This is a genomic window from Agrobacterium sp. MA01, assembly GCF_009650195.1.
Lineage (GTDB): Bacteria > Pseudomonadota > Alphaproteobacteria > Rhizobiales > Rhizobiaceae > Allorhizobium.
Genome location: NZ_CP045854.1, coordinates 1354637 through 1410986, shown reverse-complemented (window position 1 = coordinate 1410986; position 56350 = coordinate 1354637). Strand labels below are relative to the sequence as shown.

Here is a 56350-nt window from a genome sequence, read left to right as displayed (position 1 = left end):
GGTCTTGAACTTCATCTCCTCGGTCGGCAGCTTCGTGATGACGATCGGTTTTGCGCTGGTGGCTCTCGACCTGATCATGCTCATTCGCCATGGCCGGCCATTCCGTCGTGACCCTTGGGAAGCCGGCACGCTGGAATGGGCGACGCCCACGCCGCCGCCGTCCTATAATTTCGGCTCGTTGCCACACATCGACATCCGCGCCGATGCGCTCGCGCCGCGCAGCCTCGGTCCGGAGCTCGCCGCCGGACGGGGCTATCTCGGCTTCATGCGCAATGGCTGGATGGAAACGCTGACCGTCGACATGGTGAGCGGTCGCCTCGACCATGTGGTCATCCTGCCCCGCCCGACCTATCTGCCGCTCTGGACGGCGATCGCGACGGCCGCCTTCTTCGCCAGTCTGCTCGCCAAGATCTACTGGTTCACACCCGTCGCCTTCGTGGCGGTCGTCATCCTTTTCTTCCTCTGGACGCCGGCGACGGGGCTGAAGCAGGATGTCGGCCCGCTGGAAGTCGGGCGCGGCGAGCGGGCTCTGCATCACCAGGAAGTGGCGCAACCGCCCTCGTGGTGGGCCGTGGTCTTTGCGCTCGCCGCCAATGCGACGCTCTACACGTCACTGGTCTTCGGCGCCTTCTTTCTCTGGCTATCCGCCCCCAACTGGCCGCCGCCGGATCTCGACTTCACCTTCGTTCTGCCATCGCTGATCGGTGCTGGCACGCTCGTCACAGCCGCCATCGCCGGACGGTTCGCCAATGGTCAGGCCGGTCGGACGGTCACGAGCCTCGCGGTGACGCTTGTCGCACATATGATCAGCGTCGGCGCGGTCGCGGTACTGCTGATGTCAATCCCGGCGCCAACCGGGCATGCTGCCTCTGCGGCCGCCTTTGCCGTCGCCGTTTACGTCGGGCTGCATGCGGCGATCGGCGCGGTGCTGGCGATCTACGGTCTGTGGCGCTGGAACAGCGGGTATATCGGGCCGTCACGCATGCTCGATCTGCGGATCGGGCGGCTGTGGCACGACTATACCGCCGTTGCCGGTCTGATCGGGCTCGCCTTCCCCTTCGTGTTGCAGAGCCTCACCGGGATCGGAGGGCGATGAGATGAAAGTATCCCCGTTCGTCCTGCTGCTCACAGGCTTCGTGATCTGGTCAGGCGCCTTCCTGCTTCTCTATGGGGTGCAGGCGACAGGATGCCATCTCGGCTGGCACCAGATCGATGTCGGCCCGACCTCGGCGCTGCGACTTTTGCTGGCGGTGATGCTCGTCATCGTCTTGGCGCTGATCGGTGGGCTACACTGGTTTGCGACCAGGGCACTCACAGAGCCGCAAACCGATGAGGTACGGCTGCTGCACAAGATCGGCGGAATGCTGCAGGCGGCCGCCCTGGTGGCGACGCTGATCACCTATGGCGGGGTAATGTGGCTGACCTTGTGCTAGAGGCTCGCCTCAACCACGGCTAGCTGCGACGATCTTGGCGACGCCGATCTTGCTCTCTTCGCTCATCTCTTCAAAGGCCCGCTTCGCCGTCGCCTGCGGCCATGACTCTCTCGCGCCCGTCAGAGCGGGTCAGCCGGCAGCTTGCGGGTCGTCATGATCCCGCTTATTGCGGGATCGGCGCCCTCATCGTGCAGACGAGGCCTGTCGGGTGGTATTCGACGCTGACCTGTCCGGCGAAATCGGCAGCGAAGATGCGCGAGATGAGCTTAGAGCCAAAGCCTTGCGTCTTCGGCTCATGCACATGCGGCCCACCACTTTCCTGCCAGACGAAGTGGAAAGCTTCGTTGGGATTGTCAGCCTTGCGATCGACCTGCCAGCGAATGTCAATCTTGCCATTGCCATCGGAAAGCGCGCCATATTTCGTCGCGTTGGTGGCAAGCTCGTGGATGGTCAGCGCCACCGTCAGGGCGTGTTTGGCGGTCAGGTCGAGATCGTGACCGGAAATCGAGAACCGCTGCTCGCTCTGCACATGCGGGCGCAGCGCGTTTTCGACCACGGCACGGATCGGCGCATCCTGGAGGGCCTTCCTCGAAATCATGTCATTGGCCTCGGCGAGCGCCTGCAAGCGGCCGGTAAAGGCATCGCGGCGATCGCGGATATCGTCGCCTTTCAGCGTCTGACGCGCGATTGCGCTAACCACGGCGAGAGTATTCTTAATGCGGTGTTGCAGTTCACCGTTCAAAAGCTCCAGCCGCTGCCGGGCGTCGGTGACGTCCGAGATGTCCTTGGATATCGACAGGATATGGGAGGGGCTGCCATCGACGTTGAAAATCGGTGCCACCTGAACATCCCAGAAGCGGCTATTGCCCTTCACGGTGTTCGCTTCACCCACGAAGCGGGACGGCTTTCCGGCAATGGCCGCTTCCACGGCCTGTCTGGCGGCGGTGTTGCCATCGCCACTCCAGAGGTCCGGCCAGGGGCAGCCCTTGAGCGGCGCGAAATCGTCGACTTCCATGACCCGCTTGCCGCCTTCGCTCATGAATTGCAAGCGACCCTGGAGATCGAGCACCTTGATGCAGTCGCCGCAGCCACTCAGGACCGCCGCGAGAAGCGCATCGTTGCCGACCAATAGCGGATCAGCCGCCGTCAGTTCGCCAACCATGCTGTCAACGGCACCAGCCGTCGTTGTGGACCGCATCACAGGGTCAGTCATTTCAAATATTGGTCCAATTGAAAAAGAAAGTATCCGGCTGAATCCTTGCTATCAAAAACGACAACTAGCAACCCAGAAACGTCACTCTGGGATACGTGAAGGCTCTGTCAGTTCACGGTCAGGTCTGCGGTTTCGCCGAAGGCGATGATCAGCTTGGGACTGTTCATGTCGCCGCTCTCCTCGTCGACCTGAATGGAATAGGCGGCGACACCGAGGTGGCGGGCGGACATGGCGGTGGCGATTTTCTCCGCGGCGGCGGCACTGGAGGCCTGTCGCATTTCGCCGGGCACGATATTCCCGCGGTTCTTCTTGAAAGGAAGGACGATGAATTTTTCAGAGAGAGACATGGTTGTGAACTCCTGTTCGTTCACCTCTTGTTCTCCCTATTGGTGAGGATGTCAACCGCGAAGCGTCTCGCCGTCGAGGCGCCCGCAGGGAGGCGCTGTCGTTTCCCGGTGCCTCCCTGTTCTCAGGTCACACTCTTGTCGAAGTCGGGCACCGCCCAAGCAGAGGAGACCACATTTCGGGAAAAGCAGGCGCGGCGCCCGGTCGTCTGGAAGCACAGCTATCGTGTCTGATTTGACCGACCTTAATCGCCTCAGAAGAGACCAACGCCCGGAGGCGGTGTCACCTGGGTCGGTGGCGGCAGCGGCTGGCCGCCCGGAATGAGATCGTCCTGCTGCAGACCGTCCTGCTCCGGCAGCGCGCCTCCGAAAACCTCATTGGGGACTTCCACCGGTGCGTCGAGTGGCGGCAGGGCGGTCTGGTTGGGATCTGCACCCGGACCGGTGGCCTGAGACGGATCCGTGACTGCCGCACCCGGCTGCGCGGAGGCTGCGGTCGGTGCCGGCGTAACGGCATCAGCAGTCTTTGCGGGTTCCGGCGCGGGCTTGGCGACAGCCTCGACACCCGGTGGTGGCGGGACTTCCGACTCGACCTTGCAGCCGGTCAGCCAGACGTCATAAATCGGGTGCTCGACGGCATTCAGCGCCGGGCTGTCAGCAAACATCCAGCCGGAAAAGATGCGGCGGATCTTGCGGTCGAGCGTGATTTCGTCGACCTCGATAAAGGCGTCGATCTTCTGCGCTTCCGTCTCGTCACGCGAATAGCAGACCTTGGGCGTCACCTGGAGGGCGCCGAACTGGACAGTTTCGTTGACATAGACGTCGAAGGTGGTGATGCGGCCGGTGATCTTGTCGATACCAGAAAACTCAGCGACGGGATTTTCGAGGCGGGCGGCATCAGCCTTGCCGGCAAGACCAAGCGACGCCGCGGCGGCAAGCCCGACAACCGGAATGGCCCATGCCCATGCACTCAACTTCATCGTCCCGCTCGCTTTCATCGATCCTCTTGCCCATCTCGACCGTATGCCAGATACAAGAAGGGCCTCACGATAGAGGCCCTAATGCCGGATTATGGCCAAATCGGGTATCAGCTGCCCGGCGTCCAGGCATCATAGTCGCCGGTGACGCGCGGACGCTCGCCGGTGGCGGAAATCGAGCCCTGCGGGCGATAGGCAGCAGCCGTGCCGGTCTGGTTCGGGCGATGCGCCTTTTCCCATTCGCGCGGCTTGTAGTCTTCCTTCGACGGCGGGGTATCGGTGCGGTAATGCATCCAGCCGTGCCAGCCGGAGGCGATCTTCGAGGCTTCGGCGTAACCGCTATAGATTACCCAGCGCTTCGGTTGACCCCAGCTCGTCATCGGACCTTCGTAATAGACATTGCCGAACTCGTCTTCGCCGACGCGCTTGCCGTGACGCCAGGTGAAGAAACGGGTGCCCATGGTCTGGCCGTTCCACCAGGTGAAGATCTGCAAGAGAAACTGCTTCATCGTGTATCCTTGGGCAATTAACGCAGGCCGCAGAACGGCCTTGTCGAACCTGTCTCGCTTATGCCGCCTCGACCGGCTGTTGTCCAGTGATTCCCCGTCGCACCCCCGTCATTTCAGCTTCAGCTTGAAGCCGATATGGGAAGGCGTGAAGCCGAGCCGTTCGTAGAAGCGATGGGCATCCTTGCGCACGGCGTTCGAAGTCAGCTGGACGAGGCGCATGCGGGTTTCGCGGGCATGCTCAATGGCAAAGTCGATCATGGCCGCGCCAATACCCCTGCCCCGCATGTCGGCCCGCGTCTGAACCGCTTCAATGATCAGCGAGGAAGAACCGAGCGCTGTCAGGGTGGTGGTGACCATCGTCTGGAAGGTGCCGACCACCTGACCGTGGAGTTCCGCGACATAAAGCGTCTCGTTTGGAGACGCGGCAATCTTCCGGAATGCGGCGCGATAGTTGGGCAAAGCCTCAGGATCGGTCGTGTCGCCATGGCCGCCGAGCGGATCATCGGCAAAGAGGGAGACGATCGCCTCCAGATCATTCTCGGTGGCTTCTCTTATCTGCACTGATTGGACTTGCATGCCGCCCCCACTGTTGCACTAGTCTCGTGCTCCATAGCGATCCCGGGGGACTTCTTGATGACAGTGATGCGACGGCTGGTGACAATTCTGTGCGTAACTCTTTCTGCCATGGCGGCCGAAGCTCAGGAAGGCGGACGCAAGGCGATTGCCTATGTGCAGGCGCCGGAGATGAGTTCGGGGCTCTGCGCGGAGAAGGATGCGGCCAGCGCCATCGACTGTGCCGTCAAGCAGTGCATCGAGGGCGGCGGAACGGTCGAGGCCTGCGAGGTAAATGCTGTCTGTTCCCCGGGCAACTGGAGCGTCGACATCTTCATGATGGCCGATGGCGGACCGCACTGGCACAAGTTTTCCTGCGGCTGGCAGACTAGGGAATTGGCGCTGAAGGCCGCAGAGCTTGCCTGCAGCAATGCCAAAGCGGACGGGCTTATCGAATGCACCGCCGTGCAACTGATCGACGAAGATGGCACGGTGACGGAAGCACCGTTCAACTGACTGTCGCGCAAGCAACAAAAAAGCCGCTCACTTGAGCGGCTTTTCCATGATCACAGCCTCGATCCCGCTGTCGGGACCGCCGCAATTCTTGGTACGGTCGACCTCGACGAAGTCATGTGCCTGGTAAAAGGCGATGGCGCCAGCATTCTGCGGCTCGACTTCCAGCCGCAGGATCTCGGCATCCGGAAAGCAGGTCTCGATCTCGGCGAAGAGATCGCGACCGATGCCCTGGCGCTGACGGTCCGGGTGGACATAGAGCTGATGCAGAATGGCGGTCTTGGTCAGCTTCTCGGAGATGGCCGCGAAGGCCATGCCGCCGATCCGCTTGCCGTCGTCGGCGACGAGATATTCGCCGCCTTCGACGTGAATGCGCCGCTTGATTTCGGCCGGCGAATGCCAGACCGCGATCAGCTCGGCGACCTTGGCCGGTCCGTAGAACCGGTCATAGGTCGCGTGGAAACTCTGCGTCAGCAAGGCGCGAAGCGGTTCTACATCCCGGTCGTTGGCCGTGCGGACGAAGAACACCGATCTTACTCCTCGACGATGCCGAGCTTGGCCTTAACGAGTGCCTGGACAGCCTGCGGATTGGCCTTGCCGCCGGTCGACTTCATCACCTGGCCGACGAACCAGCCGGCGAGTGTCGGCTTGGCCAGCACCTTGGCGACCTGGTCAGGGTTGGCGGCAATGATCTCGTCGACGGCCTTTTCGATGGCGCCGGTGTCGGTCACCTGCTTCATGCCGCGGCTCTCGACGATTTCCGCCGGGTCGCCGCCCTCGTTGAATACGATCTCGAAGAGGTCCTTGGCGATCTTGCCGGATATGGTCTCGGCCTTGATCAGGTCGATGATGCCGCCGAGCTGAGCGGGCGAAACGGGAGTCTCTTCAATGGCTTTGCCGGCTTTGTTCAAGGCGCCCAGCAGGTCATTGATGACCCAGTTGGCGGCCGTCTTGCCGTCACGGCCTTCGGCCACGGCTTCGAAATAGTCGGCGATCGCCTTTTCCGAGACGAGCACGGAGGCGTCGTAGACGGAGAGGCCGAGTTCCGCCACGAAACGCGCCTTCTTGTCATCGGGCAGCTCGGGAAGCGACTTCTTCAGCTCCTCGACGAAGGCATCGTCGAATTCGAGCGGCAGCAGGTCCGGATCGGGGAAGTAGCGATAGTCATGCGCATCTTCCTTGGAGCGCATCGAGCGCGTCTCGCCCTTGCCCGGATCGAAGAGACGGGTTTCCTGGTCGATCGTGCCGCCATCCTCGATGATCGCGATCTGGCGACGGGCCTCATACTCGATAGCCTGGCCGATGAAACGGATCGAGTTGACGTTCTTGATTTCGCAACGCGTGCCGAACTCGCCGCCGGGCTTGCGCACGGAGACGTTGACGTCGGCGCGCATCGAGCCTTCGTCCATGTTGCCGTCGCAGGTACCGAGGTAGCGCACGATCGAGCGCAGCTTGGTCATATAGGCCTTGGCTTCGTCCGAGGAGCGCATGTCGGGCTTCGACACGATTTCCATCAGAGCGACGCCGGAGCGGTTGAGATCGACATAGGACATGGTCGGATGCTGGTCGTGCATCGACTTGCCGGCATCCTGCTCCAGATGCAGGCGCTCGATGCCGATCTCGATATCCTCGAACTGGCCCTGACGGTCGGGGCCGAGCGAGATGATGATCTTGCCCTCGCCGACGATCGGGTCCTTGAACTGCGAGATCTGGTAGCCCTGCGGCAGATCCGGATAGAAGTAGTTCTTGCGGTCGAAGATCGAGCGCTTGTTGATCTGGGCTTTCAGGCCGAGACCGGTGCGCACGGCCTGGGCCACGCACTCCTCGTTTATGACGGGCAGCATGCCGGGCATGGCGGCATCGACCAGCGAGACATTGGAATTCGGCGCATTGCCGAAGACAGTCGAGGCGCCGGAAAACAGCTTGGAATTCGACATCACCTGGGCATGGACTTCCATGCCGATGATGACTTCCCAGTCACCGGTGGCACCGGGGATGAAGCGTTTCGGATCGGGCGTGCGGGTGTCTACCAGGGTCATCGGATGCTCGTGTCATGCGTGGACGTGTTGTCTCGTGAGGTAGAGCAATTGGGCCGAAGGTGCAAGACTTGTGGGATGTTGGCAAAGCGCCCCTCCGTTGACGGAAAAGGCACAATGACTGGCTAGACTTCGGTCGCCATGCCAACTGACACCGTCCTCACCCTTCTCGCGATCTTTGCCCTGTGGAACGGGATCGTGTTCTGCGTCTATGCCTTCGACAAGATTGCGGCCACGCAAGGGGCGTGGCGCGTAAGCGAGGACACACTCATCCTGCTTGCGGTTCTCGGTGGCGGCCTGGGCGCCTTTGCCTGCCAGCGGCTCCTGCGTCACAAGACACGGAAAGCGCCCTTTCCTGTCCTGTTGCCGCTGATGGCGGGGCTGCATATTGTTATCATCCTGCTGATTGCACTCGTTCCAGACGCGGTCCTTCATACGGCGGACGAGGCTGCTCTTCTTTTGGAACGGCTCATCTAGAATTCCTGACCATAGCCGCTGCCGCCAGCATCGGACAGCGACTTGGACAGGCCGACCGACTGCACATCGCGATCGAGCTTGGGATTGTAGCTGACGGTAAGCCAGTTCACCTGATAGCCCTTTCTTTCGAAGAACTTCAGTGCGTCGGTGTTCATCGCATGGGTCTGAAGGCGGGCGAGCGGGATGCCTTGTGCCCTGAGTTCATCCTCGACCGCCTCAAGCAAGGCAGTGCCGAGCCCCTGGCCTTCCAGATCCGGTTCGATCCAGAAATCGGTGATGTTCTCATCCATGTCTTCGCGCGCGGCCCAGCCGGCGAGAACACCGGAGACCTCGACGACGGTAATGGTGATCCAGCCATCTTCCGCGAAGCGCGCAAAAGCGTCCCGTGCATTGGCCGCCATTTCCTCCGCCTCGCCGACGGACGCCATGGCCTTGCGCCAGGCACGCATGCCGACCTCCGTCAGCAGCCTTGCATCATCCTTTCGTGCCTTGCGGATCGTGACCATCCTCACCTCGTCGTTGAGAATAGTAAAACATCGGTGATGATTCTTGGCCAGAGCGTGTGACATTGCGGTCATGGACGCCGCAAAGCGCATCGTGATATCAAAGCACTGTCTACAGGAGTTTTGATGTTCGGTTTGTCCGAGACCCGGTAAAGGCCCTGCCCGCGCCCCTTCGAGGGAGCGATCGGCCAGGGCCAGAAAACGAAGCCCCGACGCCTACAGGCGCCGGACCCGTTTTCATGCGCGCTACGCGGCGCGCTTCTCCGGACACACTCTCATGGACATTTCACGCACGGATCAGCGTATCCTTCATCTCATGGCCCAGGGCGGCTGGATCGAACTCCACCGCGACGACCGACGCAAGATCGAGAAGGCCCTGTGCTTCTCCCGCGACGGCTGGCTCTATCCCGGCTTCGACGTCGAGCTCTTTCGCAGGCTGAAACGCCTGAAGGCGATCAGTTCGAAACAGGGCAAGCCCTATCGGATAACCGAACGGGGTTTAAGGCTCGTCAGGGCTGAACTGGATAACCGGTGAGCTGGACGCGAGACTCTTGCCCGCCACTACATTCGTAGTTACACTTAAACATGAACTACGAGTGGGACGCCGCGAAGAATATCACCAACCAGATCAAGCACGGCATCTCCTTTGAGGAAGCCCGGCTGATCTTCGAGGGCGATGTTCTGACCGGCGTCGATGGGCGTCTCGATTATGGTGAAACCCGCTACATGAGCATCGGCGCAATACTGGGATTGATCGTGATCGCCGTCATACATACAGACCGCGACGGCACCACCCGCATCATCTCAGCCCGTCTCGCGAACCGCAGCGAAAGGCAAAAGTATCATGACCATCTCGGCCGCTCGTCTTAAGGAGCTTCAGTCCCGTCCGGACGCAGAGATTGATTACAGCGATATCCCGGAACTCGATGACGCGTTCTTCGAGACGGCCGTCCTCGTGACACCATCCACTAAAACGCAGATCACGGTCCGGCTCGATAGCGACGTGCTTGACTGGTTTCGACAGCAGGGCAAGGGGTATCAGACGCGGATGAATGCGGTATTGAAGGCCTATATGGAAAGCCAGCGTCGGCGCTCGCGCTAAAACACCAGCTGCATCTTCACCTTGTCGACCGCCATGCCCATGGATGGCGAGTGCTGCATTCCGCGCCAGACGATGGTGAAGCCCAGATCCTTGTAGAGCCGGATCGCAGCTTCGTTGGCGGCGTGCGTGTCGATCCGTGCGCGTTTCAAGCCTTCGGCGCGCATCTCGCGCAGCAGCCTCGAGACGAGCGCGGAGCCGATGCCGAGGCCCTGATGGGCGGGGCTCACCCAGAGATCGGAGATGTAGTCACGCGCACCGTCACGGGCGATCCAGCCAGCAATTTCGTCGCCGAGCTCGCCGATGGTGATCAGGCTATAATGCTCCTGGGCAAAACGGCGGAAGCTCAGGCGAATACGAACCATCATGTCGACGCCGAAGGCATTCAGCACGGGGTTGGCGGCCCAGGCGTCGAAACCGACACGGCCGACGCTATCCGCATCGGCCGCTGTCATGTCACGGATGACGAAGTCCTTTACCACCACTTGGCCGGCGTGAACTTGCCGGCAGCCTGTTCGATGACATGGGCCGTCTTGACGAGGGTTTCCTCCTCGAAGGGCTTGCCGATGACCTGAAGACCGAGTGGCAGGCCCTTGGCATCGAGGCCGGCGGGAACCGAAATACCCGGCAGACCGGCCATGTTGAGCGTGATGCTGAAGACGTCCTGCTGATACATCTTGACCGGATCGGCCGCGAGTTCCTTGTCGCCGATCGCGAAGGCAGACGACGGCGTGATCGGCGTCAGGATTGCGTCGACGCCGGCTTCGAAGGCGAGTTCGAAGTCGCGCTTGATCAGCGTTCGGACCTTCTGGGCCTTCAGATAGTAGGCGTCGTAGTAGCCGGCGGACAGCACATAGGTGCCGATCATGATGCGGCGCTGGACTTCCTTGCCGAAGCCTGCTGCACGGGTCTTTTCATACATGTCGACGATGTCCTTGCCGTCGACGCGCAGACCGTAACGGACGCCGTCATAGCGGGCGAGGTTCGACGAGGCTTCGGCGGGTGCCACGATGTAATAGGCCGGCAGCGCGTATTTCGTGTGCGGCAGGGAAATATCGACGATCTCGGCGCCGGCCTCCTTGAGCCAGGCAATACCCTGTTGCCAGAGGGCCAGGACCTCTTCCGACATGCCTTCGATATGGTATTCCTTGGGAATGCCGATCTTCATGCCCTTCACCGAGCCGCCGATGGCCTTTTCGTAGTCCGGAACCGGCAGGTCGACAGAAGTCGTATCCTTCGGGTCAACGCTGGCCATGGATTTCAGAAGGATCGCAGCATCGCGGACGTCGCGAGCGATGGGACCGGCCTGATCGAGCGACGAGGCAAAGGCGACGATGCCGAAACGCGAGCAGCGGCCGTAAGTCGGCTTGATGCCGACGGTGCCGGTCAGAGCAGCCGGCTGGCGGATCGAGCCGCCGGTGTCGGTTGCCGTGGCACCGGCGCAGAGGTGCGCGGCAACGGCTGCGGCAGAGCCACCGGAGGAGCCGCCGGGAACCAGCTTCTCATCCGACCCCTTGGCCTTCCACGGGTTGACGGCAGGACCGTAATAGGAGCTCTCGTTCGACGAGCCCATGGCGAATTCGTCCATGTTGAGCTTGCCGAGCATGACAGCGCCGGCATCCCAGAGGTTCTGGGTCACGGTCGATTCATACTTCGGCTTGAAGCCGTCGAGGATGTGGCTGCAGGCCTGGGTATGCACGTCGCGGGTGGCGTAGAGATCCTTGACGCCGAGCGGAATGCCTTCGAGCACACCGGCCTTGCCATCCGCGATGCGGGCGTCGGATGCCTTCGCCATGTCGCGGGCAACATCCGGGGTCACGGCGACATAGGCGTTCAGATCGTTATTCGCACCCTCGATCGCGGCGAGATAGGCGTCCGTCAGTTCGACGGCCTTGATCTCCTTGGCGGCGAGTTTCGCGCGGGCTTCGGCGATGGTGAGGCTGATCAATTCGCTCATGGTCGGTTCACTTCAAACTGTCGGCGGGCCGGCAGGCCCTCAAGAAACGGGAGGCGCTCTTAGGATGCGGACGGCGTCTTATTCGACGACCTTCGGCACCTGGAAGAAATTGCGATCGGTGGCCGGCGCATTGGCGACGATGTCGTCGGCCTTGTTACCGTCGGTGACGACGTCTTCACGCTTCTTCATGGCCATGGGGGTGACCGAGGTCATCGGCTCGACACCGGTCACATCCACTTCGTCGAGCTGCTCGACGAAACCGAGAATGCCATTCAATTCCCCGGTCATGCGTGCAGCATCCTCCTCGCTGACAGCGATGCGGGCAAGGCGCGCGACGCGCTTGACGGTGGCGAGGTCAACAGACATGGCATTCTCCGGATAAGCTGTTTTCTTCGCTATAATGGCCGTCAAGCGCCGAAGCAACGGGGTTTGTCAGACCTCGATGGCCGTTCCGGCCTGCGGGGTCGCCACACGGGTGCGCGTTCCATCCATGCCGGCGACGAATTTCTCCGGCGTCTGGTCGATGATCGGGAAGGAGCCGTAGTGGCAGGGTATCGCCGTCTTGAAGTCGAAGAAGCGCTGGCAGGCCAGTGCCGCCACCGCGCCGCCCATGGTGAAACGGTCGCCGATCGGGACGATGCCGACATCGGGCTGATGCAATTCGTGGATCAGCTTCATGTCGGAAAAGATGTCGGTGTCGCCCATGTGGAGCACCGAAGCTTCGTCGTCGAAATGCATCATCAAGCCGTTGGCATTGCCAAGCGCGTGCGACACGCCGTCTTCGGTGATCTGAGCGGAGGAATGCAGGGCGTTGGTGAAGGTCACCGTGAAGCCCTCGAAATGGATGGTACCGCCGGTATTGCCCATTTCCAGCTTGTCGACACCCTTGGAGCCAAGCCAGGCGGCGAGATCGGCATTGGCGAGGACGGTCGCGCCGGTTTCCTGGGCAAGCTGGACCGTATCGCCGACATGGTCGCCGTGACCGTGGGTGAGCAGAATATGCGTGACCCCCTTGGTCATTTCCTTGCGGTCGAGACCGGCGAAGCCTGGATTGTGGGTCAGAAAGGGATCGATGAGGATCGATGCCTTGGCTGAATCGAGACGGAAGGCGGCGTGGCCGAGCCAGGTGATTTTCATGCGTTGAGTCTCCGGTCCTTGAATATGGTCTGCAATATATGGCGAGCCGCTCCGTCGGCAACGGGCGCGCCGAGTTGCTTCTATGCCTATGCTGGTCTAAGCGACCAGCATGACAGCCGTAGCGCTGAGTGCAAGAAAGGAACCACCATGGCCGATGACGACTACGTGTATGACGAGGCGACCGGCGAATGGCGTCCGGCGTCCGAAGTTGCAGCGGCAGCCGCGGCCAAGCCCGTCGCCCGTGACGCCTCCGGGACCGAACTTGCCGATGGCGATTCGGTGGTGCTGATCAAGGATCTCAAAGTGAAGGGTGCCGGCCAGACGCTGAAGCAGGGCACTGTTATCCGCTCAATCAGACTGACGGATGATCCCGAGGAAATCGACTGCCGCTTTGACGGGATCAAGGGCCTGGTGCTCAGAACCGAATTCGTACGCAAGCGTTGATCGGCAAGACAAGATGGCCACGCTGACGATCGAGGAACTGGCTGAACGGTTGAGACCTGGCGAGGCCATTGCCGGGCTCGACCTGGGCACGAAGACGATCGGGCTTTCGGCTTCCGATCTCGGCCGGCGCTTTGCCACCCCTCGCCCTGTTATCAAACGGGTGAAATTCACGCAGGACGCGGAGGTTCTGCTCGCCTTTGCGGCGAAGGAGAAGATTGTCGCCTTCGTCATCGGTCTGCCGGTCAACATGGACGGCTCGTCGGGCCCGCGCGTCCAGGCGACACGGGCCTTCGTGCGCTCGATGTCGGAAAAGACCGACATCCCCTTCGTCTACTGGGACGAGCGGCTGTCGACGGTCGCGGCCGAAAGAGCGCTTCTGGAAATGGATGTCTCCAGGGCAAAGCGCAGCGAGCGGATCGATTCCGCCGCGGCGAGCTTCATCCTTCAGGGGGCGCTCGACAGGCTCTCAGGGCTTGCCCGCACTTCGGACAATTCCGCCGACTTCGCCTGACGGGCGGCCCACCAGGCCCTGATCTGCTTGCGACGGCGGAAGCCGATGATCGCGAACAGGATGAGGCTGTCGACGATGATGGCGCGCAGCACCAGCGGCGGGATTGTTTCAGGCGCAATGCCGAGGACGTTGCCATAGATCTGGAAGACCAGATCATGGGCATCCCGCGTCAGCATGAATATGCCGAAGCTCATGTCGTAGTAGGACAGACCGTACCAGGCGCCCAGGATCGTGATGGGCAAAGCCCACAAGAGCAGAAGTGTCTTCATGCCGTTTCCGCCTTTTGATCAAACGACAAATCATTTGCCGCCGGCCAGTTTTCCACCAGCCATTTCAGGGAAGCCATGACGGACAGCACGGCAGCCGGGACGGCGATATCGAGCGCCAACCCCGAGAAAAATACCATCATCATGATGGTCGCTACCGGCCGTGAACCAGCGTCCGTCACCACTCTACCCTTTAACGTCTGTCCCGTGCAAAAGGTGGCCTGTTCGACACGAACACGCAACGTAAACCCTTTGTTAAGGTTAACGCCGCCTGTGGATGAGCAGTTACAGCCACTTGGCCGAAAATGTCGCCGGGACACGATTTTCGATTGAAAGCAGGGGTTGCCGGGTCTACCCCTCCCCTGCCCGCCATCCTGGACCTGCCATGCTCATCATCTTCGAAAGCATTCTGCCGATCTTCCTGCTCGTGATTCTCGGTGTCGTGCTGAAACGCACCAGGCTCATCAATGAGAGCTTCTGGAGCGGGCTTGAGCAGTTCGGCTATTTCGTTTTGTTTCCGGCCCTGCTTTTTCAGACGCTATCGACCACCGACTTCTCGTCGCTCGACAGCGGAAGCGTCGGACTGGTGTCGCTGCTCGCGGTCGGGGTCATGACCGCACTCGTTCTTGCGATCTGGCCCCTGCTCAAGGCGCGCGGCATGGGCGGGCCTTCCTATACCTCCGTGTTTCAGACATCGACGCGCTGGAACGGCTTCATGGCACTCGCCATCGCGGAGAAGCTGACGGGACAGACGGGCCTCTCCGTCATCGCCATCATCATGGCGTCGATCATCGTACCGCTCAATCTCATCAATGTCGGAGTGATGGTCTGGTTCTCCGGCGAGAGTCGGGGCTTGAAGACCTTCGTCGTCCGGATCGTCACCAATCCGATCATCATCGGTGCCTTGCTGGGTGTGCTCGTGAACTTTGCGGGGATTTCCATATATGCGCCTGTCATGACCGCGGTCGACCTGATTGCCAGCGCCTCGCTCGGGCTGGGTCTTGTGACCGTCGGCGCAGGTCTGCGGGTCGCGGATGCCCTCAAACCGCAGCCGAGCGTGCTGATGACGGTCGTGCTGAAGCTCCTGGTCTTTCCGGCTGTCGCGGTGCTGCTCGCTCTAGTTTTCGGTCTCTCAGGCGAGATCGTCGTGATGATCGCGCTGGGTGCCGCAGTTCCCACCGCGATGAACGGCTATGTGCTGGCCAAGCAGATGGGTGGCGACGCCGATCTCTACGCGGCAGCGGCGACCGTGCAGACGGTCGCAGCCTTCTTCACGATCCCCGTCGTGCTCTATCTCGCCGGTCAGGCAGCCGGCGGATAGAGGAGATCGAGCACGTAGCGCGAATCGAATCGCGCATCGAGCACGCCATAGGTATGGCGCCATCCACCCGCGAGGCGTGATTCGAGGAAGGCATCGGCGATCTTGCCGGCACCCAGACGATAGAGCTCGGCGGCACCGGCCGCGAGCGCCAGTTGCTCGATGAGCAGGCGACCGGCGGCTTCGTCACGTTCGGCAAGCGCCGTTGCAGCGCGCAGGACTTCGACGGTCTTCTTGCCGGAGGGGCCGAGATCGCGCTCAAGGCCGGCAAAGAGTGTTTCGAAGAGATCCTTGCCACGGCTCAGCACGCGCAGAACATCGAGCGCCATGACATTGCCGGAGCCTTCCCAGATCGCATTGACCGGTGCTTCGCGGTAATGCCGGGCGATCGGGCGCTCCTCGACATAACCGTTGCCGCCGATGCATTCCATGGCCTCGTAGATCAGCCCGGGGGCGATCTTGCAGATCCAGTATTTGGCAACCGGTGTCATGACGCGGGCATAGGCCGCATCAATGGGACTTTCGCGCGCCTTGTCGAAACTGTCGGCCAGACGGAAGGCGAGTGCGGTCGCTGCTGCGACATCGAGCGCCATGTCGGCGAGCACGCGGCTCATCATCGGTTGGTCGATCAGCGTCTTGCCGAAAACCATGCGGCCACGCACGTGGTGAACCGCCTCGGCCATAGAGGCGCGCATCATGCCGGCAGAGGAGAGCGCGCAGTCAAGGCGCGTCAGCGTCACCATGTCGAGGATGGTGCGCACGCCGTCTCCCGGAGTGCCGAGCAGGAAACCGAAGGTCTCGGAGAATTCGACTTCGGAAGAGGCATTCGAGCGGTTGCCGAGCTTGTCCTTCAGGCGCTGGAATTCAAGCCCGTTGGCAGAACCGTCTTCGAGCAGGCGCGGCACCAGGAAGCAGCCCATGCCATCCTTGGTCTGGGCGAGCATGACGAAGGCGTCACTCATCGGGGCCGACATGAACCACTTGTGGCCAGCGAGGCGGTAGATCCCCTCGCCCACCCGTTCGCCCATCGTGGTGTTGGCGCGCACATCCGTTCCGCCCTGCTTTTCGGTCATGCCCATGCCGATGGTGACGGCGCTCTTCTGCATCGGCGGCTTGTTGCTGCTGTCGTATTTGCGCGACAGGATGCGCGGCGTCCATTCCTTCTGGACAGCCGGAGACGCGACGAGGGCGGCGACCGAGGCACTGGTCATGGTGAGCGGGCAGAGATGGCCCGATTCGAGCTGGGCGGTCAGGAAGAAGCGGACGGCACGCGCCTTGTGTTCATGGCCACGGGCTTCCGGTGCATTTTCCCAGACGGAGGAATGCAGGCCTGATGCCATCGAGCGGCGCATCAGGGCGTGCCAGGCGGGGTGAAATTCGACGACGTCGAGGCGTTCGCCACGCACGCCATGGGTTCTGAGCTGCGGCGGGCTGGCATTGGCCATGCGCGCCAGTTCCTGGGCTTCCGGCGAGGTCACATATTTGCCGATGACATCGTATTCCTCGCGCAGCGGGCGTGACAGCGAGGATGTAAGATCGACGAGAAGCGGATCGGACCGATAGGCATTGATGCCGGACCAGGGCTTGGGCTGGTTCAACGCTGCGAGTTTTTCTTCAGTCCGGTTCATCAATCCTGCCGATCTTGAAAGGAGACATGCGCTGGCCCGCCAACGCTTCGTCTTCGTCATTCCATTGCGGTCGGAGCATCCAGGGCGAAATCTGCCGGTGTTCCCTACCGTTCATTCGCTCCTATTACATGGGGACCGTGCGTCAATCCACCTAGCATGTGCTTGCCCGGCCCGATCCCACACTTTATAGACCGCGTGACATCTCAGGAGGACGTCCATGGTCTTCTTTCCCCATCGCCATCTCATCGGCATCAAGGGCCTTACCGAGCAGGACATCACGTTCCTGTTAGACAAGGCAGACGAAGCCGTCAAAATCAGCCGCCAGCGGGAGAAGAAGACTTCCACGCTGAGGGGCCTCACCCAGATCAATCTCTTTTTCGAAGCCTCGACGCGGACGCAAGCCTCGTTCGAGCTTGCGGGCAAACGCCTTGGCGCCGACGTGATGAACATGTCGGTCGGCAATTCCTCGGTGAAGAAGGGCGAAACGCTGATCGATACGGCGATGACGCTGAACGCCATGCGGCCGGACGTGCTGGTCGTGCGGCACTCGTCTGCCGGTGCGGCCGCCCTTCTCGCGCAGAAGGTCGCCTGTTCAGTGGTCAATGCCGGTGACGGACAACACGAACATCCGACCCAGGCCCTGCTCGATGCGCTGACCATCCGGCGCGCCAAGGGCAAGCTGTCCCGCATTATCGTCGCGATCTGCGGCGACGTGCTGCATTCGCGCGTGGCGCGCTCCAACATCCTGCTGCTCAATGCCATGGGTGCCCGCGTCCGCGTCGTGGCTCCCGCCACGCTTCTGCCGGCCGGGATCGCCGACATGGGCTGCGAGGTCTTCCACGACATGAAGGAAGGGCTCAAGGACGCAGACGTTGTCATGATGCTGCGCCTGCAGCGCGAGCGCATGTCCGGCTCCTTCGTGCCGTCTGTGCGCGAATACTTCCACTTCTATGGCCTTGATGCGGAGAAGCTGAAGGCTGCCAAAGAGGATGCGCTCGTGATGCATCCGGGCCCGATGAACCGCGGCGTCGAGATCGCCTCCGAAGTCGCCGACGGTCCGCAGAGCGTGATCGAGAGCCAGGTCGAGATGGGCGTTGCCGTTCGCATGGCCGTGATGGAAACGCTGCTCGTCTCGCAAAACCAGGGTCCGCGTTCGGAGGGAATGGGCGCATGAAAAAGCCGCTTGTCCTCAAGAATGCCCGCATCGTCGATCCCTCGCGCAAGCTGGACGAAATCGGGACCATCATTGTAGGAGCAGACGGCAAGATCCTTGCCGCTGGCGCCGACGCCCAGAACCAGGGCTCGCCCGAGGGCGCTGAGATCCGAGATTGCCGGGGCCTCACCGCCATTCCGGGTCTCGTTGACGCTCGCGTCTTCGTCGGCGAGCCGGGGTCGGAGCATCGCGAGACGATTGCGTCCGCAAGCCGGGCGGCTGCGGCCGGTGGCATTACGTCCTTCATCATGATGCCGGAAACGGATCCTGTCATCGACGACATCGCGCTCGTCGAGTTCGTCAAGAAGACGGCTCGCGACACGGCCAGCGTCAATGTCTATCCGGCAGCGGCTCTGACCAAGGGCATGACCAGCGCCGAGATGACAGAGATGGGTCTCCTGCAGCAGGCCGGTGCGGTTGCCTTCACCAATGGCCGTTACGGGTTGAACGACAGCCAAGTTCTGCGCCGTGCCATGACCTATGCGCGGGAATTCGGCGCCGTGATCGCGCTCGAAACGCGGGAGAAGTATCTCGCGGCCAATGGCGTGATGAACGAAGGGCTGCTTGCAAGCTGGCTCGGGCTTGGCGGCATCCCGCGTGAGACCGAACTCATTCCGCTGGAGCGCGACCTCAGGATCGCGGCGCTGACGCGGGCCAAGTATCACGCCTCGCAGATCTCTATTCCTGAATCGGTCGAGGCGATCGAGCTCGGGCGCAAGCGCGGTGCCAAGGTCACCTGCGGCATCTCGATCAATCACCTGAGCCTCAACGAAAACGACATCGGCGAGTACCGGACCTTCTTCAAGCTCTATCCGCCGCTGCGCTCGGAAGACGATCGCATGGCAATGGTCGATGCGCTGGCCAAGGGGCAGATCGACATTATCGTTTCCTCGCACGATCCGCAGGACGTCGACACCAAGCGCCTGCCTTTCGGCGAGGCCGCCGATGGTGCCATCGGCTTGGAAACCATGCTCTCAGCAGCGCTCCGCCTGCATCACGCGGGCCAGGTACCGCTGATGCGGCTCATCGACGCAATGTCGACGCGTCCAGCCGAAATCTTCGGGCTGCCCGGTGGCACGCTGAAGCCGGGTGCGCACGGCGACATCGCGCTTGTCGATCTCGACGAGCCGTGGCTCGTGTCGCGCGACAATCTTCTTGCACGCTCGAAGAACACGCCTTTCGAAGATGCCCGCTTCTCGGGCCGGGCCGTTGCGACCTATGTTGCAGGCCAGTGCGTCCACGCGCTCTAGACTAAAGAGGACAGGGATACCCATGATCGACATTTCCGCCCTCGGCTGGGGCAATCTCGCAATCGTCCTCTTGTTCGGTTACCTGCTCGGCTCCATTCCCTTCGGCCTCGTGCTGACCAAGATGGCGGGCCTCGGCGATCTGCGCTCGATCGGTTCGGGCAATATCGGCGCGACCAACGTGCTGCGAACCGGCAACAAGAAGCTGGCGGCCGCCACCCTCCTCCTCGATGCGCTGAAGGCCACGGCTGCGGCGCTGATTGCGCATGCGATCTTTGGCCACAATGCTGCTCTCTTCGGTGGCTTCGCAGCCTTCATTGGTCACCTTTTCCCAGTCTGGCTGGGTTTCAAGGGCGGCAAGGGTGTCGCGACCTATATCGGCACCTTGCTCGGGGTTGAGCCTCGGATGGTTCTGGTCTTCGCTATCGTCTGGCTCGCGGTCGCCTTCATCACCCGCTACTCTTCGTTGTCCGCGCTCGTCGCCACACTTGTCATTCCGGTTGCATTGTGGATACTTGGGGTTGAAGAGGCTGCAGTCGTAACGGCGGTCATGACCGTCATCACTTACTGGCGTCACAAAGAGAATATCGGACGGCTGATCGCGGGAACGGAAAGCAAGATCGGCAAAAAGGGCTAGAGGAAAGCCATGGGGTCAGGAAGCGCAAGACGAAAGGGGATTGCGCTGACGGACCGCCAGAGGATCGCCTGGCTGAGGCTCATCCGCAGCGATAATGTCGGCCCCGCAACCTTTCGGGACTTGATCAACCACTTCGGCTCGGCCGAAACGGCGCTCGAAGCCCTTCCAGAACTCTCAAGGCGCGGCGGATCGACCCGCAGCATTCGTATCGCAACCGTCGGTGAGGCCGAGCGCGAAATCGAGACGGCCTCGCGTTTCGGGGCCCGCTTCATCGGCATCGGCGAGCCCGACTATCCGGCAGCGCTCAGACAGATCGACGCAGCCCCTCCCCTGCTTGCCGTCAAGGGCGACCTAGACGTCGCGACCCTCCCGGCAGTCGGCATCGTCGGATCGCGCAATGCCTCGATCAGCGGTGCGAAGTTCGCAGCGATGATGGCGGGGGAGATCGGGCGTGCCGGCTATGCGATCGTGTCGGGCCTTGCCCGCGGCATCGACGCATCAGCGCATCGGGCCAGCCTCGACACCGGCACGATCGCGGCCATGGCGGGCGGTCTTGACCAACCCTACCCGCCCGAGAATGTCGATCTGCTGGACCAGATCTGCAGCGGTCGCGGCCTCGCCATTTCCGAAATGCCCTTCGGCTGGGAACCGCGGGCACGGGATTTTCCCCGACGCAACCGGCTGATCGCCGGCGTGGCTCTGGGTGTGGTGGTGATCGAAGCGGCTGCACGCTCCGGTTCGCTGATCACCGCAAGACTTGCGGGAGAATTCGGTCGGCAGGTCTTTGCCGTTCCCGGCTCACCGCTCGATCCGCGCTGCGAGGGCACCAACGGCTTGCTCAAGGATGGGGCGACCGTCACCACCAGACCACAGGATGTGCTGCGGGCGCTGGCTCCGATCTCCGAGCTCGACCTCTTCAGTCCGAACGAAGCAGACGAGCCTGCTGACGAGCCCGGCGAGAGACCGCTTGCACCTCCGCCGAATGACAACGAACGCCTCGTCATCGTGCAGGCGCTTGGCCCGACGCCCGTCGAGATCGACGATATCATCCGCCACACAGCCTTGCCGGCGTCTTCGGTCTATCTGGTCTTGCTGGAGCTCGATATTGCCGGACGGCTAGAGCGGCATGCGGGAGGGTTTGTCTCGCTGAGCATGATGGATTGAAAGCGCGCGGCGACCGGACTGGACATCGCCGGCTTCGACATAGGCCATCTCGATCAGATAACAGAGCATCTCGGCGCCTTCATTTTCGGCAACAAGCCGCAACTCGGCGAGCATCTGGCGGATGTAGGCGATGTTTTCCATCGTGCGGGTTCCGCGACCGTTCGTGTCGGCTGTGTCTCGTGCCATCGCATTTGTCCGTCTTCACCGGAGGCCATCACAACCCAGCCTCGCCATGCCCTGTAAAATACAATAGATCATTTATCTAAGATTGCAATCTACCTATGATCCCTCTCCGGTTGCATATATTCACAGGTCGGAAAATAGGCCCCGCCTCTTGACCGCAGCCGTTTCGCCCTCCATGTCGGAAAACCGTGTTCCGAAGACTGTGGTGCGGTGCCGCTGATCGGATGCGTTGAAGGTATAGTTGTCCAATGAACGTCGTAGTCGTAGAATCCCCGGCCAAGGCCAAGACGATCAACAAGTATCTGGGTCCCGGATACAAGGTGCTCGCCTCGTTCGGCCATGTGCGCGATCTGCCGGCCAAGGATGGCTCCGTTCTGCCGGACCAGGATTTCGAGATGTTCTGGGAGGTCGATGCCGCCTCGCAAAAACGCATGAAGGACATTGCCGATGCGGTGAAGTCCTCCGACGGCCTGTTTCTCGCGACCGACCCTGATCGCGAAGGGGAAGCGATTTCCTGGCACGTGCTCGACCTTCTGAAAAAGAAGAAGGTGATCGGCGACAAGCCTGTGAAGCGCGTCGTCTTCAACGCGATCACCAAGAAGGCCGTGCTCGACGCCATGGCCAATCCGCGCGATATCGACACGCCGCTGGTCGACGCCTACCTGGCGCGCCGTGCACTCGATTATCTCGTCGGCTTCAATCTGTCGCCGGTTCTCTGGCGCAAGCTGCCGGGTGCGCGCTCAGCCGGTCGCGTGCAGTCTGTGGCGCTGCGCCTCGTCTGCGACCGCGAAAACGAGATCGAACGTTTCGTCGCCGAGGAATACTGGAACATTTCCGCGCTGCTGAAGACGCCGCGCGGTGACGAGTTCGAGGCAAGGCTTGTCTCGCATCTCGGCAAGCGCATGCAGCGCAACTCGGTGACCAATGGCGACCAGGCCTCAGGCATCAAGGCATTGCTCGAGGGTGCAGCCTTCGCTGTTGACAGCGTCGAGGCAAAGCCGGTCAAGCGCAATCCTGGCCCGCCCTTCACCACGTCCACGCTGCAGCAGGCCGCATCCTCGAAGCTCGGCTTCTCTGCGTCGCGCACCATGCAGATCGCCCAGAAGCTCTATGAAGGCATCGACATTGGCGGCGAAACCGTCGGTCTCATTACCTATATGCGTACCGATGGCGTGCAGATGGCGCCCGAAGCGATCGAGGCGGCGCGTGCAGCCGTGCTCGACCAGTTCGGCCCGCGCTATGTGCCGGAGAAGGCGCGCCTCTATTCCACCAAGGCGAAGAACGCCCAGGAAGCCCACGAAGCCATCCGTCCGACCGACTTCAACCGCTCGCCGGACAAGCTTCGCCGCTTCCTCGACAGCGACCAGATGCGGCTCTACGACCTGATCTGGAAGCGCGGCATTGCGAGCCAGATGGCGTCCGCCGAAATCGAGCGCACGACGGTCGAGATCCTCGCAGACAACAAGGGCGAGAAGGCAGGCCTGCGCGCCGTCGGTTCCGTCATTCGTTTCGACGGTTTCATTGCCGCCTATACGGACCAGCGCGAGGAAGGCGAGGCGCCCGAGGATGGTGACGACGAGGATGGTCGTCTGCCCGAGATCAATGCCCGCGAGGCACTGGCCAAGCAAAAGGTGAATTCCAGCCAGCATTTCACCGAGCCGCCGCCGCGTTATTCGGAAGCCTCGCTGATCAAGAAGATGGAAGAGCTCGGCATCGGCCGCCCTTCGACCTATGCAGCGACGCTCAAGACGCTGAGCGACCGCGAATATGTGGTCATGGACAAGCGCAAGCTGATCCCGCATTCGAAGGGGCGTCTGGTCACGGCCTTCCTGGAGAACTTCTTCAACAAGTATGTCGAATATGACTTCACCGCCGAGCTCGAGGAGAAGCTCGACAAGATCTCGGCCGGTGAGCTCAACTGGAAGGACGTGTTGCGCGCCTTCTGGCAGGATTTCTTCGCCCAGATCGAAGACACGAAGGAGTTGCGCGTCACCAACGTGCTCGACGCGCTGAACGAGGCGCTTGCGCCGCTCGTCTTCCCGAAGCGCGAGGACGGATCCGATCCGCGCATCTGCCAGGTCTGCGGCACCGGTAATCTGTCGCTGAAGCTCGGCAAGTACGGCGCCTTTGTCGGCTGCTCGAACTATCCGGAGTGCAACTTCACCCGCCAGCTGTCCTCCGAAGGTGGTGCCGAAGCCGAAGCCGGTGGCAATGAGCCGCGGGCACTTGGGAAAGACCCGGTCACCGAAGAAGAGATCACGCTACGTTCGGGCCGGTTCGGGCCTTACGTCCAGCGGGGCGACGGCAAGGAAGCCAAGCGCTCCTCGCTGCCGAAGGGATGGGCGCCAGCGGATATCGATTTCGAAAAGGCGCTTTCTCTGCTGTCGCTGCCGCGCGACGTGGGTGCGCATCCGGAAACCGGCAAGATGATTTCGGCCGGTCTCGGGCGCTACGGGCCCTTCGTGCTGCATGACGGCACCTATGCCAATCTCGAAGGTATTGAGGACGTGCTGTCGATCGGCCTCAACCGCGCCGTGACCGTCCTCGCCGAAAAGAAGGCCAATCCGGGCGGCCGTGGCCGCACGGCGGCGGTTGCGCTTAAGGAACTCGGAGAGCATCCTGACGGTGGAGCGATGACGGTCCGCGAAGGTCGTTTCGGTCCCTACGTCAATTGGGGCAAGGTGAATGCCACCCTGACGAAGGGCAAGGACCCGCAAAGCGTCACCGTCGAGGAAGCGCTTGTGCTGATCGCCGAGCGGGCGGCCAAGGATGGCGGCGGCAAGAGCAAGACCAAGAAGGCTCCGGCCAAGTCTGCCAAGGCGAAGTCGGACGACGGTGCGGCGGAAAAGCCGAAGAAGACGGCCGCCAAGCCGAAGGCCGCTGCCACCAAGAAGGCGCCGGCCAAAACGGCCACGAAGGCAAAGACAACGAAGAAGAGTGCGACTTGAGCAAGAGACACCGCGACCCCTCCGAGACACCCGGCTCCGGCAACCGCAAGAGCCGGCGTGCGGAAGGCGCGGCCAAGGCGAGGAGCGAAAACCCCACCGCCCTCATCCACGGGGAAGTGCCTCCCCGTGAAGTGCTCATGCAGTTCATCACCGACAATCCGGATCGCGCGTCGAAGCGCGAGATCGCGAAGGCCTTCGGGCTGAAGGGCGAGCAGCGGGTCGAACTCAAGCAGGCGCTGAAGGATCTCGAAGAAGACGGCCTCGTGCAGAAGAGCCGCAAGTCCCTGACACGACCCGGCGCCCTGCCCCCCGTCACGGTTCTCGATATCACGACACGTGACAAGGACGGTGAGCTGATCGGCAGGCCGGCCGAGTGGCCCGAAGAGGCGGGGGCGGCGCCAGCTGTTTTGATCCGCCAGTCGAGTTCCGACCGTTCCAAGGGCAAGACGCCTGTTGGGGGCCTCGGCGACCGGGTGCTTGCCAAGATCTTCGCCAACAAGGACCGATCCGGTCCAGCCTATACCGCCCGTGTGATCAAGATCCTCGATCGTCATGTCGGTGCCGTGATGGGCGTGGTGCGGATGATGCCTGACGGTGGGGCACGCCTGATGCCGATCGAGCGCCGCGGCGAGGAAATGCAGATCGACGCCAGCGACATCGGCGAGGCCAAGGATGGTGATCTGGTCGAGGTGGAAGTCGCGCGTGCCAGCCGTTTCGGCCTGACGCGGGCCAAGGTGCTCAACGTCGTCGGCTCGGTTGCCTCGGAAAAGGCGATCTCGATGATCGCGATCCACGCCCATGGCATTCCGCATATCTTCCCGCAGTCGGTAATATCGGAGGCCGAGGACGCCAAGCCCGCGTCCATGTCGCATCGCGAGGACTGGCGCGACCTGCCGCTCATCACCATCGACCCGCATGACGCCAAGGACCATGACGACGCCGTCTATGCCGAACTCGACACCTCGCCCGACAATCCTGATGGCGTGATCGTGACGGTGGCCATCGCCGATGTCTCCTATTACATCCGGCCGAAATCGGCGCTGGATCGCGAAGCTCTGAAACGCGGCAATTCCGTCTATTTCCCTGATCGCGTCGTGCCGATGCTTCCCGAACGGATCTCCAACGATCTCTGCTCGCTGCGCGAGGGCGTCGACCGGCCGGCGCTTGCCGTGCGCATGGTCTTCTCGCATGAGGGCCGCAAGGCGAGCCATACCTTCCACCGCATCATGATGAAGAGCGCGGCGAAACTCTCATACCAGCAGGCGCAGGCGGCAATCGACGGCAAGACCGACGACAAGACCGGGCCCCTCCTGGAGCCGATCCTGAAGCCCCTGTGGCATGCCTATGCCGTGATGAAGCGCGGCCGTGACCGTCGCCAGCCGCTCGAGCTCGACATGCCGGAGCGCAAGATCATCCTCAAGGAGGACGGCACGGTCGATCGCGTGCATGTGCCCGAGAGGCTTGATGCGCACAAGCTGATCGAAGAGATGATGATCCAGGCGAACGTCGCGGCTGCCGAGACGCTGGAGAAGAAGCGGCAGGCGCTGATCTACCGGATCCATGACGCGCCGACGCTCGCCAAGCAGGAAGTTTTGCGGGAGTTCCTCGCCACGCTCGGCATGTCGCTGGTCAAGGGCGGCAACATGCGCTCCAACTCGTTCAATGGCATTCTGGCGAAAGCCGAAGACACGCCGCATCAGGTCATTGTCAACGAGATGGTGCTGCGCAGTCAGAGCCAGGCGATCTACAGCCCCGACAATATCGGCCATTTCGGCCTCAACCTGATGAAATACGCCCACTTCACCTCGCCGATCCGCCGTTATGCCGACCTCATCGTTCACAGGGCGCTGGTGGGTTCGCTTGGTTTGGGCGAAGGCGGCATCACGCCGGACGAGGAAGCAAGCCTCGAGGACATCGCGGCTGAGATCTCGACCTTCGAGCGCCGCGCGATGGCGGCCGAGCGCGACACGGTTAACCGCTTGATCGCGCATCATCTTGCCGGGCGTATCGGCGATGAGTTCGAGGGACAGATCCGGGGCGTGACCAAGTCCGGCCTTTTCGTCGCCCTGCCGCAATTTGGCGCAGATGGCTTCATCCCGGTTTCCACGCTGGGCCGGGACTACTATATCTACGACGAAGCGCATCAGGCCCTGACGGGCGAGAAGTCCGGGCTCGGTTATCAGCTCGGCGACATCGTCGAGGTCAAGCTTGTTGAAGCGGTGCCACTGGCCGGCGCGCTGCGCTTCGAGATGCTGAGCGAGGGACGCAAGATGCCGGTGGCGACGCGTTCCTTCCACAAGGCAGGACGGCGGAACGGGCACAAGCAGCCCGGCACACGTCCGCCGCGCTCGCGACGTTGACACTTTCGCCCCGGAGGCATGACATGAGCGGCAACCAGACCCAGGCAACGATCCAGTACGGCGGCGGCGAGAAGGCCGATCGCCCGCTCGGTCGCTCGATCAAGCGCGGCATGCTCAATCAATGTCCGTCCTGCGGCTCGGGCAAGCTCTTCCGCAGCTATCTCAAGGTGGTGGATAACTGCGCGGCTTGCGGCGAGGATTATCATCACCATCGGGCGGACGACCTGCCGGCCTATCTCGTAATTCTCATTCTCGGCCACGTCCTGGTCGGCGGCTTCATGGCCACCGATCTGGTCTTCGTTCTGCCTGCCTGGGTGCACTTTGCCATCTGGGCACCGATCGGCGTCGTTACGTCCCTGCTCTGCCTGCAGCCGATCAAAGGCGGAGTGGTCGGGCTGCAATGGGCACTGCGGATGCACGGATTCGGTGGGCATGATGACGCGCCAGAAACCTTCAAGGACGCCCGCGACTGAGTCATCGATCCGTCACGCGGCTGTGGCGGTTTTTCGTTAAACGTCGCCCAGAGGCGCAGTCTTGATTCGTACCGTGAGATCAGAAGCGCTTGACAGGCGTGCGGTTTCCAGTCTGAACATGCCGCGCCGATCGACTATGCCCAGGAGCTGGTACGCGCCGATGCCATCACAGATTTCGACACCTGCGCGCCTGCGGTCATGCCTCAGGCCGGAATGCGACATGAGCGACCGGGTGTCCGATGTCTGAGACGAATGTCGGCCTGAACGGCGATCGCGACGAAATCCACTGGCCCTCGCTTTTCGCAGCGATTTCAGCGATTTCGGCTGTGGGCATTGCAATTGGCCTCGGCCTGCCGCTGCTCAGCATCATTCTCGAAAAGCGCGGCATCTCCTCGACGCTGATCGGTCTCAACTCGGCGATGGCCGGGATCGCCGCCATGGCGGCTGCTCCCGTGACCACCAAACTCGCCCACAAGCTCGGCGTCGTGCCGACCATGCTCTGGGCCGTAGTCCTGTCGGCAGTGAGCGCGATCGGCTTCTATTATGCCGAACAGTTCTGGATGTGGTTTCCGCTGCGCATCGTGTTTCACGGTGCGACCACGACACTCTTCATCCTCTCCGAGTTCTGGATCAATGCGGCGGCCCCTTCGCGCAAGCGCGGCCTCGTGATGGGCATCTACGCCACCATGCTGGCCGTCGGATTTGCCTGTGGTCCACTGCTCTTTTCCGTGCTGGGGAGCGACGGGCTCCTGCCCTTTGGGGTCGGCGCCATCGCGATCCTCGCGGCCGCCATTCCGATCTACATCGCCCGCAACGAAAGCCCGGTGCTGAGCGAAAAGCCGGAGATGCATTTCTTCCGCTACATCTTCCTGGTACCGACAGCGACGGTTGCCGTTTTCGTCTTCGGGGCAGTCGAAGCCGGCGGCCTTTCCCTCTTCCCGATCTATGCCACCCGCAGCGGCTTTACAGAGACGCAGGCAGCGCTTCTCCTGACGGTCATGGGTGTCGGCAACATGATCTTCCAGATCCCGCTGGGGTTGCTCTCCGACCGTATGCGTGACCGGCGCCTGCTTCTGTCGATTCTCGCCATTGTCGGGCTTGCCGGATCCCTGACATTACCCTGGCTGTCCGGCCACTGGCACCTGATGGCCATCGTTCTGCTGTTCTGGGGCGGATGCGTTGCCGGGCTCTACACCGTCGGCCTGAGCCATCTCGGCTCGCGACTCACCGGCGCCGACCTCGCGGCGGCCAATGCCGCCTTCATTTTCTGCTATGCTGTCGGCACCGTCGCCGGTCCTCAGGCCATAGGAGCGGCCATCGATATCACCGGCAATGACGGATTTGCCTGGGCAATTGCGGGCTTCTTCGCGCTCTACGTGGTGCTTTCCCTGGGACGCCTGCTTTTTAAGCCGAAACGCACTTGACTTTTCGGGCGCGATTTGTAGTTTCGCGCCAGATTTGCCGTGGGCCTCGTTCGGTCGTCCACGGCTTCGTTTATTAGAGGCAGGACGACCATGGCCAAGGCTACAACCATCAAGATCAAGCTTCTGTCGACGGCTGACACGGGTTTCTTCTACGTAACCACGAAGAACAGCCGCACGATGACGGAAAAGATGACGAAGACCAAGTACGACCCGGTTGCTAAGAAGCATGTCGAGTTCAAGGAAACCAAGATCAAGTAAGACTTGATCCAGGGCTTCTCAAAAAAGGCGTGTCGCTTCCTGCGACGCGCCTTTTTCTTTTGCAGTGACGCCACCAGCTCCAGGCATATCGCCAAACGAAAAACACCGGCTTCCTTGCGGAAACCGGTGTCCTATTAGGGGGTCGGCCGGCACACAACACGGCACGAGGAACCGTTTTTGACGTTGCATACCAACCGACCGACCCCACGACCCAGGAGATGCGGCGGACCTGAGCATCATGGGGTATTGATGACCTCCGAAGGGGTCTTGTCCGATGGCTGCAAGTTCTCTCAAGTAGAGACAAAAATCAACAGATTATTAACTGCTTACCCGGGCTTCGCTGCTTTATGGTTAAATTAGGCTCAGATGAACTTGCGATTCACAGGTGATAGTCAGTTCTACACACATTGAGACTTGAGAATACCGCAGACACATTTCGGATGTTCTCAAGCTTAGTTGTGAAAGATCACAGAGACTGACTTGAGCGGGTGAGATCAGTCAGTGACAGCGGAACCTAATATTCAATTAAATACAAAACCGAGTAAGCACATTCTCGATCCAGTCGGGCGTCAGTGGCAGGATCAGCCTCAATACTATTCGGGCTGCTAAAAATAAGTCGTTTTGTAACTGCTCAAAAAGTCAGCAAGATTTACCCGGCATGCCAAGGATGGCGGCAATTGAAAAAGCTGTGAAGATCTTTCAGGGCGACGGTCGAAACTTGAGAATTTGTCACTGCCCTTGGGCCCTGGGGTCAAGCAGCAGCGCCCACGACGCGGTTGCGACCGGAGTTCTTCGCTTCATAGAGAGCCCGGTCGGCCTGCTTCAGAAGCTGCTCGGGCGTTTCGATACCGGGACCGATCGTGGCAATGCCCATGGATGCTGTCAGCATCAGAGGGGTCTCACCCGATCGAAGCTGGAAGGGCCGTGCCTCGATCATGCCACGCAGCCTCTCGGCAACGGTTGCGGCGACTTCCGCCGGTGTGTCGGGCATAACGACGACGAATTCCTCGCCGCCAAAACGGCAGGCAAGATCGGCTCCCCGCACGGTCGAGCGGATCCGGCCGGCAAACTCCTTCAGCACTTCGTCGCCGGCATCGTGCCCGTAGACATCGTTCACCTGCTTGAAGCGGTCGATATCGGTGATGCATAGCGTCAGCGGCCGACCACGCACCTTGGCGCGGGCGAACAGTGTGCGCAGATGCGTATCGAGATAGCGGCGATTGTGGAGGCCCGTGAGCCCATCGGTGACGGCAAGTTCGATCGTCTGACGCACACTGTTGCGCAGGCGATCGTTGAAGCGCTTGCGGCGAACCTGTGTCAGCGTGCGGGCGATCATTTCGTTGGGATCGAGCGGGCGCACGATGTAGTCGTTCACGCCGAGATCAAGCGCCCGGATGATCATCTGCTCATCCCCCTGCTCCGTGATCAGGAGAATCGGAATGAAGCGGGTGCGTTCCAGCGAACGGATCTGCGAGCAGAGACGCAAGGGGTCGTAGTCTTCGAGATTGCTGTTGACGATGACCAGATCGAAAGCGTTCTCAGCCGCCTCGAACACCGCCGCCTGCGGGTCTGACATGGCGCTGACTTCGGCAATCGGCTTCAGCGCCTTGATAATGCGCTCCTGGGAGGCACCGCGGCTGTCGACGAGCAGAACCTGCGCCTGCTCTTCGAGGCGCCCCTCGTGGAGCCTGAAGACATCACCGATGCCGGCCTCACGGGTCGTGTCGTGGCGAATGCGCAGCTCGTCCGTCAGCGTCTTCAAGCGCACCAGGCTCTTCACCCGGGAGATGAGCTGCAGGTCGTTGACCGGCTTCGTCAGGAAATCGTCGGCACCGGCCTGCAGACCGCGGACACGATCAGAAGGCTGATCGAGGGCAGTGACCATGACGACCGGGATATGCGCCGTACGCGGGTTGGACTTCAGCCGCTCGCAGACCTCGAATCCGTCCATCTCCGGCATCATGATGTCGAGGAGGATGACGTCGACCTGGGTGCGATCGCAGATATCCAGCGCATCACGGCCATTGCTTGCCGTCAGCACGTCGAAATACTCCGCCATCAGCCGCGCTTCGAGCAGCTTGACGTTGGCAGGAATGTCATCGACGACCAGAATACGGGCAGTCATGGCTGTCAGTCCTCACGCATCTCCGAGATAGGTCTTGATCGTCTCGATAAACTTGGGGACCGAGATGGGTTTGGAGACATAGGCCTCACAGCCACCCTGCCGGATCCGCTCCTCATCGCCCTTCATGGCGAATGCCGTTACGGCAATCACAGGGATCACGTGGAGCTCGGGATCGTCCTTCAGCCACTTGGTCACTTCAAGTCCTGAGACCTCCGGCAACTGGATGTCCATCAGGATCAGATCCGGGCGGTGGCGCCGGGCGAGATCCATGGCTTCCATGCCGTTGCGGGTCTGCACTGTCTCATAGCCGGATGCCTCGATCAGATCGCGGAAGAGCTTCATGTTGAGCTCGTTGTCTTCGACAATCATCACTTTTTTCGGCATTCACCCGGTCCTTTGTCTCGCGCATTCAGTCAGTCCGGAACACCGGACCCAGCGCGAGTTGCGTCTTCCGTCAGCGAACATGCTAGTGCTATTTGGTTTCGAAATCGGTAATTTGCCAGGGCAAGAGGAAAAGACTTTATGAAAAACAGAGATATACCTGCCGATGCCGAAGCCACTGCGGTTGCCGTGCTTGGCTGGTTGGCAAATGAACCGGAGATGCTGTCGCGTTTCCTCGCATTGTCTGGCGTACAGCCGACACAGCTTCGCCAGGCGGTCGGCGACCCGGCCTTTCTCGCCGGCATGCTGGAGTTTCTGATGCAGCACGAACCGACGCTGATGGAATTCTGCACCGCGACGGACACCAAGCCTGAAACGGTGGTCGAGGCCTATCACCGCTACGCCGGTCCGAGCTTCGATTCGGCCGATTTCTGATGCTGACGGATCTCGACCACATCCGCCTGACGGACAGGCCTTTGATCGTCTGCGATGTCGATGATGTCGTCCTGCAGTTCGCCGCACCGTTCGAGGCCTTCCTGCAGAGCCGCGGCCACAGGCTGTTGCCGCGCTCCTTCAAGCTGACCGGCAACATCGTCACCGGCGCCGATGAAAGCGTGATCGAAGCGCCAGCCGTCAAGGCGTTGATCGATGATTTCTTCGTCGAGCAGGAGCGCTGGCAGACGCCGTTTGCCGATGCGGTCGACAGCCTTCATGCGCTCGGCCAGGATGCGGATCTCGTGTTCCTCACTGCCATGCCGCCTCGCCACGCCGAGGTGCGGCGACGGCTGCTCGACCAGCTGACACTGACCTTTCCCATGATTGCAACGGAAGAGGCCAAGGGACCGATGGTCGCGGCGTTGCAAGGGGAACGGCCCCTGCCCGTCGCATTCGTCGACGACATGGTGCACAATCTGCACTCGGTCGGCCAGCACGTGCCAGACTGCCTTTTGATCTATCTTCCGCCACCGCTCGAAATCTTCCGCTTCGCACCCGAGCCACCCGAAACGGTCCGGCGTGTCGGCACCTGGCCGGAGGCGTCCGAGCTGATCCGATCGCATTTCGCGGGCTAACCGAACGACAACCGCTCGTCCCGGCCTTGCTGCCCTTGCCTGCATTCGCAGCGCGGCCTATGGTGGGAATGTTCAACCTTTGTTCTGGCCATGACGCGCGCTGCTCCTGATCACCCTGGCTTTTGCCGTGACTGCCTGACAGGGCAGGCCGATGGTGCACGGCGTTGTCGTTCCTGCGGCAGCCCGAGGCTCGTCTACCATTCCGAACTCTACGACCTGTCGATCGCGCATATCGATTGTGATGCTTTCTACGCCTCGGTGGAGAAGCGCGACAATCCGGAGCTGATCGACAAGCCCGTGATCATCGGCGGCGGCAAGCGCGGAGTCGTCTCCACCGCCTGCTACGTCGCACGCATCCATGGGGTGCGGTCTGCCATGCCGATGTTCAAGGCTCTGGAAGCCTGTCCGCAGGCCGTGGTCATCAAGCCCGACATGGAGAAGTATTCGCGCGTCGGCCGCGAAATCCGGGCGATGATGGAGGAACTGACACCGCTCGTGCAGCCGATCTCGATCGACGAGGCCTTTCTCGATCTTCGAGGCACCGAACTGCTGCATCACGATCCGCCGGCCCGGGTGCTGGCAAGGCTTGCCCGACGCATCGAGCAGGAGATCGGCATTACCGTTTCCGTCGGGCTGTCCTACTGCAAGTTCCTCGCCAAGGTCGCGTCCGACCTGCAGAAGCCGCGCGGTTTCTCCGTCATCGGCGAGGCCGAGGCGGTCTCCTTCCTTGCCGACAAGCCGGTCACGATGATCTGGGGTGTCGGAAAGGCACTTGCCACAACGCTACAGGCCGACGGCATCCGGACCATCGGCCAGCTCCAGGTGATGGACGAGAGCGATCTCATGCGCCGCTATGGCTCGATGGGGCAGCGTCTGGCGCGTCTGTCCCGCGGCATCGACGAGCGGACGGTGCATCCGAACGACCCGGCCAAAAGCGTCTCGGCCGAGACGACCTTCTTCGACGACATTCACCGGCTCGACGATCTCGTGGTGCATTTGCGGGCCTTGTCCGAGAAAGTCGCATGGCGACTGAAGCGACACGATATCGCCGGGCAGACGGTCGTCCTGAAGCTCAAGACGACCGATTTCAAGCTCAGGACGCGCAATCGACGGCTGGATGACCCCACCCAGCTGGCCGATCGGATCTTCCGCACCGGCATGTCGCTGCTGGAGAAGGAAACGGATGGAACGCGATTCCGGCTGATCGGCATCGGCGTCAGCGATTTGCAGGATCCGATGCTTGCCGACCCGCCTGACCTCGTTGACGCCCAGGCGGCGCGGCGGGCAGCGGCGGAGGCGGCGATGGACAAATTGCGCGACAAGTTCGGCAAGGGTACGGTTCAGACGGGTTACACTTTCCCGTCCAAACGATAGGCGACTACGTGGCGCAGGCACCCTCCATCATCACGGATCACAGCCGGCTCCCAGGGCGCCAGGGCGGATACATGCGGCTCTTGCGTTTTGCTGCCGCCCATCGCCGCACGCGGCCTAACGACCTGTTGCTCGGCATCATCCTGGCTTTTGTCGCGGGCGCGATGAATGCCGGCGGCTTCCTTGCCATCGGTCACTACACCTCGCACATGACCGGCATCGTCTCCGCGATTGCCGACAATCTGGCACTCGGGCTTTTCGGGCTGGTCGGCGCCGGCATCGCACTTCTGGTCAGCTTCACGCTCGGCGCTTCGTGCTCGGCAGTCCTTATCAACTGGGCCCGGCGCCATGCGCGCCGACAGCAATATGCCTATCCGCTGGCGCTCGAATCCGGCCTGCTGATCGCCTTTGCCGGGATCGGCGCCGTCGTGCCGGCGGCTTCAGCCGCAGCGGTGACGGCCCTTCTCCTCTGCTTCGTGATGGGCCTCCAGAACGCGACGATCACCAAGATCTCCGGCGCCCGCATCCGCACCACCCACCTGACCGGCATGATTACCGATGTCGGCATCGAATTCGGCAAGCTCGCCTATGGCCGGATCGTCCGGCTCCTCGATCATCCACCGCTTGCAACGGACGGCCGCAAGCTCGGCATCCTACTGCCCATCGTTGGCATGTTCTTCGTCGGCGGCCTCGTCGGTGCTCTCGGCTTCAAGCATATCGGCCATGCCTTTTCCCTGCCGCTTGCGGCCCTGCTGCTCGTGGTCGTCTCACCGCAACTGCGATCGCGGCAGACAGCCACCCCGTGAACAAGTCACAGCTCGTGACAAGTGTGGAAACACGATCACAGCCGCGTGAGTAGCAACGCAACGGCTTTTCGCGAAACTTTTCTTAAACATCGTCGCTTAGACTGCGACTGCTTGTGTATTGCGTTTCAAATGGTCGACCATGTTTCAGCGTTTCGCCCTCGCCGTCAGCCTGTCTCTCATGTCCAGCACGGCGCTTGCCGCCGATGGTCCGCTCCAGATCTATATCTCAAAGGCGGAACAGACGCTGACCGTCTACGACGGTGACGAGGTGGTGGCGACGACAAAAGTCTCGACCGGCAAGCCCGGACATACCACGCCATCGGGGATCTTCTCGATCCTGGAGAAGCGCAAGTATCACGAGTCCAACCTCTATTCGAACGCGCCCATGCCCTTCATGCAACGTCTGACCTGGTCGGGCATCGCGTTGCACGAGGGCAAGCTGCCCGGCTATCCGGCCTCGCATGGTTGCGTGCGCCTGCCGAACGGCTTCGCCAAGACGCTCTTTTCCATGACCGAGCGCGGCGCGCATGTGATCATCACCGACGATGCCATAGCGCCAAAGTCCATCACCCACGCCAATCTGTTCACGCCGCGCCTCCCGGTTGACGATGGTGGGCTGCTGTCGGACGTAGAGCTCAGGCCCGGACGTGTCGAGGCGGGGCTGGGCCCCGTCGAAGTGGCCATGAACGCAGTTCCACCGCGCAGCGGCGCCGAGACAAAGGTGACGATCGAGGAACCACCTCCGCTGCGTATTCTGATTACACGACGCACCCAGCGCGACGTCGTGTCCGACGTCCAGCGGCTTCTCGGCACGCTCGGCTTCGATGCCGGCGTTTCCGATGGCTTGCTCGGCACGCGGACCATTGCGGCAATCAATGCGTTCAAGGAGAAGCATGAGATAGCAAAGGACGCACAGATCCTGTCTGAGACTTTTCTCGGGACGCTCTATATGCAGGCCGGCGAGGACCACCCGCCGACGGGCCAGCTGATGATCCGGCAGAAATTCGCGCCACTCTTTTCAGCCCCCGTCAACATCCGGGAGCCAGAGAAGGCGCTTGGCACCCATTTCATCGAAGCGACTGCTGTCGATCGCTACAAGCGCAAGGCCGAATGGCGTGGCGTGACGCTCGATGACCACCTTCCTGCATCGACGCAGAAGCGTCTTGGCATCGTCACCCCGGCGGACGACAAGTCGATCTTCTCGGCCGAGGCAGCGCTGTCGCGCATCGTCATCCCGGACGACGTGCGTGCCCGCATCGAAACCATGCTGAGCGAGGGATCCTCGATCACCATCTCGGATACCGGCATCGGCCCGGAGACCGGCGACGGGACAGACTTCATCACCGTGACGCGTTCGAAGCCGCAGGCCTGACGATCAGACCAGTTCTACGTCGAGAACACCGGGGGTGGAGCGCATCGCGGCGGCGATCTCCGGGGAGATGCGGAAGCGCTCCGTCAGTTCCACCTCGATTTCACGCTGGCCTTCATCCTTGATCACGATGAAGGAGACAAGCCCGTCGCCCCTTGCGTTCAGATGTGCAGCGACGGCGCGCAAGGGACCGGAATCCCGGACGAAGACGCGCATCGCCTTCTGCATGCGGATCGACTGTTCTTCGAGCGACTGCGCCGTCTGGATGCGCAGGCCGATGCCCTCGGGGCGCTCTTCCGCCTGCACGGTCAGCACCAGCGACTTGCCGGCCTCAAGCAGGTCGCGATACTGGTTGAGACCTTCCGAGAAAAGAACCGCTTCATACTGGCCGGAGGCATCCGAGAAGGTAATGATGCCCATCTTGTTGCCGGTGCGGGTCTTGCGCTCCTGGCGAGAGATGACGGTGCCGGCGAGCCGGCCGGCGGAGGCGCCCTGCTTTACGGCAACAGAGAAATCCGCGAAATTCTGGACGCGCAGTTTGTCGAGCAGGTCTCTGTATGCGTCGAGGGGGTGAGCGGAGAGATAGAAGCCGAGCACCTGGAATTCCCGCATCAGCTTTTCCGAGGAAAGCCAGGGCGTATAGGGTGCAAAGGCGATCCGTTCGGGCCCGCTTGCACCGCCGGAGCCGAACATGTCGGACTGGCCGCTGACGGCATTTTCCTGGGCCCGCTGGGCATAACCCATGATGCGATCGATGCTGCCGACGAGTTCGGCGCGGTCGCGACCGAAGCAGTCAAAGGCACCGGCGGCGATCAGGCTTTCAAAGACACGGCGGTTGATCTGTTTCGGATCGATCCTGAGGCAGAAATCCTCGATGCTGTCGAAAGGCTTGTCGCCTCGGACCTCAACGATGTGATCGACGGCGCCTTCTCCGACACCCTTGAGAGCGGCGAGCGCGTAGTAGATGCGATTCGGCCCGGTCTGGAAGTGCCGATAGGAAGTCTGGACGGAAGGCGGCACGACTTCGATGCCGAGACGGCCGGCATCCTGGCGGAAGTCGACGAGCTTTTCGGTGTTCGACATGTCGAGCGTCATCGATGCGGCGAGGAACTCGACCGGATAATGAGCCTTCATGTAGGCCGTCTGATAGGAGACGATGGCGTAGGCTGCGGCGTGCGACTTGTTGAAGCCGTAGTTGGCGAATTTTGCCAGCAGTTCGAAGATGTTGTTCGCCTGTGGCTTGGAGACCCCATTCTTCATCGCGCCGTCGACGAAACGGACCGACTGCTGGTCCATCTCCGCCTTGATCTTCTTACCCATGGCGCGGCGCAAAAGGTCGGCTTCGCCGAGCGAGTAGCCCGACAGGACCTGCGCGATCTGCATGACCTGTTCCTGGTAGACGATAACGCCCTGAGTTTCCTTGAGCAGGTAGTCGATCTTCGGATGGATCGAGGCGATCTCCTCCTCGCCATGCTTGCGGGCATTGTAGACGGGGATGTTTTCCATCGGGCCCGGACGATAAAGCGCGACGAGCGCGATGATGTCCTCGATGCAGTCGGGGCGCATGCCGATCAGGGCCTTGCGCATGCCGGCACTTTCTACCTGGAACACGCCGACCGTTTCACCACGCGAGAGCATTTCGTAGGTCAAGGTGTCATCGAGCGGAATGGCCGCGAGATCGACCTTGTGGCCACGCTGCTCCTCGACGAAATCGACAGCCGTCTTCAGGACAGTCAGCGTCTTCAGGCCGAGGAAGTCGAACTTAACGAGACCGGCTTGTTCGACCCATTTCATGTTGAACTGGGTCACCGGCATGTCGGAGCGCGGATCGCGGTACATCGGCACCAGCTTCGACAGCGGACGATCGCCGATGACGATACCGGCAGCGTGGGTCGAGGCGTGGCGGTAGAGACCCTCGATCTTCTGGGCTATCTCAAGAAGCCGCGCCACCACGGGCTCCTCCTCGGCAGCCTCTTGAAGCTTGGGCTCCTCCTCGATCGCCTTTGAGAGCGGCGTCGGATTGGCAGGATTGTTCGGCACCAGCTTGCAGATCTTGTCGACCTGGCCATAGGGCATTTCCAGCACGCGGCCGACGTCGCGCAGGGCCGCGCGGGCCTGCAACGAACCGAAGGTAATGATCTGGCCCACCTGCTCGCGACCATACTTTCGCTGAACGTAGCGAATGACCTCTTCGCGGCGCTCCTGACAGAAGTCGATGTCGAAGTCGGGCATCGAGACGCGTTCCGGGTTGAGGAAGCGTTCGAAGAGCAGCGAGAAGCGCAAGGGATCGACGTCGGTGATGGTCAGGGCATAGGCGACGAGCGAGCCCGCACCCGAACCACGGCCCGGACCGACCGGGATGTCATGCTGTTTCGCCCATTTGATGAAGTCCGAAACGATCAGGAAGTAGCCTGGGAACTTCATGCGTTCGATGACCGAGAGCTCGAACTCCAGCCGGTCGCGATAATCCTTTTCCTCGTAGCCCGGCGCCATGCCGAGGGCTGCCAGACGCTGGTCGAGCCCCTCCTCCGCCTGACGGCGCAGCTCGAGTGCTTCCTCTCGTTCGGCTTCTTCTGGATCGTCGCTGCCACCGGTAAAGCGCGGCAAGATGGGCTTGCGGGTATCGAGAACGAAGCAGCAGCGACGGGCGATCTCGACGGAATTCTCCAGCGCTTCCGGCAGGTCGGCGAAGAGCTTCATCATGTCCGCCCGGCTCTTCAGATAATGATCGGGGGTCAGGCGGAAGCGGTCATCGTTCGAGACGATGGCATTGTGAGCGACCGCCATCAGGGCGTCATGGGCATCGTAATCGTCGCGGGCCGGGAAGAAAGCCTCGTTGGTCGCGACCAGCGGCAGATCATGCTCATAGGCGAGCTGGACCATGCGCAGCTCATGCGTGCGATCATAGTCGCCATGGCGCTGCAGTTCTACATAAAGGCGATCGCCGAACAGGTGCTTCAATGCGACGAGGCGGCTTTCGGCCTGGGTCTTGTGACCGTCTTTGAGGATACGATCGACCGGCCCGCCACCGGCGCCCGTCAACAGGATCAGGCCCTCGGTGCCGCTCTCTTCGAGCCAGGAAAGCTTTACATGGGTCGGCTGCCCCGCGTCGCCGCCGAGATAGGCCCGGCTGACGAGATCGACGAGGCGCTCATAGCCGTCAGCGTCGGAGGCCAGGACCACAACCGACGGCAGATCCGGCATGTGGCCATTACCGCCACGCTTCTCGCCGGTCGAATCTTCCATGTCGATCGACAGCTGGCAGCCGATGATCGGCTGGATGCCATCGCCGAGCGCCTTCTGGGAAAACTCGAGCGCAACGAAAAGATTGTTTGTGTCAGTGATCGCGATCGCCGGCTGGTCGTCGGCGACAGCTTTGCCAAGGATCTTCTTGAGCGGCAGAGCGCCCTCAAGCAGCGAATAGGCAGAATGCACCCGCAAGTGCACGAATCCCGGGCCATCACCCAGTCCACCGGACGCCTGCCTGTCGACGCTGTCCTCGCCCATACCGCTTCATTCCCTGATTTCTGAATCGGTCGGGATTTTCGGCTTTCAGGCTCACGAAGTCCAGAAGGAAGTCGGGCGGCAAAGCCTTCCTCACCAGCTTTGCCGCCCGCAGTATCAGAGCGCCATCATCAGCAGCGCCATGCTGGATACAAAAACGGCCATCGAGGCAAATGCAGCAACGTCACGAAGAATTTCGGTCATTTCTGTCTCCTTGTCCCTTTATGTTTTTATTTTGTTCCGCTCTTGTTCCAATGTCAACCTAAAAAAACCGCAACCTCGGCGGAACAAATTCCACCGAGGCGCAAGGCCATCCGGAAAGAAGACAGAAACTGGAGAGAGGTCAGACCTGGAGTTCGACGACCTTGCCATCGACAAGGGTGACGCAGCGGTCCATCCGGCGGGCGATGTCGTGATTGTGGGTCGCAATCATCGCTGACAAACCAGACTGGCGGACCAGTGCTTCGAGCGCCGAGAAGACATAACTTGCCGTCTCGGGATCGAGGTTGCCGGTCGGTTCGTCGGCAAGCAGCACCAGCGGTGCGTTGGCGACTGCGCGGGCGATCGCCACGCGCTGCTGTTCGCCGCCGGAGAGTTCGGCCGGGCGGTGATCGGGGCGATTGCCGACACGCATATAGTCGAGAAGCTGCTTGGCGCGTTCGGCGGCCTCCGGCTTGGTGAGTCCGGCGATCAGCTGCGGCATCATCACGTTTTCCAGCGCGGTGAATTCAGGCAGCAGATGGTGGAACTGATAGACGAAGCCGATCGACTTTCGGCGAATTGCGGTGCGCTGCTCGTCGCCCAGTTCCTGGCAGGCAACGCCGCCAACCGTCACGTCGCCGCCATCAGGGTGCTCAAGAAGCCCGGCAACATGCAGAAGCGTAGACTTGCCGGTGCCCGACGGGGCGACCAGCGCCACGGTCTCGCCAGTGCGCAAGGTAAAGTCCGCACCTTTCAGGATCGAGAGCACGGTTTCGCCCTGACCGTAATGGCGATCGATGCCGGCAAGCGAGAGAACCACGTCTTTTGCCATTGATTTCGGCATCCTCATTCGTAACGCAGGGCCTGGACAGGATCCAGGCGCGAGGCCCGCCAGGCCGGGAAGATGGTGGCCATGAAGGACAGGCTGAGCGCCATGATGACCACCGAGATGGTCTCACTCGCATTCATGTCCGCCGGCAGCTGGCTCAGGAAATAAAGCTCGGGATCGAAGAGCATCGTTCCCGACACCCAGGAGAAGAACTGGCGGATGCTTTCGATGTTGAGACACACGACCACACCCATCACGACGCCGGCAAGCGTGCCGGCCGTGCCGATCGCTGCACCCGTCATGAAGAAGATGCGCATGATGGCGCCCGATGTCGCGCCCATGGTGCGCAGGATCGCGATGTCGCTCGCCTTGTCCTTCACCAGCATGATCAGACCGGAGATGATGTTGAGTGCCGCCACGAGAACGATCAGCGTCAGGATCATGAACATGACATTGCGCTCGACCTGGAGCGCCGAGAAGAAGGTCTGGTTGCGCTGGCGCCAGTCGGTCAGGAAGATCTGGCGGCCGGCGGCTTCCTCGATCAGCGGGCGCAGTTCGTCGACTGCGTCAGGATCCGAAATGAAGAGCTCGATCGACTGCACGATGCCTTCGACGTTGAAATAGAGCTGCGATTCCTCAAGCGGCATATAGATGATCGACGCATCATATTCCGACATGCCGATCTCGAAGATGGCCGCAACGGGGTAGGACTTCACGCGCGGATTGACGCCGAGCGGCGTGATGTCGCCTTCGGGCGAAACCAGCGTAATCGTATCACCGGCCGAGAGCCCCAGCTGTGCTGCCATGCGCGAGCCGATCAGCACGCCCTGCCCCGTGGCAAAGCCGACCATGTCACCCTGTCGGATATTGGAGGAGACGACGGTGAGCTTGGTCAGGTCATCCGGACGGATGCCGCGCACCAGCGCACCCGTGCCAGCGCCCTGGCGCCCCGAGGCAAGCGTCTGGCCTTCAACCAGCGGCAGCGCCATGGTGACGCCCGGAACGGCAGCAAAGCGCTCGGCAAGCCCCGCATAATCGCTCAGCGGCTGATCCACAGCCTGAACGATCATGTGGCCATTGATGCCGAGAATGCGCGAGACGAGTTCGGTGCGGAAGCCGTTCATCACCGCCATGACGATGATCAGCGTCGCCACACCGAGCATGATGCCGATGAAGGAGAAGCCAGCAATGACGGAAATGAAGGCTTCCTTGCGCCGGGCGCGCAGATAGCGCCAGGCCACCATGCGTTCAAAGCCGGAAAAGGCGCGCGCTGATGCGGCCTTGTCCGTGTCCACCGTCTCTTTGCCAACGGCCGTCGTCGCCATGGTCTCTCCTTGCCTCGTGATCAAGTCTTAAAACCCGACCTTGGTTCGGCGTAAGGCTTTTGCCTCAGGCCGTCAGCTTGTTGATCGCCGCTTCGATCGTCAGCGTCTCACGGGCACCGGTCTTGCGGTCCTTGAGCTCGACTTCGCCGGCAGCGACGGCACGCGGGCCCGCAATGACCTGGACCGGCACGCCGATCAGATCGGCGGTCGCGAACTTCGTGCCTGCACGATCGTCGGTGTCGTCGTAGAGCACGTCCTTGCCAGCATTCTGCAGCGCGACGTAGAGGCGGTCGCAGGTCGTGTCGCAAGCCTCGTCACCCGGCTTCATGTTGATGACAACAGCATCGAAAGGCGCGACCGAAGCCGGCCAGATGATTCCGTTCTCGTCATGCGAGGCTTCGATGATGGCCGGAACAAGGCGCGTCGGGCCGATACCGTAGGAACCCATGTGGACAAGATGCTCCTTGCCGTCGGGCCCTTGCACCTTGGCGCCCATTGGCTCGGAATATTTGGTGCCGAAATAGAAGATGTGACCGACCTCGATGCCGCGCGCCGAGAGACGATCATTCTCGCCGATGGCGTCAAAGGCGGCTTCGTCATGCATTTCGGAGGTGGCGGCGTAAACCGAGGTCCACTTGTCAAAAACGGACTGCAGGCCATCAACGCTGTCGAAATCGGTGTCGGCAGACGGAATGTCGAAATCGACGAAGCTCTTGTGGCAATAGACTTCAGATTCGCCGGTGTCGGCCAGAATGATGAATTCGTGGCTGTGATTGCCGCCGATTGGGCCGGTGTCGGCGCGCATCGGGATGGCGCGCAGACCGAGGCGATCGAAGGTGCGCAGGTAAGCGACGAACATCTTGTTATAGGAATGGATCGCGTCGGCCTGGGTCAGGTCGAAGGAATAGGCATCCTTCATCAGGAATTCGCGCGAGCGCATGGTGCCGAAACGCGGGCGGATCTCGTCGCGGAACTTCAGCTGGATGTGGTAGAGGTTGAGCGGCAGGCTCTTGTAGGACTTGACCGACGAGCGGAAGATGTCGGTGATCATCTCTTCGTTGGTCGGGCCATAGAGCATCGGACGGTCCTGCCGGTCGCGAATGCGCAGCATTTCCTTGCCGTAATCCTCGTAACGACCGCTTTCCTGCCAGAGCTCGGCCGACTGCAGTGTCGGCATGGAGAGTTCGATGGCGCCGGCGCGGTTCTGCTCTTCGCGGATGATGGCGTTGACCTTGTCGAGCACGCGCTTGCCGAGCGGCAGCCAGGAATAGATCCCCTGGCTCTGCTGGCGGATCATGCCCGTCCGCAGCATCAGGCGGTGGGAGACGATCTCGGCTTCCTTGGGGTTTTCCTTCAGGATCGGCATGAAGTAGCGCGACAGACGCATAACGAATTCCAGATGGTTATCGATGCCGCCAAATCAGGCGGAATCAGCGATTGAAACGGGATGTCAGGAAGCGTTCATAGCCGGTTGGACATGAGAAGAAAACCCGCAAGCGCCGTTCGCTGCCCTCGCCCACAGCCGGCACCTCAAGCGCGCCATTGGGCCGCGCAGGGGACACGTGATTGCGACGTCGAAACCTAAAAATCAGATCATTCCATGACGCTTATGCGACAAAGCGACATGAGGAATTTTTTTTGGATGGGTGTAACAAATCTGCAAGATTCAGGGGTGACAAGGGTCACTGATTGGGCTAGGTTCAGCCCATAAAAGAGGCAGGGAGTACAAATCTTTGCCACACTCGCGGTCAAGTCTTGGGAGGATCAGATCTAGGCGCGCCCGTTCGCAGCCCCTTAATTGGTGAAGGATCACGCGAAGCTTCGAACAAGGTCTTTTGACCTTGTTTTTTTTTGCCTAGTCGACGGAATGGGGGCGCTGAGAGGCGCCGATCAGCCTTGCGGCTCAACGCCCGGCATGATGACCGGCAGATCGTTGAAGCTGATGCCAAAATAAGTGCCGGCGACATACCAGGCGCCATAGATCAGTGCAGAGACGATGGAAGTGGTCAGGAAGATGCGCGCCGCACGGAAGCGGGTGGGAGCACTGGCCACAGTTCCCGGCACGACGTTCTGATCCTCGTCCTGGGTGCGAAGGCCGATAGGCAGCACCGCAAACAGCACCAGCCACCAGATCACAAAATAGACCGCCAGTCCCGACAGGATCGCCATGATGTTTCGCTCCAGACATGAGATGGCGCCAAACGTTACGCCTGCGCCGCTCTTTCTCTCCCTATAATCGCGGAAGCTCCCGGGCACAAAGACAAAAGCGTCGCAGGCCCGTCCGAGCCGCGATCAACAAGACTTCATCGGTTCGTGAATGGGCCTCAGACCTGTTCGAGCTCGATCAGGGTGCCGAAGAAATCCTTGGGATGCAGAAACAGGACCGGCTTGCCATGGGCGCCGATCTTCGGCTCGCCACTGCCGAGTACACGAGCTCCGGATGCTGAGAGCTGGTCGCGGGCGGCAAGGATATCGGCGACCTCGTAGCAGATGTGGTGCATGCCGCCCGAGGGAGCCTTCTCAAGGAAGGCGGCAATCGGCGAATTCTCGCCAAGCGGTTCGAGAAGTTCGACCTTGGTGTTCTCGAGTTCGACGAAAACGACGGTCACACCATGCTCGGGAAGCGCCTGTGCCTGGGACACCTTGGCGCCGAGCGTATCACGATAACTCGCGGTCGCGGCCGTGAGATCCGGAACGGCGATGGCGATGTGATTGACGCGGCCGAGCATGTCTTCCTCCAGTCATTGCGGGCTAAGATTAGGCCATCCCTGCCCGCCTCGTCCCTCAGACTTTGGTCAGGAACACCGTGACGATCGGCTTCTTGCCCCAGACTTCGTTGGCAGTCGAGCGCACCGCGCGGCGGATGGACTCGCGAACAGTATCGAGATCCTTGCGACGGCTGCGCGGAATGCTTTCCACCGCTCCGAGAACGGCGTCGTAAAGCGTATCCTCCATCAGTTCTCCCTCATGGTCGACTTCCGGAAGGCCGAAAGCCACGACATCGGGATCACCAAGGAAATCGAAGCGACTGTCGAGAAGCACACTGACGGCAACATGGCCGACATAGGAGAGCTTCTTGCGATCGGCGATACCCATTTCCTCGATGTCGCCGACGAGTTTGCCGTCCTTGTAGACGCGGCCGAAGGGTGCCTGATCGATGACTTCGGCGGGGCCCGGCGCGATGCGCAGCATGTCGCCATTGCGGACACGCGGTACGGTCGGGATGCCGGCCTGAAGCGCCAGTTCCTTCTGGGCGACCAGATGGGCGGCCTCACCATGAACGGGCACGAGGATCTGCGGACGGACCCACTCGTACATCTTGAGCAGTTCGTTGCGGCGCGGATGGCCCGAAACGTGGACAAGTGCATCACTGTCGGTGACGATGTGGACGCCCTGCTCGATCAAACCGTTCTTGATTTCGAGGATGGCCTTCTCGTTGCCTGGAATGGCGCGCGAGGAGAACACGACCGTGTCGCCTTTCGTCAGCGCCACGTTGCGCATCTCGTCACGCGAGAGCTTGGCGAGTGCTGCGCGCGGCTCGCCCTGGCTACCGGTGAGGATAACGACGATCTTGTCGCGCGGGATGAAACCATATTCGTCTTCGGCAATGAAGGGCTTGATGCCCTGCATGATGCCGATGTCATCGGCGACCGCCGTTACGCGCTTCAGCGAACTGCCGAGCAGCAGGACTTCGCGGCCGGCCGCTTCCGCCGCCTGGGCGATCGAGCGGATACGACCGACATTCGAGGAAAAGGTCGTAATCGCGACGCGGCCTTCCGCAGCCTCGATGATCTTCTGCAGACCTGCCGAAACCTCTTCCTCGGAGGGCGAGACACCATCACGCATGGCATTGGTCGAATCGCAGAACATCGCCAGCACGCCCTCGTCGCCGACGGCGCGGAAGCGCTCTTCGTCGGTCAGTGGGCCGAGTGAGGGATTGTGGTCGATCTTCCAGTCACCCGTATGGATGAGATTGCCGAGTGGCGTGCGGATGACGAGCGACATCGGCTCCGGGATCGAGTGGTTCACACCAATCGCTTCGATCTCGAACGGACCAACATTGATCCGGTCGCCCTGCTTGAAGGGCGTGATCGGGATCTCGGCGCGCGAGCCCTCATAGTCGCGCTTGGCTTCGAGCATGCCGGCCGTGAAGCGCGAGGCATAGACAGGCACATTGAGGCCTGGCCACAGATCGTTCAGTGCACCGTAATGGTCTTCATGGGCATGGGTGATGATGATGCCCTTGAGGTTCTTTTTCTGCTTCTTGATGAAACTGATATCGGGCAGTACGAGATCGACACCCGGCAGATCCGGCCCGGCGAATGTCACGCCGCAGTCGACCATGATCCACTGGCGATTGGACGGCGGACCATAGCCGTACAATGCGAGGTTCATGCCGATTTCACCCACGCCGCCCAGCGGCAGGAAAACCAGTTCGTCGTTATTGGCCATTCTCAGTTCCGATCCAGTCTACCCGAAAAACACATCTCCGGCGGCAACCGACATCATTCCGTCGGAGCCCCGGTCGAGCAACAAAATTCCCTTATCATCGATTCCGGAAAAGATACCGGAAATCGAGCGGTCCGGGAGGTTCACAGTAATTTTCTCGCCAATGCCACAAGCGACGCGACGCCAGCGCCGCACGATCTCGGCGATCCCCCTGCCCTCGTCCCAGACGTAAAGAGCCTCTGACATCTCGACGAACAGATGGGCGAAGAACTCCGGCGGCGAAATCGAAACGCCCTGATCGGCAAGCGAGGTCACCGGATAAAGCGTCAGGTCAGGGCGGTGGGCGATATTGATGCCGATCCCGATGGCAAGTGCCATGCGGCCATCGGCGATACGTTCCGCCTCGAGCAATATTCCTGACGTCTTCTTACGACCGATCAGTACGTCGTTCGGCCATTTGATCTCGACGGGTTCGCCGCCCGGCGGCATCACCGCCTGTACAGCGGCATGAACGGCCAGCGCTACGGCAAGCGGCAGCGATCCCAGTTGTTCGGCCGGTGCTGGATCCATCAGCAGAAGGGTCGAATAGAGATTGCCACGCTCGGACACCCATGGCCGGCCGCGGCGGCCGCGGCCACCGGTCTGGCGCTCGGCCGTCAACCACAGAAAACCGGAATCGCCCGCGCGAGCGCGGGCGAATGCTTCCGTATTGGTGGACGAGACTTCGTCGAGGGATTCGTGCCGGAAGTCGTCGAGCGAAATCCGGCGCGGTCTTCCGATGCTGGTCAATTAAACAACGTCTTTGCAGCTGCTTCCGCCGCGGTCCCGAGCGGACCGCCGAAGAGGACGTAACCGACCACGAAGAAGCCGGAGAGACCGAAGACGAGGCGCAGCTCGATCGACGTGCGGGCGAATTCACCCTTGGCTTCGTCGAACCACATGACCTTGATGATTCGCAGGTAGTAATAGGCGCCGATGACCGAGGCCAGAACACCGATGATCGCAAGCGCATAGAGCTTGGCTTCGATGGCAGCCACGAAGACGAAGTACTTGGCGAAGAAGCCTGCGAGCGGCGGAATGCCGGCGAGCGAGAACATCAGCGCGGTCAACACGAAGGCCATGAACGGCCGCGTGGTCGACAGGCCAGCGAGATCGTCGATGTTCTCGACATTGCCGCCTTCCTTCTGGCGCATCGCCATGATGCAGGCAAAGGTGCCGAGCGTCATCACCAGATAGATCATCATGTAGAGCAGAACGCCGGCGACGCCGGTGTCATTGCCGGCGGCAAGGCCGACCAGCGCGTAGCCCATGTGACCGATGGAAGAATAGGCCATCAATCGCTTGATGTTCTTCTGACCGATGGCTGCGACCGAACCCAGGACCATCGATGCAATCGCGATGAAGACGACAATCTGCTGCCATTCGGCGAAGATCGGCAGGAAGGCGTCGATGACGATGCGTACGAAAATCGCCATAGCACCGATCTTCGGAGCGGCCGCCAGGAATGCTGTTACTGGGGTCGGGGCGCCTTCATAGACGTCGGGCGTCCACATGTGGAACGGAACGGCGGAGATCTTGAAGGCAAGGCCAGCGAGAACGAACACAAGGCCGAAGATCAGACCGAGCGACGGTTCGCCCTGCGACAGAACGGCGGCAATCTCGTCGAAGCCGGTATTGCCGGTGAAGCCATAGACCAGCGACATGCCGTAGAGCAGCATGCCCGACGAGAGAGCACCAAGCACGAAGTACTTGAGGCCGGCTTCCGTCGAACGCAGGCTGTCACGGTTGATGGCAGCGACGACATAGAGCGCCAGCGACATCAGTTCGAGGCCGAGATAAAGGGCGATCAGGTCATTGGCCGAGATCAGCAGCATGACGCCGAGGGTCGCGAGCACGAGAAGGACCGGGAATTCGAACTTGTCGAGGTGGTCGTAGCGGGCGTGGCCGACCGCCATGATCATCGCCGTGACCGAACCGATCAGGGCGAGGATCTTCATGAACTTGGCGTAGCCGTCAGCGAGGTAGGCGCCATTGAAGGCCTCTCCTTCCGCGCCGGAGAACACCAGCCAGGCACCCGAGAAGATCAGCAGCGCGATCGCCAGTCCTGTGACAACACTGTTCGACTTCTCGCCCGAAAACACGCCGATCATGAGCAGCACCATGGCGCCCACAGCCAGGATCAATTCCGGCGTGACCAGATGCAGGCTAGCAATGAGAGTTTCAACGGTCATGTCCAAAGGATCCTGTCGTCAGTTCGCAATCAGCGCCAGGGACTGGGCTGCTTGCAAGGCTGCGGAGTAGTTGTTCACCAGATTGTCGACGGAGGCGGCGGTCGCATCGAGGATGGGAGCCGGATAGACGCCGAAGAAGATGGTGAGGGCGATCAGCGGATAAAGGGTCAGCTTTTCGCGGGTGGAAAGGTCGAGCATGCTCTTCAGGCTCTCCTTTTCGAGCGCACCAAAGACGACCCGGCGATAGAGCCAGAGCGCATAGGCTGCCGAAAGGATGACGCCGGTTGCGGCAAAGAGCGCGACCCAGGTGTTGACGCGGAAGACACCGATCAGGGTCAGGAATTCACCGACGAAACCCGAGGTGCCCGGCAGGCCGACATTGGCCATGGTGAAGACCATGAAGGCGAGCGCGTATTTCGGCATGTTGTTGACGAGGCCGCCATAGGCCGCGATCTCGCGGGTATGGAGACGGTCGTAGATCACGCCGACGCAGAGGAAGAGCGCGCCGGAGACGAAGCCGTGGCTGATCATCTGGAAGATCGCACCCTGGACGCCCTGCTGGTTGGCGGCGAAGATACCCATGGTGACGTAGCCCATGTGCGCGACCGAGGAATAGGCGATCAGCTTCTTCATGTCTTCCTGCATCATCGCGACCAGCGAGGTGTAGATGATGGCAATCACGGACAGCGTGAAGACGAAGGGCGCGAAGAAGTCGGATGCCAGCGGGAACATCGGCAGCGAGAAGCGCAGGAAGCCGTAGCCGCCAAGCTTGAGGAGGATGCCAGCGAGGATCACTGAGCCTGCCGTCGGTGCTTGAACGTGCGCATCCGGCAGCCAGGTATGCACAGGCCACATAGGCATCTTCACCGCGAAGGAAGCGAAGAAAGCAAGCCATAGCCAGGTCTGCATCTGCGGCGGGAAATCATGCTGCAGAAGCGCTGCGATGTCAGTCGTGCCGGCATCCCAGTACATTGCCATGATGGCGAGCAGCATCAGCACCGAGCCGAGCAGCGTGTAGAGGAAGAACTTGTAGGACGCGTAGACGCGGTCCTTGCCACCCCAGACACCGATGATGATGAACATCGGGATGAGGCCGGCTTCGAAGAAGACGTAGAAGAGCACGATGTCGAGCGACACGAAGACGCCGATCATCAGGGTCTCGAGCACCAGGAAGGCGATCATGTATTCCTTCAGGCGCTTCTCGACCGAGGTCCAGCTCGCAAGAATGCAGAAGGGCATGAGCAGCGTCGTCAGGATGACGAACAGCATCGAGATGCCGTCGACGCCGACGTGGTAGGAGATGCCGGTACCGAGCCAGGCATGCTTCTCCACCATCTGGAAGCCGGTGTTCGAATTGTCGAAGTTGATCCAGATGAAGAGCGACACGACGAAGGTGAAGACCGTCGTCAGCAGCGAGACGTTCAGGATGTTGCGGCGGCCGAGAGAAGTATCACCCCGGGTCAGCAGAAGCAGAGCCACGCCGACCAGAGGAAGGAAGGTGACCGTCGAGAGAATGGGCCAATCGGTCATCAGAGGGAGCTCCCGAGCATCATCCAGGTAACAAGTGCCGCAATGCCGATGAGCATCGCGAAGGCATAGTGATAGAGGTAACCCGACTGCAGGCGGACGACCTTCTGGGTCAGGCCGCCAACGGCAGAGGCAACGCCGTTCGGGCCATAGGCGTCGATGGTGGCGACGTCACCCTTCTTCCAGAGGAAGCGCCCGAGCGCCTTGGAGGACCGAACGAAGAGGAAGTCGTAGAGCTCGTCGAAGTACCACTTGTTGAGCAGGAACTGGTAGAGCATCCACTGCTGTTCCGCGAGCTTCTTCGGTGCCGACGGGTTCTTGATATACATGTACCAGGCGGTCACGAAGCCGAGCGTCATGGCAATGAACGGGCTCCACTTCACCCACTTCGGAACGTCATGGAACTCTTCCAGTACCGTGTTGGTCGGAAGCGTGAAGAGCGCGCCCTTCCAGAACTCGGCATAGTGATGGCCGAAGAAGTAGTCGTGGAAGATGAAGCCGGCAAACAGTGCGCCGAAACCGAGCAGGTAGAACGGGATCAGCATCACCTGCGGGCTTTCATGCACATGGTGCATGACGTCGGCAGACGCACGCGGCTTGCCGAAGAAGGTCAGGAACGCCAGGCGCCAAGAATAGAAGCTCGTGAACAGAGCCGCAATCACCAGCATTGTGAAGGCAAAACCACCGACGGACGAGCTCGAGGCGAAGGCAGACTCGATGATGTAGTCCTTCGAGAAGAAGCCAGCGGTACCGATAAGGGTTCCGGGGATACCGACGCCGGTCAGAGCGATTGTACCAATCGTCATGGCCCAGAAGGTCACGGGGATGTGCTTCCTCAGACCACCCATGTAGCGCATGTCCTGCTCGCCATCGACGGCGTGGATGACGGAGCCTGCGCCCAAGAACAGGAGTGCCTTGAAGAAGGCGTGCGTGAAGAGGTGGAAGACGGCTGCGCCATAGGCGCCGACGCCGAGCGCCACGAACATGTAGCCGAGCTGCGAGCAGGTCGAATAGGCGATGACGCGCTTGATGTCGTTCTGCACAAGGCCGACGGTCGCCGCGAAGAACGCCGTGATTGCGCCGACGATGGTGACGACGGTCAGCGCATCCGGCGACAGTTCGAAGACGGGCGACATACGGGCGACGAGGAAGACGCCGGCGGTGACCATGGTTGCGGCGTGAATGAGCGCCGAAACCGGGGTCGGGCCTTCCATGGCGTCCGGCAGCCAGGTGTGCAGCAGGAACTGCGCCGACTTACCCATCGCGCCCATGAAGAGCAGCAGGCAGGCGCCGGTCAGCGCATGGCTACGGTCAAGCTGCATGCCGAAGAGGTTCAGCACGACTTCGGGCGACGCTGCAGGATCGGTCGGGAGATAGGACTGGGCCGAGGCGAAGATCGTCTCGAGGTTGATCGAGCCGAACATCACGAAGAGCGCCGAGATGCCGAGGATGAAGCCAAAGTCACCGACGCGGTTGACGATGAACGCCTTCATGGCAGCGGCGGAAGCGGACGGCTTCTTGTACCAGAAGCCGATCAGCAGATAGGACGCAAGACCCACGCCTTCCCAGCCGAAGAACATCTGCAGCAGGTTGTCCGACGTGATGAGCATCAGCATCGCGAAGGTGAAGAGCGACAGATAGGCGAAGAAACGCGGCCGATGCGGGTCGTGATGCATGTAGCCGATCGAGTAGAGGTGCACGAGGCACGACACCGAGTTGACCACTACGAACATCACAGCCGTCAGGGTATCGATGCGGAAGGCCCATTCGACGTCGATGCCGCCGGACTGGATCCAGCGCATCACGGGCACCTTGATGACCTCGTGGGCCTCGTGGCTCATCGCAACGTTGAAGAACACGATCCAGGAGAGGATCGCCACGATGATCATCAGACCCGTGGTGATGTATTCCGACGCCTTGGCGCCGATCTGGCGGCCAAGCAAGCCGGCGATCAGGAAGCCGATCAGGGGGAGAAAGACGATAGCCTTGTAGATCATGACCCGATCAGCCCTTCATCATGTTGACGTCTTCGACGGCGATGGAGCCGCGATTACGGTAGAAGACCACCAGGATCGCGAGACCGATGGCCGCTTCGGCGGCCGCGACCGTCAGGATAAACAGCGCGAAGACCTGGCCGACGAGGTCGCCGAGGAAGCTCGAGAAGGCCACCATGTTGATGTTCACAGCGAGCAGGATCAGTTCGATCGACATCAGGATGACGATGATGTTCTTGCGGTTCAGGAAGATGCCGAAGACGCCCAGGGTGAATAGCAGGGCACTGACTGTCAGGTAGTGGGAAAGACCGATTTCCATAATTCTTGTTCCTTGACCTCGTGCTCGGCTCAGACGCCCTGGCCCGGCTTGACCTTGACCACCTTGACGGCGGTTTCCGGCGTGCGGGCGACCTGGGCGGAGATGTCCTGGCGCTTGATGTTGGTGCGGTGGCGCAGCGTCAGCACGATCGCGCCGATCATGGCGACGAACAGGACGAGACCGGCGATCTGGAAGAAGAAGACGTAGTCCGTGTAGAGCACGTCGCCAAGCGCCTGGGTATTCTGGCGGTCTGCCACAGCGGGAATAGGCTGGGTGATCGCGTTCAGGGCTTCCGGGCTGATCGTGGTTCCGCCGATGACGACGACAAGTTCGACCGCAACGATGAGGCCGACGAGCGCGCCAACCGGTGCGTATTTCGCAGCCCCTGCCCTCAGTTCCGTGAAGTCGATGTCGAGCATCATCACGACGAAGAGGAAGAGAACCGCGACCGCGCCGACATAGACGACCAGCAGGATCATCGCCAGGAATTCAGCCCCCGTGAGGAGCAGAAGACCCGCCGCGTTGATGAAGGTCAGAATGAGGAACAGGACCGAATGGACCGGGTTCCGAGCCGATATCACCATGAAGGCCGAAGCCACAGCGACAAAGGCGAAGAGATAGAAAAAGAGAGCCTGAAGACCCATGTTGGTGCCTTTTCATCTTCCCCCGGACGAGGGCCCTGCCCCGCCGCCCGATAAGGCGTGACCGATATCCCCATCGGCACGCCCGTTACAAAATTCATCATGTGCCCCGGCGAAGCCCCGCGCTCCGCCCAAGGCGATCGATCCCAAGGGATCAGCGGTAGGGCGAGTCGATCGCGATGTTGCGCGCGATTTCCCGTTCCCAGCGGTCGCCGTTGTCGAGCAGGCGCGCCTTGTCGAAGTAAAGTTCTTCGCGGGTCTCGGTGGCGAACTCGAAGTTCGGTCCCTCGACGATCGCGTCGACCGGGCAGGCTTCCTGGCAGAAACCGCAATAGATGCACTTCACCATGTCGATGTCGTAACGCACCGTGCGGCGAGTGCCGTCATTTCGGCGTGGCCCGGCCTCGATGGTGATGGCCTGGGCAGGACAGATCGCCTCGCATAGCTTGCAGGCGATGCAGCGCTCTTCGCCGTTCGGATAGCGGCGCAGCGCATGCTCGCCGCGGAAGCGCGCCGATACCGGGCCCTTTTCGAACGGGTAATTGATCGTTGCCTTCTGCTTGAAGAAGTAGCGCATCGACAGAAAGAAAGCGCCGACGAACTCCTTCAGGAAGACCGAATTGATAGCCTGTGCAATTGCCATCTTATTCTCCAATGCAGCTGAGGTTGCGGCAGGGCGTCATCACGCCCAACCCATCAGCTTGAGCACGAATGCCGTGATTATGACCATGGCGAGCGAGATCGGAAGGAAGACCTTCCAGCCAAGACGCATCAGCTGGTCATAGCGGTAGCGCGGAACGAATGCCTTCACCATGGCGAACATGAAGAAGACCATTGACGCCTTCAGCACGAACCAGACGATGCCGGGGACCCAGTTCAGGAACCAGACGTCGACCGGCGGCAGCCAGCCCCCGAGGAAGAGGATCGTGGTCAGCGAGCACATCAGGACGATGGCGGCATATTCGCCGAGCATGAACATCATGTACGGGGTCGAGCCGTATTCGACCATGAAGCCGGCGACGAGTTCGGATTCGGCTTCCGGAAGGTCGAAGGGCGGACGGTTGGTTTCTGCCAATGCCGAGATGAAAAAGATCACGAACATCGGGAAGAGTGCCAGCCAGTGCCAGTCGAGGAAGGACGCCGGAAGACCCATCATCGTGCCGAGACCGGTGTTCTGGGCAAGCACGATGTCGGTGAGGTTCAGCGAACCGACGCAGAGCAGAACGGTGACGATGACGAAGCCCATCGAGACTTCATAGGAGACCATCTGCGCTGCCGAGCGAAGCGCGCCGAGGAACGGGTACTTCGAGTTCGACGCCCAGCCACCCATGATGATGCCGTAGACTTCGAGCGAGGAGACCGCAAAGACGAAGAGGATGCCGACATTGATGTTGGCGATCACCCATCCGGCGTTGACCGGAATGACGGCCCAGGTTGCGAGCGCGAGCGTCACGGCAACGAGCGGGGCGAGCAGGAAGACGCCCTTGTTGGCGCCGGCCGGAATGACCGGCTCCTTGAAGACGAACTTCAGAAGGTCGGCGAAGGACTGGAAGAGACCCCAGGGGCCGACGACGTTCGGGCCGCGACGCAGCTGAACGGCAGCCCAGATCTTGCGGTCTGCGAGCAGGATGTAGGCGATGAAGACGAGCAGGCAGACGAGCAGAAGAAGCGACTGCCCGATCATGATGGCCGCCGGCCACACATAGGTGGAAACGAAATTATCCATGGTCCCCTGCCCTTACTCTGCCGCGGCCTTGAAATTGTTGCGGGCCAATGCCGAGCACTCTGCCATGACGGCCGAAGCGCGTGCGATCGGGTTCGTCAAATAGAAGTCTTTGACCGGCGACGCAAACAGAGACTTGCCCATCTTCCCGGGTTTTTTCGCCAGTGCAGCAATATCGGCCGAAGAGCCCGGTGCGATCTCGTCGATCTCGGCGAAATGCGGGTAGGCTTCATAAAGCTTCACGCGCAGCTGCGACAGCGAATCAAAGGGCAGCTTCTTGCCAAGCACGTCGGAGAGTGCACGCAGGATCGCCCAGTCTTCGCGGGCCTCGCCCGGCGCGAAGCCGGCGCGGTTGCCCATCTGGACGCGGCCTTCGGTATTGACCCAGGTCCCCGACTTCTCGGTGTAGGTCGCGCCCGGCAGGATGACGTCGGCATAGTGTGCGCCGTTGTCGCCATGGCTGCCGATATAGACCACGCACTTCGCAGTCTTGGCCGAGAAATCGATCTCGTCGGCGCCGAGCAGGAAGACGACGTCGAGCGAGGACAGCATCTGACCGGCGGCAACAGCCCCTTCGCCCGGCACGAAGCCGAGGTCGAGAGCGCCGACGCGCGAGGCTGCGGTGTGCAGGACGCAGAAGCCGTTCCATTCGTCGGAGAGCGCGCCGACATCGGCAGCGAGCTTTGCGGCGTTTGCCAGAACGGCGTTGCCGTCGGCGCCCGAAAGCGCACCCTGGCCGATGATAACAAGCGGGTTCTTTGCGGCCTTCAGAGCTTCAGCGAAGTTGTTCTTGCCAGAAACGAGGTCAGACAGCGTCTCGGTGCCAGCACCGAGATACTCATACGGGTAACGCAGCTCACCGCCTTCGCCGATCACGCCGATCGGCAGACCGCCGCGGCGCCAGCGCTTGCGAATACGGGCGTTCAAGACAGCCGCTTCGTAGCGCGGGTTGGCGCCGACGATCAGGATTGCGTCTGCGGCTTCAATACCTTCGATGCCGGCGTTGAAGAGGTAGGTCGAGCGGCCGAGCGACGGATCAATTGCCGTCCCATCCTGGCGACAGTCGGTATTCGAGGACCCGAGTGCGTTGACGAGCGACTTCAGCGCGAAGATTTCCTCGACGGAAGCGAGGTCACCGGCGACAGCGCCGATCTTGTCAGCGGAGGTCGAGGCAACGGCCGACTTGATCGCGGCAAAGGCTTCGGCCCAGCTGGCGGGCTGCAGACGGCCATCCTTCTTGACATAGGGGCGGTCGAGACGCTGGGTCTTCAGGCCATCCCAGATGAAGCGGGTCTTGTCGGAGATCCACTCTTCGTTGATCTGCTCGTTGACGCGCGGCATGATGCGCATGACTTCGCGACCACGCGTATCGACGCGGATGGCGGAGCCGAGCGCGTCCATGACGTCGACCGATTCGGTTTTGTTCAGTTCCCAGGGACGAGCCGTGAAGGCGAAGGGCTTGGAGGTCAGCGCGCCGACCGGGCAGAGGTCGACGACATTGCCCTGGAGCTCCGACGTCATCGCCTGCTCGAGATAGGTGGTGATCTCGGCGTCCTCGCCACGGCCGATCAGGCCGAGTTCGGCAATGCCGGCGACTTCGGTGGTGAAGCGGACGCAGCGCGTGCAGTGAATGCAGCGGTTCATCACGGTCTTGACCAACG

At 61.3% G+C, this 56350-nt stretch carries 57 protein-coding genes and 1 pseudogene (2 of these 58 cut by a window edge); 24 read left to right on the top strand and 34 right to left on the bottom strand.

From position 1 onward, the window contains the following. Both ctaD and GH983_RS06855 read left to right on the top strand, forming a co-directional pair. On the top strand, positions 1–1096 hold the end of the coding sequence (gene ctaD / locus GH983_RS06860; protein ID WP_153762004.1) for a cytochrome c oxidase subunit I. The gene continues 1430 nt to the left of window position 1, outside the view; the window shows 1096 of its 2526 coding nt (coding positions 1431–2526); its start codon lies off the left edge, out of view; its stop codon occupies positions 1094–1096. Between the two features lies 1 nt (position 1097). Next, a complete protein-coding gene (locus tag GH983_RS06855) occupies positions 1098–1433 on the top strand; it encodes a hypothetical protein (protein WP_069041598.1) in 336 nt (111 codons plus the stop codon). A gap of 163 nt (positions 1434–1596) precedes the next feature. Here the strand turns inward: GH983_RS06855 and GH983_RS06850 are convergent, their stop codons facing one another. The 5 genes and pseudogenes from GH983_RS06850 to GH983_RS06830 form a co-directional block, all read right to left on the bottom strand. Beyond that, positions 1597–2631 carry a sensor histidine kinase gene (locus tag GH983_RS06850; protein ID WP_194842794.1) on the bottom strand — a complete coding sequence of 345 codons (1035 nt, stop codon included), beginning with the start codon at positions 2629–2631 and terminating at the stop codon, positions 1597–1599. A 122-nt stretch (positions 2632–2753) separates the two neighbouring features. Then, on the bottom strand, positions 2754–2993 hold the full coding sequence (locus tag GH983_RS06845; protein ID WP_054150675.1) for a hypothetical protein: 240 nt from the start codon (positions 2991–2993) through the stop codon (positions 2754–2756). Positions 2994–3535: 542 nt separating this feature from the next. Further along, positions 3536–3970, bottom strand: a pseudogene (locus GH983_RS24280) (DUF2155 domain-containing protein); the annotation flags it as partial. Positions 3971–4077: 107 nt separating this feature from the next. Further along, entirely contained in the window at positions 4078–4476 is a 399-nt protein-coding gene (locus GH983_RS06835) for an NADH:ubiquinone oxidoreductase subunit NDUFA12 (protein ID WP_054150672.1), read from the bottom strand. Positions 4477–4584: 108 nt separating this feature from the next. Beyond that, positions 4585–5052: a GNAT family N-acetyltransferase gene (locus GH983_RS06830; RefSeq protein ID WP_153762002.1), complete on the bottom strand. Its 468-nt coding sequence runs from the start codon at positions 5050–5052 to the stop codon at positions 4585–4587. A 57-nt stretch (positions 5053–5109) separates the two neighbouring features. On the opposite strand from GH983_RS06830, the gene GH983_RS06825 reads away from it, so the two are divergent. Next, positions 5110–5544 (top strand): hypothetical protein, encoded by a 435-nt coding sequence (locus GH983_RS06825; protein WP_153762001.1) that lies wholly within the window; start codon positions 5110–5112, stop codon positions 5542–5544. A 27-nt stretch (positions 5545–5571) separates the two neighbouring features. On the opposite strand, the gene GH983_RS06820 is transcribed toward GH983_RS06825, so the two are convergent. Next, positions 5572–6069, bottom strand: a complete 498-nt coding sequence (locus GH983_RS06820; protein WP_069041602.1) for a GNAT family N-acetyltransferase — start codon at positions 6067–6069, stop codon at positions 5572–5574. 5 nt (positions 6070–6074) lie between these two features. Further along, positions 6075–7580 carry an Asp-tRNA(Asn)/Glu-tRNA(Gln) amidotransferase subunit GatB gene (gene gatB / locus GH983_RS06815; RefSeq protein WP_069041603.1) on the bottom strand — a complete coding sequence of 502 codons (1506 nt, stop codon included), beginning with the start codon at positions 7578–7580 and terminating at the stop codon, positions 6075–6077. 138 nt (positions 7581–7718) lie between these two features. Here gatB and GH983_RS06810 point away from each other — a divergent pair, with 138 nt between their 5' ends. Next, the gene (locus GH983_RS06810; protein ID WP_153762000.1) at positions 7719–8054 is read left to right on the top strand and encodes a DUF1294 domain-containing protein; all 336 of its coding nucleotides are present in this window, start codon (positions 7719–7721) and stop codon (positions 8052–8054) included. Here the strand turns inward: GH983_RS06810 and GH983_RS06805 are convergent. After that, positions 8051–8560: a GNAT family N-acetyltransferase gene (locus tag GH983_RS06805; protein ID WP_153761999.1), complete on the bottom strand. Its 510-nt coding sequence runs from the start codon at positions 8558–8560 to the stop codon at positions 8051–8053. The two genes, GH983_RS06810 and GH983_RS06805, sit on opposite strands and share 4 nt — an antisense overlap. Before the next feature lie 274 nt (positions 8561–8834). Between GH983_RS06805 and GH983_RS06800 the strand changes: the two genes are divergently transcribed. The 3 genes from GH983_RS06800 to GH983_RS06790 are packed head-to-tail and all read left to right on the top strand — an operon-like array spanning position 8835 to position 9659. Next, positions 8835–9092: a YjhX family toxin gene (locus GH983_RS06800; RefSeq protein ID WP_069041606.1), complete on the top strand. Its 258-nt coding sequence runs from the start codon at positions 8835–8837 to the stop codon at positions 9090–9092. 50 nt (positions 9093–9142) lie between these two features. After that, positions 9143–9427, top strand: a complete 285-nt coding sequence (locus GH983_RS06795; RefSeq protein WP_153761998.1) for a BrnT family toxin — start codon at positions 9143–9145, stop codon at positions 9425–9427. Further along, a complete protein-coding gene (locus tag GH983_RS06790; protein WP_153761997.1) occupies positions 9402–9659 on the top strand; it encodes a BrnA antitoxin family protein in 258 nt (85 codons plus the stop codon). The genes GH983_RS06795 and GH983_RS06790 overlap by 26 nt, the downstream gene beginning before the upstream one ends. Here GH983_RS06790 and GH983_RS06785 read toward each other — a convergent pair. The 4 genes from GH983_RS06785 to GH983_RS06770 all read right to left on the bottom strand — a co-directional run bounded on the left by GH983_RS06785 (position 9656) and on the right by GH983_RS06770 (position 12750). Next, positions 9656–10138, bottom strand: a complete 483-nt coding sequence (locus tag GH983_RS06785) for a GNAT family N-acetyltransferase (protein ID WP_083229559.1) — start codon at positions 10136–10138, stop codon at positions 9656–9658. The genes GH983_RS06790 and GH983_RS06785 overlap by 4 nt on opposite strands. Further along, a complete protein-coding gene (gene gatA / locus GH983_RS06780) occupies positions 10132–11613 on the bottom strand; it encodes an Asp-tRNA(Asn)/Glu-tRNA(Gln) amidotransferase subunit GatA (RefSeq protein ID WP_153761996.1) in 1482 nt (493 codons plus the stop codon). Before gatA ends, GH983_RS06785 begins: the two co-directional genes overlap by 7 nt. A 78-nt stretch (positions 11614–11691) precedes the next feature. Further along, positions 11692–11979, bottom strand: coding sequence for an Asp-tRNA(Asn)/Glu-tRNA(Gln) amidotransferase subunit GatC (gene gatC, locus GH983_RS06775; protein WP_054150661.1), 288 nt, complete (start codon positions 11977–11979; stop codon positions 11692–11694). Between the two features lie 66 nt (positions 11980–12045). Further along, positions 12046–12750, bottom strand: a complete 705-nt coding sequence (locus GH983_RS06770; protein ID WP_069041609.1) for a metal-dependent hydrolase — start codon at positions 12748–12750, stop codon at positions 12046–12048. A gap of 147 nt (positions 12751–12897) precedes the next feature. Between GH983_RS06770 and GH983_RS06765 the strand changes: the two genes are divergently transcribed. Then, on the top strand, positions 12898–13194 hold the full coding sequence (locus tag GH983_RS06765) for an alkylphosphonate utilization protein (RefSeq protein WP_054150659.1): 297 nt from the start codon (positions 12898–12900) through the stop codon (positions 13192–13194). 13 nt (positions 13195–13207) lie between these two features. Next, positions 13208–13705 carry a Holliday junction resolvase RuvX gene (gene ruvX, locus GH983_RS06760; protein WP_069041610.1) on the top strand — a complete coding sequence of 166 codons (498 nt, stop codon included), beginning with the start codon at positions 13208–13210 and terminating at the stop codon, positions 13703–13705. Here the strand turns inward: ruvX and GH983_RS06755 are convergent. Together GH983_RS06755 and GH983_RS06750 are read right to left on the bottom strand one after the other, a co-directional pair. After that, complete coding sequence (locus GH983_RS06755) at positions 13639–13974, bottom strand: DUF6105 family protein (RefSeq protein ID WP_054150657.1); 336 nt, start codon at positions 13972–13974, stop codon at positions 13639–13641. The genes ruvX and GH983_RS06755 overlap by 67 nt on opposite strands. Continuing rightward, on the bottom strand, positions 13971–14153 hold the full coding sequence (locus GH983_RS06750; RefSeq protein WP_236759315.1) for a hypothetical protein: 183 nt from the start codon (positions 14151–14153) through the stop codon (positions 13971–13973). Before GH983_RS06750 ends, GH983_RS06755 begins: the two co-directional genes overlap by 4 nt. Positions 14154–14356: 203 nt before the next feature. Between GH983_RS06750 and GH983_RS06745 the strand changes: the two genes are divergently transcribed. After that, a complete protein-coding gene (locus GH983_RS06745; protein ID WP_069041611.1) occupies positions 14357–15292 on the top strand; it encodes an AEC family transporter in 936 nt (311 codons plus the stop codon). Here GH983_RS06745 and GH983_RS06740 read toward each other — a convergent pair. Beyond that, a complete protein-coding gene (locus GH983_RS06740) occupies positions 15274–16917 on the bottom strand; it encodes an acyl-CoA dehydrogenase family protein (RefSeq protein WP_153761995.1) in 1644 nt (547 codons plus the stop codon). The two genes, GH983_RS06745 and GH983_RS06740, sit on opposite strands and share 19 nt — an antisense overlap. 217 nt (positions 16918–17134) lie before the next feature. Between GH983_RS06740 and GH983_RS06735 the strand changes: the two genes are divergently transcribed. Genes GH983_RS06735 through dprA form a run of 4 tightly spaced genes read left to right on the top strand, consistent with a single transcriptional unit; the run spans position 17135 to position 21178 of the window. Next, positions 17135–18091, top strand: coding sequence for an aspartate carbamoyltransferase catalytic subunit (locus GH983_RS06735; RefSeq protein WP_006727609.1), 957 nt, complete (start codon positions 17135–17137; stop codon positions 18089–18091). Next, the gene (locus tag GH983_RS06730) at positions 18088–19380 is read left to right on the top strand and encodes a dihydroorotase (protein ID WP_153761994.1); all 1293 of its coding nucleotides are present in this window, start codon (positions 18088–18090) and stop codon (positions 19378–19380) included. Before GH983_RS06735 ends, GH983_RS06730 begins: the two co-directional genes overlap by 4 nt. A 22-nt stretch (positions 19381–19402) precedes the next feature. Then, entirely contained in the window at positions 19403–20014 is a 612-nt protein-coding gene (gene plsY / locus GH983_RS06725) for a glycerol-3-phosphate 1-O-acyltransferase PlsY (RefSeq protein WP_069041615.1), read from the top strand. A gap of 9 nt (positions 20015–20023) precedes the next feature. Next, on the top strand, positions 20024–21178 hold the full coding sequence (gene dprA, locus GH983_RS06720) for a DNA-processing protein DprA (protein WP_153761993.1): 1155 nt from the start codon (positions 20024–20026) through the stop codon (positions 21176–21178). On the opposite strand, the gene GH983_RS06715 is transcribed toward dprA, so the two are convergent. After that, positions 21131–21364 (bottom strand): hypothetical protein, encoded by a 234-nt coding sequence (locus tag GH983_RS06715; protein ID WP_054150650.1) that lies wholly within the window; start codon positions 21362–21364, stop codon positions 21131–21133. The genes dprA and GH983_RS06715 overlap by 48 nt on opposite strands. A gap of 245 nt (positions 21365–21609) precedes the next feature. Here GH983_RS06715 and topA point away from each other — a divergent pair, with 245 nt between their 5' ends. The 5 genes from topA (at position 21610) to rpmG (ending at position 28824) form a co-directional block, all read left to right on the top strand. After that, entirely contained in the window at positions 21610–24309 is a 2700-nt protein-coding gene (gene topA / locus GH983_RS06710; RefSeq protein ID WP_153761992.1) for a type I DNA topoisomerase, read from the top strand. 137 nt (positions 24310–24446) lie between these two features. After that, the gene (gene rnr / locus GH983_RS06705) at positions 24447–26669 is read left to right on the top strand and encodes a ribonuclease R (protein WP_246727552.1); all 2223 of its coding nucleotides are present in this window, start codon (positions 24447–24449) and stop codon (positions 26667–26669) included. A 23-nt stretch (positions 26670–26692) separates the two neighbouring features. Continuing rightward, positions 26693–27142 carry a DUF983 domain-containing protein gene (locus GH983_RS06700; protein ID WP_153761990.1) on the top strand — a complete coding sequence of 150 codons (450 nt, stop codon included), beginning with the start codon at positions 26693–26695 and terminating at the stop codon, positions 27140–27142. Positions 27143–27381: 239 nt separating this feature from the next. Next, positions 27382–28566 (top strand): MFS transporter, encoded by a 1185-nt coding sequence (locus tag GH983_RS06695; protein WP_054150646.1) that lies wholly within the window; start codon positions 27382–27384, stop codon positions 28564–28566. Between the two features lie 90 nt (positions 28567–28656). Further along, complete coding sequence (gene rpmG, locus GH983_RS06690; protein WP_006727600.1) at positions 28657–28824, top strand: 50S ribosomal protein L33; 168 nt, start codon at positions 28657–28659, stop codon at positions 28822–28824. Between the two features lie 751 nt (positions 28825–29575). Here the strand turns inward: rpmG and GH983_RS06685 are convergent. Both GH983_RS06685 and GH983_RS06680 read right to left on the bottom strand, forming a co-directional pair. After that, the gene (locus GH983_RS06685) at positions 29576–30949 is read right to left on the bottom strand and encodes a PleD family two-component system response regulator (RefSeq protein ID WP_054150645.1); all 1374 of its coding nucleotides are present in this window, start codon (positions 30947–30949) and stop codon (positions 29576–29578) included. Positions 30950–30961: 12 nt separating this feature from the next. Further along, on the bottom strand, positions 30962–31333 hold the full coding sequence (locus tag GH983_RS06680) for a response regulator (RefSeq protein WP_054150644.1): 372 nt from the start codon (positions 31331–31333) through the stop codon (positions 30962–30964). Between the two features lie 138 nt (positions 31334–31471). On the opposite strand from GH983_RS06680, the gene GH983_RS06675 reads away from it, so the two are divergent. The 5 genes from GH983_RS06675 to GH983_RS06655 all read left to right on the top strand — a co-directional run bounded on the left by GH983_RS06675 (position 31472) and on the right by GH983_RS06655 (position 35949). Further along, entirely contained in the window at positions 31472–31765 is a 294-nt protein-coding gene (locus GH983_RS06675) for a DUF3572 domain-containing protein (RefSeq protein ID WP_054150643.1), read from the top strand. Beyond that, positions 31765–32400: a hypothetical protein gene (locus GH983_RS06670; protein ID WP_153761989.1), complete on the top strand. Its 636-nt coding sequence runs from the start codon at positions 31765–31767 to the stop codon at positions 32398–32400. The genes GH983_RS06675 and GH983_RS06670 overlap by 1 nt, the downstream gene beginning before the upstream one ends. Positions 32401–32490: 90 nt before the next feature. Further along, positions 32491–33774: a DNA polymerase IV gene (locus tag GH983_RS06665; protein WP_153761988.1), complete on the top strand. Its 1284-nt coding sequence runs from the start codon at positions 32491–32493 to the stop codon at positions 33772–33774. Positions 33775–33845: 71 nt separating this feature from the next. Next, entirely contained in the window at positions 33846–34577 is a 732-nt protein-coding gene (locus GH983_RS06660) for a YoaK family protein (RefSeq protein ID WP_246727513.1), read from the top strand. Between the two features lie 139 nt (positions 34578–34716). Beyond that, the gene (locus tag GH983_RS06655; RefSeq protein WP_153761986.1) at positions 34717–35949 is read left to right on the top strand and encodes a L,D-transpeptidase; all 1233 of its coding nucleotides are present in this window, start codon (positions 34717–34719) and stop codon (positions 35947–35949) included. A 3-nt stretch (positions 35950–35952) separates the two neighbouring features. Here the strand turns inward: GH983_RS06655 and dnaE are convergent, their stop codons facing one another. From dnaE to nuoG, 16 genes are all read right to left on the bottom strand, one after another. Then, positions 35953–39453: a DNA polymerase III subunit alpha gene (gene dnaE, locus GH983_RS06650; protein ID WP_153761985.1), complete on the bottom strand. Its 3501-nt coding sequence runs from the start codon at positions 39451–39453 to the stop codon at positions 35953–35955. 340 nt (positions 39454–39793) lie between these two features. Continuing rightward, entirely contained in the window at positions 39794–40483 is a 690-nt protein-coding gene (locus GH983_RS06645) for an ABC transporter ATP-binding protein (protein ID WP_153761984.1), read from the bottom strand. Positions 40484–40497: 14 nt separating this feature from the next. Next, positions 40498–41805, bottom strand: coding sequence for a lipoprotein-releasing ABC transporter permease subunit (locus GH983_RS06640; RefSeq protein WP_153761983.1), 1308 nt, complete (start codon positions 41803–41805; stop codon positions 40498–40500). A 64-nt stretch (positions 41806–41869) separates the two neighbouring features. After that, entirely contained in the window at positions 41870–43192 is a 1323-nt protein-coding gene (gene proS, locus GH983_RS06635) for a proline--tRNA ligase (RefSeq protein WP_153761982.1), read from the bottom strand. Between the two features lie 503 nt (positions 43193–43695). Beyond that, positions 43696–43974, bottom strand: a complete 279-nt coding sequence (locus GH983_RS06630) for a DUF1467 family protein (protein WP_054150634.1) — start codon at positions 43972–43974, stop codon at positions 43696–43698. 155 nt (positions 43975–44129) lie between these two features. Beyond that, entirely contained in the window at positions 44130–44534 is a 405-nt protein-coding gene (mce, locus tag GH983_RS06625; protein ID WP_054150633.1) for a methylmalonyl-CoA epimerase, read from the bottom strand. Between the two features lie 55 nt (positions 44535–44589). Next, on the bottom strand, positions 44590–46257 hold the full coding sequence (locus GH983_RS06620; RefSeq protein WP_069041626.1) for a ribonuclease J: 1668 nt from the start codon (positions 46255–46257) through the stop codon (positions 44590–44592). A gap of 18 nt (positions 46258–46275) precedes the next feature. Then, positions 46276–47043: a biotin--[acetyl-CoA-carboxylase] ligase gene (locus GH983_RS06615; protein ID WP_153761981.1), complete on the bottom strand. Its 768-nt coding sequence runs from the start codon at positions 47041–47043 to the stop codon at positions 46276–46278. Further along, the gene (gene nuoN, locus GH983_RS06610) at positions 47040–48485 is read right to left on the bottom strand and encodes an NADH-quinone oxidoreductase subunit NuoN (protein WP_054150630.1); all 1446 of its coding nucleotides are present in this window, start codon (positions 48483–48485) and stop codon (positions 47040–47042) included. The genes GH983_RS06615 and nuoN overlap by 4 nt, the downstream gene beginning before the upstream one ends. Positions 48486–48503: 18 nt before the next feature. Then, a complete protein-coding gene (locus GH983_RS06605) occupies positions 48504–50015 on the bottom strand; it encodes an NADH-quinone oxidoreductase subunit M (RefSeq protein WP_069041628.1) in 1512 nt (503 codons plus the stop codon). Then, positions 50015–52009: an NADH-quinone oxidoreductase subunit L gene (gene nuoL, locus GH983_RS06600; RefSeq protein WP_153761980.1), complete on the bottom strand. Its 1995-nt coding sequence runs from the start codon at positions 52007–52009 to the stop codon at positions 50015–50017. Before nuoL ends, GH983_RS06605 begins: the two co-directional genes overlap by 1 nt. Before the next feature lie 7 nt (positions 52010–52016). Beyond that, positions 52017–52325 (bottom strand): NADH-quinone oxidoreductase subunit NuoK, encoded by a 309-nt coding sequence (gene nuoK / locus GH983_RS06595; RefSeq protein ID WP_054150627.1) that lies wholly within the window; start codon positions 52323–52325, stop codon positions 52017–52019. A 29-nt stretch (positions 52326–52354) separates the two neighbouring features. Then, complete coding sequence (locus tag GH983_RS06590; RefSeq protein WP_054150626.1) at positions 52355–52969, bottom strand: NADH-quinone oxidoreductase subunit J; 615 nt, start codon at positions 52967–52969, stop codon at positions 52355–52357. 151 nt (positions 52970–53120) lie between these two features. Further along, a complete protein-coding gene (gene nuoI / locus GH983_RS06585) occupies positions 53121–53609 on the bottom strand; it encodes an NADH-quinone oxidoreductase subunit NuoI (RefSeq protein WP_054150625.1) in 489 nt (162 codons plus the stop codon). 39 nt (positions 53610–53648) lie between these two features. After that, positions 53649–54692, bottom strand: coding sequence for an NADH-quinone oxidoreductase subunit NuoH (gene nuoH / locus GH983_RS06580; RefSeq protein ID WP_054150624.1), 1044 nt, complete (start codon positions 54690–54692; stop codon positions 53649–53651). A gap of 12 nt (positions 54693–54704) precedes the next feature. Then, positions 54705–56350, bottom strand: the 3' portion of a protein-coding gene (gene nuoG / locus GH983_RS06575) for an NADH-quinone oxidoreductase subunit NuoG (protein WP_153761979.1). The gene runs 436 nt beyond the window's last position; only the last 1646 of its 2082 coding nucleotides appear in the window; its start codon lies off the right edge, out of view — the gene reads right to left on this strand; it ends in the stop codon at positions 54705–54707.

Coding starts and splice junctions, on each gene's coding strand:
- GH983_RS06855 (WP_069041598.1), top strand. CDS start 1,098: ATGAAAGTATCCCCGTTCGTCCTGCTGCTCACAGGCTTCGTGATCTGG.
- GH983_RS06850 (WP_194842794.1), bottom strand. CDS start 2,631: ATGCGGTCCACAACGACGGCTGGTGCCGTTGACAGCATGGTTGGCGAA.
- GH983_RS06845 (WP_054150675.1), bottom strand. CDS start 2,993: ATGTCTCTCTCTGAAAAATTCATCGTCCTTCCTTTCAAGAAGAACCGC.
- GH983_RS06835 (WP_054150672.1), bottom strand. CDS start 4,476: ATGAAGCAGTTTCTCTTGCAGATCTTCACCTGGTGGAACGGCCAGACC.
- GH983_RS06830 (WP_153762002.1), bottom strand. CDS start 5,052: ATGCAAGTCCAATCAGTGCAGATAAGAGAAGCCACCGAGAATGATCTG.
- GH983_RS06825 (WP_153762001.1), top strand. CDS start 5,110: ATGACAGTGATGCGACGGCTGGTGACAATTCTGTGCGTAACTCTTTCT.
- gatB (WP_069041603.1), bottom strand. CDS start 7,580: ATGACCCTGGTAGACACCCGCACGCCCGATCCGAAACGCTTCATCCCC.
- GH983_RS06810 (WP_153762000.1), top strand. CDS start 7,719: ATGCCAACTGACACCGTCCTCACCCTTCTCGCGATCTTTGCCCTGTGG.
- GH983_RS06805 (WP_153761999.1), bottom strand. CDS start 8,560: ATGGTCACGATCCGCAAGGCACGAAAGGATGATGCAAGGCTGCTGACG.
- GH983_RS06800 (WP_069041606.1), top strand. CDS start 8,835: ATGGACATTTCACGCACGGATCAGCGTATCCTTCATCTCATGGCCCAG.
- GH983_RS06795 (WP_153761998.1), top strand. CDS start 9,143: ATGAACTACGAGTGGGACGCCGCGAAGAATATCACCAACCAGATCAAG.
- GH983_RS06790 (WP_153761997.1), top strand. CDS start 9,402: ATGACCATCTCGGCCGCTCGTCTTAAGGAGCTTCAGTCCCGTCCGGAC.
- gatA (WP_153761996.1), bottom strand. CDS start 11,613: ATGAGCGAATTGATCAGCCTCACCATCGCCGAAGCCCGCGCGAAACTC.
- gatC (WP_054150661.1), bottom strand. CDS start 11,979: ATGTCTGTTGACCTCGCCACCGTCAAGCGCGTCGCGCGCCTTGCCCGC.
- GH983_RS06770 (WP_069041609.1), bottom strand. CDS start 12,750: ATGAAAATCACCTGGCTCGGCCACGCCGCCTTCCGTCTCGATTCAGCC.
- GH983_RS06765 (WP_054150659.1), top strand. CDS start 12,898: ATGGCCGATGACGACTACGTGTATGACGAGGCGACCGGCGAATGGCGT.
- ruvX (WP_069041610.1), top strand. CDS start 13,208: ATGGCCACGCTGACGATCGAGGAACTGGCTGAACGGTTGAGACCTGGC.
- GH983_RS06755 (WP_054150657.1), bottom strand. CDS start 13,974: ATGAAGACACTTCTGCTCTTGTGGGCTTTGCCCATCACGATCCTGGGC.
- GH983_RS06745 (WP_069041611.1), top strand. CDS start 14,357: ATGCTCATCATCTTCGAAAGCATTCTGCCGATCTTCCTGCTCGTGATT.
- GH983_RS06740 (WP_153761995.1), bottom strand. CDS start 16,917: ATGAACCGGACTGAAGAAAAACTCGCAGCGTTGAACCAGCCCAAGCCC.
- GH983_RS06735 (WP_006727609.1), top strand. CDS start 17,135: ATGGTCTTCTTTCCCCATCGCCATCTCATCGGCATCAAGGGCCTTACC.
- GH983_RS06730 (WP_153761994.1), top strand. CDS start 18,088: ATGAAAAAGCCGCTTGTCCTCAAGAATGCCCGCATCGTCGATCCCTCG.
- plsY (WP_069041615.1), top strand. CDS start 19,403: ATGATCGACATTTCCGCCCTCGGCTGGGGCAATCTCGCAATCGTCCTC.
- dprA (WP_153761993.1), top strand. CDS start 20,024: ATGGGGTCAGGAAGCGCAAGACGAAAGGGGATTGCGCTGACGGACCGC.
- GH983_RS06715 (WP_054150650.1), bottom strand. CDS start 21,364: ATGGCACGAGACACAGCCGACACGAACGGTCGCGGAACCCGCACGATG.
- topA (WP_153761992.1), top strand. CDS start 21,610: ATGAACGTCGTAGTCGTAGAATCCCCGGCCAAGGCCAAGACGATCAAC.
- rnr (WP_246727552.1), top strand. CDS start 24,447: ATGCAGTTCATCACCGACAATCCGGATCGCGCGTCGAAGCGCGAGATC.
- GH983_RS06700 (WP_153761990.1), top strand. CDS start 26,693: ATGAGCGGCAACCAGACCCAGGCAACGATCCAGTACGGCGGCGGCGAG.
- GH983_RS06695 (WP_054150646.1), top strand. CDS start 27,382: ATGTCTGAGACGAATGTCGGCCTGAACGGCGATCGCGACGAAATCCAC.
- rpmG (WP_006727600.1), top strand. CDS start 28,657: ATGGCCAAGGCTACAACCATCAAGATCAAGCTTCTGTCGACGGCTGAC.
- GH983_RS06685 (WP_054150645.1), bottom strand. CDS start 30,949: ATGACTGCCCGTATTCTGGTCGTCGATGACATTCCTGCCAACGTCAAG.
- GH983_RS06680 (WP_054150644.1), bottom strand. CDS start 31,333: ATGCCGAAAAAAGTGATGATTGTCGAAGACAACGAGCTCAACATGAAG.
- GH983_RS06675 (WP_054150643.1), top strand. CDS start 31,472: ATGAAAAACAGAGATATACCTGCCGATGCCGAAGCCACTGCGGTTGCC.
- GH983_RS06670 (WP_153761989.1), top strand. CDS start 31,765: ATGCTGACGGATCTCGACCACATCCGCCTGACGGACAGGCCTTTGATC.
- GH983_RS06665 (WP_153761988.1), top strand. CDS start 32,491: ATGACGCGCGCTGCTCCTGATCACCCTGGCTTTTGCCGTGACTGCCTG.
- GH983_RS06660 (WP_246727513.1), top strand. CDS start 33,846: ATGCGGCTCTTGCGTTTTGCTGCCGCCCATCGCCGCACGCGGCCTAAC.
- GH983_RS06655 (WP_153761986.1), top strand. CDS start 34,717: ATGTTTCAGCGTTTCGCCCTCGCCGTCAGCCTGTCTCTCATGTCCAGC.
- dnaE (WP_153761985.1), bottom strand. CDS start 39,453: ATGGGCGAGGACAGCGTCGACAGGCAGGCGTCCGGTGGACTGGGTGAT.
- GH983_RS06645 (WP_153761984.1), bottom strand. CDS start 40,483: ATGGCAAAAGACGTGGTTCTCTCGCTTGCCGGCATCGATCGCCATTAC.
- GH983_RS06640 (WP_153761983.1), bottom strand. CDS start 41,805: ATGGCGACGACGGCCGTTGGCAAAGAGACGGTGGACACGGACAAGGCC.
- proS (WP_153761982.1), bottom strand. CDS start 43,192: ATGCGTCTGTCGCGCTACTTCATGCCGATCCTGAAGGAAAACCCCAAG.
- GH983_RS06630 (WP_054150634.1), bottom strand. CDS start 43,974: ATGGCGATCCTGTCGGGACTGGCGGTCTATTTTGTGATCTGGTGGCTG.
- mce (WP_054150633.1), bottom strand. CDS start 44,534: ATGCTCGGCCGCGTCAATCACATCGCCATCGCCGTTCCGGATCTCACG.
- GH983_RS06620 (WP_069041626.1), bottom strand. CDS start 46,257: ATGGCCAATAACGACGAACTGGTTTTCCTGCCGCTGGGCGGCGTGGGT.
- nuoN (WP_054150630.1), bottom strand. CDS start 48,485: ATGACCGTTGAAACTCTCATTGCTAGCCTGCATCTGGTCACGCCGGAA.
- GH983_RS06605 (WP_069041628.1), bottom strand. CDS start 50,015: ATGACCGATTGGCCCATTCTCTCGACGGTCACCTTCCTTCCTCTGGTC.
- nuoL (WP_153761980.1), bottom strand. CDS start 52,009: ATGATCTACAAGGCTATCGTCTTTCTCCCCCTGATCGGCTTCCTGATC.
- nuoK (WP_054150627.1), bottom strand. CDS start 52,325: ATGGAAATCGGTCTTTCCCACTACCTGACAGTCAGTGCCCTGCTATTC.
- GH983_RS06590 (WP_054150626.1), bottom strand. CDS start 52,969: ATGGGTCTTCAGGCTCTCTTTTTCTATCTCTTCGCCTTTGTCGCTGTG.
- nuoI (WP_054150625.1), bottom strand. CDS start 53,609: ATGGCAATTGCACAGGCTATCAATTCGGTCTTCCTGAAGGAGTTCGTC.
- nuoH (WP_054150624.1), bottom strand. CDS start 54,692: ATGGATAATTTCGTTTCCACCTATGTGTGGCCGGCGGCCATCATGATC.